Origin of the sequence: Flavobacterium sp. 316, from assembly GCF_000967805.1 — a bacterium.
In the GTDB taxonomy this organism is placed as follows: domain Bacteria; phylum Bacteroidota; class Bacteroidia; order Flavobacteriales; family Flavobacteriaceae; genus Flavobacterium; species Flavobacterium sediminilitoris.
In genome coordinates this window covers 57,672-115,342 of sequence record NZ_JYGZ01000006.1, presented here as the reverse complement: position 1 = coordinate 115,342, position 57,671 = coordinate 57,672, and the positions used below count along the sequence as shown (strand labels likewise).

The 57,671-nt window shown below is 30.1% G+C and carries 56 protein-coding genes (2 of these 56 cut by a window edge); 19 read left to right on the top strand and 37 right to left on the bottom strand.

Translation table 11 applies throughout. The features are described from left to right. The 7 genes in view from SY27_RS13975 to SY27_RS13945 are tightly spaced (at most 16 nt apart) and all read left to right on the top strand, a layout consistent with a single transcriptional unit that may run on beyond the window. Window positions 1-172: the 3' end of an endonuclease V gene (locus tag SY27_RS13975; RefSeq protein WP_045971407.1), read on the top strand. The gene continues 332 nt to the left of window position 1, outside the view; the window shows 172 of its 504 coding nt (coding positions 333-504); the start codon falls outside the window, past its left edge; it ends in the stop codon at window positions 170-172. Next, window positions 172-798, top strand: a complete 627-nt coding sequence (locus SY27_RS13970) for a hypothetical protein (RefSeq protein ID WP_082084365.1) — start codon at window positions 172-174, stop codon at window positions 796-798. The genes SY27_RS13975 and SY27_RS13970 overlap by 1 nt, the downstream gene beginning before the upstream one ends. A gap of 16 nt (window positions 799-814) precedes the next feature. Next, window positions 815-1,948 (top strand): AAA family ATPase, encoded by a 1,134-nt coding sequence (locus SY27_RS13965; protein ID WP_045971405.1) that lies wholly within the window; start codon window positions 815-817, stop codon window positions 1,946-1,948. Beyond that, window positions 1,948-2,649, top strand: a complete 702-nt coding sequence (locus tag SY27_RS13960; RefSeq protein WP_045971403.1) for a hypothetical protein — start codon at window positions 1,948-1,950, stop codon at window positions 2,647-2,649. Before SY27_RS13965 ends, SY27_RS13960 begins: the two co-directional genes overlap by 1 nt. A 4-nt stretch (window positions 2,650-2,653) precedes the next feature. Next, a complete protein-coding gene (locus SY27_RS18300; RefSeq protein WP_052705351.1) occupies window positions 2,654-5,191 on the top strand; it encodes a hypothetical protein in 2,538 nt (845 codons plus the stop codon). Next, a complete protein-coding gene (locus SY27_RS13950; protein WP_045971401.1) occupies window positions 5,166-6,377 on the top strand; it encodes a hypothetical protein in 1,212 nt (403 codons plus the stop codon). The genes SY27_RS18300 and SY27_RS13950 overlap by 26 nt, the downstream gene beginning before the upstream one ends. After that, a complete protein-coding gene (locus tag SY27_RS13945; protein ID WP_045971398.1) occupies window positions 6,367-7,383 on the top strand; it encodes a lipopolysaccharide assembly protein LapB in 1,017 nt (338 codons plus the stop codon). Before SY27_RS13950 ends, SY27_RS13945 begins: the two co-directional genes overlap by 11 nt. A gap of 86 nt (window positions 7,384-7,469) precedes the next feature. Here the strand turns inward: SY27_RS13945 and SY27_RS13940 are convergent, their stop codons facing one another. Together SY27_RS13940 and SY27_RS13935 are read right to left on the bottom strand one after the other, a co-directional pair. Further along, the gene (locus SY27_RS13940; RefSeq protein ID WP_045971396.1) at window positions 7,470-7,910 is read right to left on the bottom strand and encodes a VOC family protein; all 441 of its coding nucleotides are present in this window, start codon (window positions 7,908-7,910) and stop codon (window positions 7,470-7,472) included. Window positions 7,911-7,922: 12 nt separating this feature from the next. After that, window positions 7,923-8,336, bottom strand: a complete 414-nt coding sequence (locus tag SY27_RS13935; protein ID WP_200894153.1) for an SRPBCC family protein — start codon at window positions 8,334-8,336, stop codon at window positions 7,923-7,925. A 279-nt stretch (window positions 8,337-8,615) separates the two neighbouring features. Between SY27_RS13935 and SY27_RS13930 the strand changes: the two genes are divergently transcribed. The 3 genes from SY27_RS13930 (at window position 8,616) to SY27_RS13920 (ending at window position 13,420) form a co-directional block, all read left to right on the top strand. Continuing rightward, on the top strand, window positions 8,616-9,245 hold the full coding sequence (locus tag SY27_RS13930; RefSeq protein WP_082084364.1) for a matrixin family metalloprotease: 630 nt from the start codon (window positions 8,616-8,618) through the stop codon (window positions 9,243-9,245). 220 nt (window positions 9,246-9,465) lie between these two features. Continuing rightward, window positions 9,466-11,613, top strand: a complete 2,148-nt coding sequence (locus SY27_RS13925) for a S46 family peptidase (RefSeq protein WP_045971392.1) — start codon at window positions 9,466-9,468, stop codon at window positions 11,611-11,613. Between the two features lie 199 nt (window positions 11,614-11,812). Continuing rightward, window positions 11,813-13,420, top strand: coding sequence for a T9SS type A sorting domain-containing protein (locus tag SY27_RS13920; RefSeq protein ID WP_045971390.1), 1,608 nt, complete (start codon window positions 11,813-11,815; stop codon window positions 13,418-13,420). Between the two features lie 89 nt (window positions 13,421-13,509). On the opposite strand, the gene SY27_RS13915 is transcribed toward SY27_RS13920, so the two are convergent. The 33 genes from SY27_RS13915 to SY27_RS18895 all read right to left on the bottom strand — a co-directional run bounded on the left by SY27_RS13915 (window position 13,510) and on the right by SY27_RS18895 (window position 44,163). Then, on the bottom strand, window positions 13,510-14,259 hold the full coding sequence (locus tag SY27_RS13915; RefSeq protein ID WP_045971388.1) for an Asp/Glu racemase: 750 nt from the start codon (window positions 14,257-14,259) through the stop codon (window positions 13,510-13,512). A gap of 2 nt (window positions 14,260-14,261) precedes the next feature. Next, on the bottom strand, window positions 14,262-15,317 hold the full coding sequence (locus tag SY27_RS18295) for a T9SS type A sorting domain-containing protein (protein ID WP_052705346.1): 1,056 nt from the start codon (window positions 15,315-15,317) through the stop codon (window positions 14,262-14,264). Between the two features lie 92 nt (window positions 15,318-15,409). Further along, the gene (locus SY27_RS13905) at window positions 15,410-16,318 is read right to left on the bottom strand and encodes a fumarylacetoacetate hydrolase family protein (protein ID WP_045971386.1); all 909 of its coding nucleotides are present in this window, start codon (window positions 16,316-16,318) and stop codon (window positions 15,410-15,412) included. Between the two features lie 55 nt (window positions 16,319-16,373). Beyond that, window positions 16,374-17,261, bottom strand: a complete 888-nt coding sequence (locus SY27_RS13900) for a GIY-YIG nuclease family protein (protein ID WP_045971384.1) — start codon at window positions 17,259-17,261, stop codon at window positions 16,374-16,376. 33 nt (window positions 17,262-17,294) lie between these two features. Continuing rightward, window positions 17,295-18,407, bottom strand: coding sequence for a cupin domain-containing protein (locus tag SY27_RS13895; RefSeq protein WP_045971382.1), 1,113 nt, complete (start codon window positions 18,405-18,407; stop codon window positions 17,295-17,297). 48 nt (window positions 18,408-18,455) lie between these two features. Continuing rightward, window positions 18,456-19,436, bottom strand: coding sequence for a carbon-nitrogen hydrolase family protein (locus SY27_RS13890; RefSeq protein WP_045971380.1), 981 nt, complete (start codon window positions 19,434-19,436; stop codon window positions 18,456-18,458). 62 nt (window positions 19,437-19,498) lie between these two features. Continuing rightward, window positions 19,499-19,918, bottom strand: a complete 420-nt coding sequence (locus tag SY27_RS13885) for an acyl-CoA thioesterase (protein ID WP_045971378.1) — start codon at window positions 19,916-19,918, stop codon at window positions 19,499-19,501. A gap of 28 nt (window positions 19,919-19,946) precedes the next feature. Then, window positions 19,947-21,527 (bottom strand): FMN-binding glutamate synthase family protein, encoded by a 1,581-nt coding sequence (locus tag SY27_RS13880; protein ID WP_045971375.1) that lies wholly within the window; start codon window positions 21,525-21,527, stop codon window positions 19,947-19,949. Between the two features lie 49 nt (window positions 21,528-21,576). Beyond that, entirely contained in the window at window positions 21,577-23,166 is a 1,590-nt protein-coding gene (locus SY27_RS13875) for an AMP-binding protein (protein WP_045971373.1), read from the bottom strand. Between the two features lie 21 nt (window positions 23,167-23,187). Next, a complete protein-coding gene (locus tag SY27_RS19290) occupies window positions 23,188-23,343 on the bottom strand; it encodes a four helix bundle protein (protein WP_369793070.1) in 156 nt (51 codons plus the stop codon). Between the two features lie 205 nt (window positions 23,344-23,548). Then, window positions 23,549-25,861 (bottom strand): FAD-dependent monooxygenase, encoded by a 2,313-nt coding sequence (locus tag SY27_RS13870; protein WP_045971371.1) that lies wholly within the window; start codon window positions 25,859-25,861, stop codon window positions 23,549-23,551. Between the two features lie 52 nt (window positions 25,862-25,913). Beyond that, the gene (locus tag SY27_RS13865) at window positions 25,914-26,384 is read right to left on the bottom strand and encodes an SRPBCC domain-containing protein (RefSeq protein WP_045971369.1); all 471 of its coding nucleotides are present in this window, start codon (window positions 26,382-26,384) and stop codon (window positions 25,914-25,916) included. 2 nt (window positions 26,385-26,386) lie between these two features. Next, window positions 26,387-26,992: a flavin reductase family protein gene (locus SY27_RS13860; RefSeq protein ID WP_045971367.1), complete on the bottom strand. Its 606-nt coding sequence runs from the start codon at window positions 26,990-26,992 to the stop codon at window positions 26,387-26,389. Window positions 26,993-27,401: 409 nt separating this feature from the next. Then, entirely contained in the window at window positions 27,402-27,992 is a 591-nt protein-coding gene (locus SY27_RS13855; RefSeq protein WP_045971365.1) for an HD family hydrolase, read from the bottom strand. Between the two features lie 218 nt (window positions 27,993-28,210). Further along, window positions 28,211-28,678, bottom strand: a complete 468-nt coding sequence (locus SY27_RS13850) for a DinB family protein (RefSeq protein ID WP_045971363.1) — start codon at window positions 28,676-28,678, stop codon at window positions 28,211-28,213. A gap of 165 nt (window positions 28,679-28,843) precedes the next feature. Then, a complete protein-coding gene (locus tag SY27_RS13845; RefSeq protein ID WP_045971361.1) occupies window positions 28,844-29,209 on the bottom strand; it encodes a nuclear transport factor 2 family protein in 366 nt (121 codons plus the stop codon). A gap of 267 nt (window positions 29,210-29,476) precedes the next feature. After that, a complete protein-coding gene (locus SY27_RS13840) occupies window positions 29,477-30,028 on the bottom strand; it encodes a hypothetical protein (RefSeq protein WP_045971359.1) in 552 nt (183 codons plus the stop codon). Continuing rightward, the gene (locus tag SY27_RS13835; RefSeq protein WP_045971357.1) at window positions 30,018-30,509 is read right to left on the bottom strand and encodes an RNA polymerase sigma factor; all 492 of its coding nucleotides are present in this window, start codon (window positions 30,507-30,509) and stop codon (window positions 30,018-30,020) included. Before SY27_RS13835 ends, SY27_RS13840 begins: the two co-directional genes overlap by 11 nt. Further along, window positions 30,510-31,355 (bottom strand): alpha/beta fold hydrolase, encoded by an 846-nt coding sequence (locus tag SY27_RS13830; protein ID WP_045971355.1) that lies wholly within the window; start codon window positions 31,353-31,355, stop codon window positions 30,510-30,512. A 249-nt stretch (window positions 31,356-31,604) separates the two neighbouring features. Next, window positions 31,605-32,168 carry a hypothetical protein gene (locus SY27_RS13825; RefSeq protein ID WP_045971354.1) on the bottom strand — a complete coding sequence of 188 codons (564 nt, stop codon included), beginning with the start codon at window positions 32,166-32,168 and terminating at the stop codon, window positions 31,605-31,607. Between the two features lie 157 nt (window positions 32,169-32,325). After that, window positions 32,326-32,889, bottom strand: a complete 564-nt coding sequence (locus SY27_RS13820) for a helix-turn-helix domain-containing protein (RefSeq protein WP_045971352.1) — start codon at window positions 32,887-32,889, stop codon at window positions 32,326-32,328. Window positions 32,890-34,249: 1,360 nt separating this feature from the next. Next, window positions 34,250-34,747, bottom strand: a complete 498-nt coding sequence (locus SY27_RS18290; protein ID WP_161794160.1) for a tetratricopeptide repeat protein — start codon at window positions 34,745-34,747, stop codon at window positions 34,250-34,252. 222 nt (window positions 34,748-34,969) lie between these two features. Continuing rightward, on the bottom strand, window positions 34,970-35,839 hold the full coding sequence (locus tag SY27_RS13805; RefSeq protein ID WP_045971348.1) for a transglutaminase domain-containing protein: 870 nt from the start codon (window positions 35,837-35,839) through the stop codon (window positions 34,970-34,972). 684 nt (window positions 35,840-36,523) lie between these two features. Beyond that, a complete protein-coding gene (locus SY27_RS18285; RefSeq protein ID WP_052705341.1) occupies window positions 36,524-37,105 on the bottom strand; it encodes a hypothetical protein in 582 nt (193 codons plus the stop codon). Between the two features lie 569 nt (window positions 37,106-37,674). Further along, window positions 37,675-38,460: a M48 family metallopeptidase gene (locus tag SY27_RS13795; RefSeq protein ID WP_045971345.1), complete on the bottom strand. Its 786-nt coding sequence runs from the start codon at window positions 38,458-38,460 to the stop codon at window positions 37,675-37,677. Window positions 38,461-38,643: 183 nt separating this feature from the next. Next, on the bottom strand, window positions 38,644-39,600 hold the full coding sequence (locus SY27_RS13790) for a leucine-rich repeat domain-containing protein (RefSeq protein ID WP_152640768.1): 957 nt from the start codon (window positions 39,598-39,600) through the stop codon (window positions 38,644-38,646). A gap of 35 nt (window positions 39,601-39,635) precedes the next feature. Further along, window positions 39,636-40,529, bottom strand: a complete 894-nt coding sequence (locus SY27_RS13785) for an alpha/beta fold hydrolase (RefSeq protein ID WP_045971341.1) — start codon at window positions 40,527-40,529, stop codon at window positions 39,636-39,638. Window position 40,530: 1 nt separating this feature from the next. Next, a complete protein-coding gene (locus SY27_RS13780; protein WP_045971339.1) occupies window positions 40,531-41,022 on the bottom strand; it encodes an SRPBCC domain-containing protein in 492 nt (163 codons plus the stop codon). A gap of 3 nt (window positions 41,023-41,025) precedes the next feature. Continuing rightward, window positions 41,026-41,373, bottom strand: coding sequence for a helix-turn-helix transcriptional regulator (locus SY27_RS13775; protein WP_045971337.1), 348 nt, complete (start codon window positions 41,371-41,373; stop codon window positions 41,026-41,028). 249 nt (window positions 41,374-41,622) lie between these two features. Further along, on the bottom strand, window positions 41,623-42,411 hold the full coding sequence (locus tag SY27_RS13770) for a PhzF family phenazine biosynthesis protein (protein ID WP_045971335.1): 789 nt from the start codon (window positions 42,409-42,411) through the stop codon (window positions 41,623-41,625). Further along, on the bottom strand, window positions 42,408-42,905 hold the full coding sequence (locus SY27_RS13765) for a M48 family metallopeptidase (protein ID WP_052705339.1): 498 nt from the start codon (window positions 42,903-42,905) through the stop codon (window positions 42,408-42,410). Before SY27_RS13765 ends, SY27_RS13770 begins: the two co-directional genes overlap by 4 nt. Window positions 42,906-43,398: 493 nt before the next feature. After that, window positions 43,399-43,812 (bottom strand): hypothetical protein, encoded by a 414-nt coding sequence (locus SY27_RS13755; protein WP_045971331.1) that lies wholly within the window; start codon window positions 43,810-43,812, stop codon window positions 43,399-43,401. Window positions 43,813-44,010: 198 nt separating this feature from the next. Then, on the bottom strand, window positions 44,011-44,163 hold the full coding sequence (locus tag SY27_RS18895) for a hypothetical protein (RefSeq protein ID WP_161794159.1): 153 nt from the start codon (window positions 44,161-44,163) through the stop codon (window positions 44,011-44,013). A 343-nt stretch (window positions 44,164-44,506) separates the two neighbouring features. On the opposite strand from SY27_RS18895, the gene SY27_RS13750 reads away from it, so the two are divergent. Together SY27_RS13750 and SY27_RS13745 are read left to right on the top strand one after the other, a co-directional pair. After that, window positions 44,507-45,028, top strand: coding sequence for a hypothetical protein (locus SY27_RS13750; RefSeq protein WP_045971329.1), 522 nt, complete (start codon window positions 44,507-44,509; stop codon window positions 45,026-45,028). Window positions 45,029-45,295: 267 nt separating this feature from the next. Next, window positions 45,296-45,706, top strand: coding sequence for a hypothetical protein (locus SY27_RS13745; protein ID WP_045971327.1), 411 nt, complete (start codon window positions 45,296-45,298; stop codon window positions 45,704-45,706). A 548-nt stretch (window positions 45,707-46,254) separates the two neighbouring features. Here SY27_RS13745 and SY27_RS13740 read toward each other — a convergent pair. Both SY27_RS13740 and SY27_RS13735 read right to left on the bottom strand, forming a co-directional pair. Then, window positions 46,255-47,070 (bottom strand): tol-pal system YbgF family protein, encoded by an 816-nt coding sequence (locus SY27_RS13740; protein ID WP_045971325.1) that lies wholly within the window; start codon window positions 47,068-47,070, stop codon window positions 46,255-46,257. Then, on the bottom strand, window positions 47,055-47,615 hold the full coding sequence (locus SY27_RS13735) for an RNA polymerase sigma factor (RefSeq protein ID WP_045971323.1): 561 nt from the start codon (window positions 47,613-47,615) through the stop codon (window positions 47,055-47,057). The genes SY27_RS13740 and SY27_RS13735 overlap by 16 nt, the downstream gene beginning before the upstream one ends. Before the next feature lie 313 nt (window positions 47,616-47,928). Between SY27_RS13735 and SY27_RS13730 the strand changes: the two genes are divergently transcribed. From SY27_RS13730 to SY27_RS13700, 7 genes are all read left to right on the top strand, one after another. Beyond that, window positions 47,929-49,245 carry a S8 family serine peptidase gene (locus SY27_RS13730; protein WP_045971321.1) on the top strand — a complete coding sequence of 439 codons (1,317 nt, stop codon included), beginning with the start codon at window positions 47,929-47,931 and terminating at the stop codon, window positions 49,243-49,245. A gap of 96 nt (window positions 49,246-49,341) precedes the next feature. Beyond that, window positions 49,342-52,107 (top strand): CHAT domain-containing tetratricopeptide repeat protein, encoded by a 2,766-nt coding sequence (locus tag SY27_RS13725; protein WP_045971319.1) that lies wholly within the window; start codon window positions 49,342-49,344, stop codon window positions 52,105-52,107. 191 nt (window positions 52,108-52,298) lie between these two features. Further along, window positions 52,299-54,065 carry a T9SS type A sorting domain-containing protein gene (locus SY27_RS13720; protein ID WP_045971317.1) on the top strand — a complete coding sequence of 589 codons (1,767 nt, stop codon included), beginning with the start codon at window positions 52,299-52,301 and terminating at the stop codon, window positions 54,063-54,065. 222 nt (window positions 54,066-54,287) lie between these two features. Then, window positions 54,288-54,707 carry a transposase gene (locus SY27_RS13715; RefSeq protein ID WP_045971315.1) on the top strand — a complete coding sequence of 140 codons (420 nt, stop codon included), beginning with the start codon at window positions 54,288-54,290 and terminating at the stop codon, window positions 54,705-54,707. 98 nt (window positions 54,708-54,805) lie between these two features. After that, window positions 54,806-56,041, top strand: coding sequence for a hypothetical protein (locus SY27_RS13710; protein WP_045971811.1), 1,236 nt, complete (start codon window positions 54,806-54,808; stop codon window positions 56,039-56,041). Window positions 56,042-56,065: 24 nt separating this feature from the next. Further along, entirely contained in the window at window positions 56,066-56,323 is a 258-nt protein-coding gene (locus SY27_RS13705) for a DUF4212 domain-containing protein (RefSeq protein ID WP_045971313.1), read from the top strand. Window positions 56,324-56,348: 25 nt separating this feature from the next. Next, window positions 56,349-57,671, top strand: the 5' portion of a protein-coding gene (locus SY27_RS13700) for a sodium:solute symporter family protein (protein WP_045971311.1). The gene runs 432 nt beyond the window's last position; the window shows 1,323 of its 1,755 coding nt (coding positions 1-1,323); it begins with the start codon at window positions 56,349-56,351; the stop codon falls past the right edge of the window.

The following is a 57,671-nucleotide window of genomic DNA, read 5'->3' as shown; positions in this document are numbered from 1 at the left end:
CAACACTGAAACTGTAGTTGAAATTTTACGAGGAGAAAGTAAAAATCCGTTGTTTGTATCTGCTATTGGTTTAGAGAAAGAAGTCGCAGCTCATCATATTAAAAATATGTTTGGAGAGTATAGACTGCCATATTTATTGAAATTAATGGATCAGATAACGAAGGAGGAGTAATGACTAACAAAAAAATACCCTTTTTAGATACTATCTATCATTTGCGTTCTAGAGAACATGCGATTATCTATGATAAGAAGTTGGATATTTCAAAAGAAGAAGAAAAGGAAGTTATTGAACTTCTAAGGGATGAATATGAAAAAGAGAAACTCAATTATCCTTTTCAAGATCCTGATTTTGATGAAGTTGCAGCTTTGTGGGGAAGTAAGATAGTATATTTTACAACGCAATTGGTCTTAAATAGAGAAGATACAGCTAGTAAAATAAGTACGTTGTTTCCAGATTTTGGCAAACCTATGACGCCTTCTGCAATGCTTTCAGCCGATTTGTGTTTGCGCTTTTTACCGCAATTGCTTTTACAATTACAACACATGGATGCAGATGATGTGATTCTTCCTGTATTAGAACAAAAACTAAAACAGTTTCCTTATTCTGGAATAGGATATGAAATGAATTTAGAAAATATAGACTTAAGTATTGTTTTATCCGATTCTTGTTTAACGCAATTATTTTTAGATAGAGTAACGGAAAAGAAAGATAAAAATAGAGGAAGTTTAGAAGTAATTAAACCCTTGCTTTTAGCCAATTTTGGCGATTATAAAACGATTTTTTGGAACGAATTGTAAATTATTATTGATATAAATGAACACACTACATACTTTAAACGCCCTTTTAAAACATATAAAAGAAACCTTCATCGGTAAAAACGAAATTGTCGATTTGCTTGGTATAAGTTTATTGGCTAGAGAAAATGCTTTTTTGTTAGGTCCTCCTGGAACAGCAAAGAGTGCTATTGTTAGAGCTTTATCTAATGGTATCGAAGACGGTAAAAACTTCGAATACCTATTAACCCGTTTTACAGAACCAAATGAAATTTTTGGTCCTTTTGATATTAGAAAGTTAAAAGACGGTGAATTGGTTACCAATACCGAAGCCATGATGCCAGAAGCGTCTATGGTTTTTTTAGATGAAATTTTCAATGCCAATTCGGCTATTTTGAATAGTTTATTGATGGCTTTGAACGAAAAAATATTCCGTAGAGGTAAAGAAACAAAGAAATTGCCAGCCTTAATGTTTGTGGGAGCGAGTAATCTATTACCAGAAGACGAAGCATTAAACGCTTTGCTGGACCGTTTTTTACTTCGCGTAAAATGTGATTATGTAGATCCTGATTTATTGAACGAAGTACTTTTAGCGGGTTGGAAATTAGAAAATAAAACAGATGAAACAACTCCAACTATAAAAGCAGATGAAGTGAGAGAATTGCAAGCAGCAACACGAAAAGTAGATTTGTCACCTATTCGTAAAGAATATGTCGATTTAATTCATTCGTTGCGTAATGCAGGAATCAATGTTTCCGACCGTAGAGCGGTTAAAATTCAAAATTTAATTGCGGCAAGTGCTTTTATTTGTGGTAGGGACACTGCTATTTTATCGGATTTGTGGGTGTTGAAATACATTTGGGACACCGAAGAACAAGTTGAGGTTTTGGAAGGTATTGTGAATCATGTGATTGAAAAAGATACTAGTGAAAAAGCCCATCCACAAGCAGTTTATAATAAAGTTCCTGATGCAGAAGAGGTAATGAAAGAAGTGAAGTATTTGTCAGAGAAATGGAACGACGGTACCTTGTCTTTTGAAGAGCAGAATATCATAAAAGATAAATTGCGCTATGTACAAACCCGTTGTGATTGGATTAAAAACCCAGAACAAAAGAAATACATTCAAGAGGAAATTGAACAATTGTGGCAGAAAATGCTTAAAACATTTGCGTAATGTACTATGTGGAATTACATAAAAGTCATTTGGAATATTTGGCTCCTATACGTCATTGGGACAATTTGAAATTGGCTTTTGAAGGAGAAAGGGCTTTTATTAAAGACTTTACTCCTTTGCAAATTAACGATGTCGTTTTGCTACAAATTCCGCACATTATAGTGTATGAATTGAAAGAGCAATTGTTGTTTCGTAAGGACAAATTAGTACCTACGAAAAAATTACCTTCTGCTTTGTTGTGGATGCCTATTTTGAATGCTTTGCCTATTGATTTACCGAAATACAATATGAATTATTTTGGTATTCATGACAAAATAGACATCAAGATAGTAAAAAGTGAAGCCGAACAAAAGCCTTATGGAGTAATCACTAAATTGGAAAATGTAAAAGGGTATATTGAAACACTACCGCAAGTACGTTTGCAGAATTTAAAATGGATAATCATTGAAGATAGCATATTGTTTTTAGGTACACCTTTGTTACCTATTAAAGGACAAACGTATTGGTTAAAAGACAATTGCTTGTTTCCAACAGGTTATGCCTTGGAATTTGATGTTTTGTTTCCAATTATAAAAAAACAACTCAACCCGAATAATGACAGTATGCTTTTATTTCAAAATAATAACAGCTATTTGTCTATTCCTTTGAGTGATTGTAAATCTTTAAGCCTTAGCTCGTTTCGACTAACGGTAAACGAATAAAAAAATGGATTTTAATAAATATTTTCAGCAATATGAGGATTACTTTTGGAAATGTAATTTCCATTTTGACGAAGCTGATAATTTTCGTTACGTTTTTGAATCATTAGATGGTACATCGATAGCGTATAAAGAATATGTTACAGAAGTTTTAGAATTACTTTCGGATGATTGTATTCCACCTTTTGGTTCATTGTTGTTAGCTATTGTAGCTACCAATTCAAATAGTGAAGCTTTATTAGTTACTTTACATCATTATGCTAAATCGAAAGAACGGGCTAGTTCATTTCCTAATGCTAATTTGTATCGAGTAGGTGCTGCTTTTGATTTTTTAAAAATATTAGCGAGTTTACCTGAAGAGTACAAAACAGGTGATAATCGTATTTTACTTTTTAAAACCATTTTTGAAAAATGCCATAATAGAGTTGGTAGTGAAACTGCTAAGAAGCTAATTAGTGATTTTAAAGATATTAAATCAGATTATTTAGAGATAATTGGATCAATTCCTTTCAATGATGCCAATTTTATAAAGGATTTTAGAACGATTGCTTTATTAAAACAAAAGTTTCCTACTAAAGAATCTTTACTCAAAGCATTAACAGCTTTACCTGAACCTGAAAAAATAGAAGAAGTATTAGAAGAAGAAGTTTCACAACCTTTAGAGTCGAACAAGACAATTGATTTTATAGAAGAACTAATTCAAGAACAAAAAACGTTTCAAGTAGGTAGTTTAATACAACGCATTTGGTCTGGATTGAATATTCCATTTCATCATAATGTACCAAGTCAACAACCTATAGGAGGTGTTTCTGATTTAACGAATAAAGGTGATTTCGATAAGTTGTTATTGTCTGAGTTTGCGAATGATGACATGGTTTTCATGTCGCGTTTGGCTAATAATGAAGCTTTATACATTCAACGAGAAATTCCACCACAAGACAATAAGAAAGTACGTGTTTTGTTGCTCGATGTTTCGTTAAAAAATTGGGGAAACCCAAAAATAGTAGCTTTTGCTACAGCTTTAGCGATTGCAAAACATCCAAAAACCGATATCGAATGTGTGGTATATGCCTTTGGTAAGCAATATACACCAATAAAAATAGATACAGTAAGCCAAGTAATTGCTAGTTTGCAACAATTGAGTGGAGGATTAGATGGAGGAGAAGGTTTAGAGCAGTATTTTGAAAAAGAATACGGAAGTCTTAAGGAGGTAGAATTATTCGTGTTTACTCAAGAAGAAAACTTTGAATCAATACCTTTTACTAAAGTAATTAACGAACATTTTGATAAGATTAATTTCATCGTCACAACTACTGCTTCTGGAGTAATTGATACTTATAAAGTAAAAAATAAGGTAAGAAAACATATAAAAAAGATACAATTGCCTTTAGAAGAATTATGGAGTAAAAAACCAGTATTACAAACTAGAGTAATTAAGAGTAGGAATCAAGGAGAAGTGCCTATTTTATATCCTGTAGAACGAAATTATAATAATGTATTTCATTATGAAGGGCAATTCTATTTGTATTTTAATACCAGTTTGTTTGCTTTTCAAGAAGAACCACTCAGTAAAGGTTTTGCAAAAATAGCGAGTGCTATTCCTTTTATTACAGGGCAATATTCGTTGTACAAAGATAAAAAAGGAGTCTTATTTTTAGTAAATTGGATAGCCGAAGAAAAAACACTTTATTACTATGATTTGGAACGGAAAACTACTGAAGCTAAGGTAATAACAGTTAATACCATAAATCCGTTAATCCTTTTTTCAAAGGAAAACAATATTTATCTTTCAGATGGGGAATTATTTTACAAAATTACCGATGCGTACGATTGTATTGTAACGGCTCACGATGCTGTAAAAGAGTGCTTTAAGGGATATGTGATTAAAAATAAGGAGTTTGTGTACAATTTTAGAAACAATACTAAAAAATATACTTTACTCAAACGATTTAAGGAAATTAAGATAAGTAATAATTTGCTTATTATTAATGGTAAACAGTTGCATGAAGTTACTTTTTTTGATGGTTATGAAGGTTATACCGAAGACACAATTTATTTTGAAGAACGTGTTTCATTACTATTAAAAAAGCATGGAAACAATAGATCTAAAGTAGTACAATATTTTATTCATAAATTGAATTTAACTAAAACTGAAATATTTGAATTCAAAACTGAAATAATGGTAATACAAGAGAATTTAACTAATGTTGAAGCGCAAAGTATAAAGGCTGATTTAGAAAATTTAGGAGCGACTTGTTATATTGAAACAACGCATTTCATGTCTAAAGATGGAAGTATTATTAAAAGTAATAATGGAATTTTAGAATTAGAAAGCAGTAATACCAGTATTCCAAAAATGTATATTCCATTTGTTTTAGATTTTAAAACAGCAATGTCAACCGATGAAATATTTGTAGGTAATCCTTATTTTTTACCAGAAAAAAATGATTTAAAAATTATTGAAGTACAAGAATTCCACGATAAATACTACAAACCATTCATTCAGTATATTATAGAACATGAAGCTAACGTTACAACCGTATAAAAGAAACAAATATCCTATTGCAGGAATTGTGATAAAAGGCAATACTCCTTTGGTATGGTTGCAAAACCTGCAAGAGTTGGGTATTGCTATCGCTTCCTATGCTTGTTATCCAATTCCTAGTTCAGTAGCAAACGAACTATATGGTTGTTTGGTTGTACTTCCTGTAAATATAATTGAGAAGGAGCATGCTCATTTACAAGTACAACTGTATGAAGAAAAAGTATTTATTCCAGAATATGCTATAATTGCTCCTTTTTTATCTAAAGAAGAAGGGAATAAAATTTTGGGAGAGCATTATCATTTTTTACATCCAGAATTGGGTTTAATCGAACTAGAAGAAGCGATTGATTGGGTAACAATTTTAAATCCTTTTAGAAAAATTAATGTAAGGCTAAAAACGCCTCATTCAGGTATTTTTATTCCAAAACAATTGCGTTCGGTTCATGTGGAATATGATGAAGCGACCATTTTAGAAGCATTAGAAAATCCGTTAACAGAAGAAGAACAGTTAGAAAAATTACCTTTCGATATGAAAAAACTAATGGCAGGTAATAAAAAAGAAATGGAGAAGTTTTTAGCTTTTATGGATAAAAATCCAGAATTAGCGATGAAATATGCAATACCCTTAGATACTTTAGGTACATCTAGAGGAGATAACGCTGGAGTGTTTCAATTTGGAGGTAGTTTTAAAGAATCTTTTTCTCGCTTTTTTGGTTGGACAGATAATGCTGGCAATCCAATTGCTCAAAATGCGAGTGAAAAAAGTTCAAAGATTGTGAATATTATTTTACTAGTTATAGGGGTTTTCTTTATGTTTAACATTATTAAGTATTTTGCTAATTACAGCATTTCCCATTCAAAAAGCTTGTCCGATGATTATTTAGTATCCTCAACGGGTAATAAGTTTGTACTTTTTCTATTTGTTGCAGTTTGTATTGGTGGTATCATTCGTTTAGGGATGCGATCCAAGTTCGATTTTAAAGGAAAATCAGCTACAATAAATAAAATACTAATGCTTTTGATTCTTGTGGTTTCATTGTATTATTTAATTAGTTTTATGTATGCTAACTTCGGACTTACAAAATGGTATTCTATATTGACTTTAATTTTTATAGCTACGTTAATTAATGATTTGTTCAATATAGAAAAAGATATATTTAAAGATAAAGACAAAGATGGAAAATAAACGTTCTTTTGAAAAGAAGGTTATGGATGTAGTATTCATAATCCTCCTCACTAAAGTAATATATTCTTTAATTTCTGGATTCTATTTAGGAAGTAATGATTTTGTAATTTTAATGCTTACAACAGTTGTAATTTCTCTGGTCTTGTATAAAGTATTAAAGAGATTAAGTAATTCAGGAGAAAGTATTAATAGATCAGATAATGGCTCGGGTTCAAATGTATTGTTAGAAACCAGTGTTTTTAATAAAATTGAACAAAAATATAGAAGTTTAGCAGAAGAATATGTTGCACAAAAAGAATATAAAAAAGCCGCTCATGTATACATGAAATTGTTAAAAGATAATTATACTGCGGCTAATGTTTTGTATGATGGTGAGTTGTATATAGAAGCAGCAACAATTAATTTAAAATACTTAAAAAACGAAACCAAAGCAGCAGAATGTTTTGAAAAAGGAAAAGCATATACAGAAGCGTTACGTTTATATGAAAAGACTAATAACTTTGAAAAAGTGGGCGATATGTATGTCAATTTAAACGATATAGAAAGAGCACATAAAGCCTATTATAAAGTTACCGATGATAGTGTAAACAGAGGGCAGTATGTAAAGGCCGCACAAATTTTACGAGAAAAGATAAAAGCACCTAAAGAAGCGCAAGAATTATTATTAGATGGTTGGGACAAGAATCTGCAAAGGCAAGAATGTTTAACAATCTATTTTCAGCATTTAGAACAAAAAACATCTTTAGAAGAAGAAATTCAGATAATTTATGATACTAAAACAAATGTAAATAATAGAGAAACTTTTATTCAAGTAATTAAAAATCAGTTTGGAAAAAATAATACTATTAATAAAAAAATACGAACGATAACCTATGAAGTGGTAGCACAACTGATAGAGAAGAAACCAGAGATTGTTTCCGAATTGAATTACTTGAATACTCAAAATACAACATTCACAAAAGATGTAATGAAGTATAAATTAAGTAGTAGAAGAACAAATGGGTAATAATAAGAATATACTCTTTCATAATACTTAAAAAAACTGTGTAAGCGATCATTTCTGACTTACACAGTTTTTATTATAGTGTCATTCTATTTTTGTGGATAAGTATAATTAAACATCCATCGGATTCCAAATTTGTCTAAACAGCAACCCCAATAATCACCCCAAAACATATCTTGCATAGGTTGAATTTCTGTAGCTCCTTCAGATAATAAATTGAATAAACGATCTGTTTCTTCTTTTGAATCGGGTTCTAAATTTATACTAGTATTATTTCCAATAATGACTTTATGTCCCATTGATTCTAACATATCTGTTGCCATTAAATGAGTTCCTCCTAAAATAGGTAAACATACATGCATTACTTTGTTTTGCTCACTTTCAGGGAATGGAGGCATTCCTTCTTGTATAGGAACATCTTTGTTGTACATAATTTTCCCTATAAATTCCGTTTTAAAGATTGTTTTGTAGAAATTAAATGCTTCTTCTGTTTTGCCTTGAAAATTTAAATAAATTGATACTTTTCCCATGATATGTATAGTTTAATTGTTTTCTGTATAGTTTTTAAAATTATCTAAAATAGCTTGCCAACCTGTTTGTTGCATTTCAATTGGATTTTGTGTCTCAGCTTCAAAAGTCTCTGTTATTTTTATTTGATTATCAGTAGATTCAAATAGGATTTCAACAATTCTATTGTCATCAATAGTATATACTATTTTTTCATTTGTTTCTATTTCGTTATAAGTTCCTCCAAAATCAAAACTCATTGATCCATCTTTTGAGGCCATAGTATAAACAAATTTTCCTCCAACAGTAAAATCATTTTCTGCTTTTGGAGTATGCCAATCTTCGGAAGCATTGTTCCATTTTATAATATGTTTAGGTTCTGTCCAGTAACGCCAAACTTTCTCTTTTGAGGCATTTACAAGTGTTGTAATTTTAATTTTAGTTTTCATTGTATACATTTTTTAATTTTTGGCAATCTATTTTTTTCATTTGCAACATAGCATTCATTACACGTTGCTGTTTTTAGGTATTATTTAGTTTTGTATTTATAAATATAAAAAATCTTATTACAAATATCCATATTCTTTATGTAACTAATAGTCTATAATTATGACATTATATAGGTGTAATTGCGACAATTTTTTTATTGTATTGTGCGATTTTAATATTTTTAATACTGTGTTAATTTTATTTAATACTTTTAATTTTTAGTATACCAATTATAAATAATGATAAAAATGTTAATTAGATTCTTTTTTTGTTCCATTATAATAATGCTTTGTTCATGTACACGTGGATTAAATAAAAATACAATAGTAGGAATTCAGCCTTATGCTGGTTTTTCAAAAGGTAAAGCAGATACTATTGCAATAACAATTTCCGAATTTTATAAAGTTAAAACAATTGTATTGCCTGAAATTAAATTACCAAAAGAGGCTTTTATCCAAATCAAGTCAGCTAGATATAGAGCCGATAGTATTATTAAAATTCAGAATAGAACTAAAGCAGACACTCTAGATTTTATTATAGGTATAACTCAAAGCGATATATCTACAACTAAAAAAGATAAATTGGGAAAAACAAGAGAACCAAAGTACAAATATGAAGATTGGGGAATTATGGGATTAGCTTATTGTCCAGGAAATAGTTGTATTGTTTCCACTTTTCGATTGCAACATAAAAATTCTATGATTCATTTTACAAGATTGAAAAAAGTTGCGGTTCATGAATTTGGGCATAATCTGGGTTTACCACATTGTTCCAATAAAAAATGTGTTATGACAGATGCGGTAGAAAGTATTAAAACTATAGATAATACAAAATTAGCACTTTGTGAAGTATGTTTTAATAGGATATAGTTTAATAGTTAATTGTTTTATCAGAAATTCTATTGACACTTTTAATTTTCGAATAATAATAAACAAAGCGTTTTTATTATTGGTTTGTGTTGTTTGTTGTGATTTATAAAAATGAACGTCTATACGTTAATATTATCTTAATGTCTCATTTTTATTTAAGATAATTATACCAATCTTTTTTAAAAAAATTATCTTCGCAGAACTAAAGAAATATTATAATATGAAAAAAGTTTTATTATCGCTTATTGCATTTTGTATGCTTGTACCTTTTTCGGTAAAAGCGGACGAAGGAATGTGGTTTTTAATGTTTATTGAACGATTAAATCACCGCGACATGCAAAAAATGGGCTTGCAATTAACGGCTGAAGAAATTTACAGTATTAACAATCACAGTTTAAAAGATGCGATTGTACAATTTAATGGTGGATGTACCGCAGAAATGATTTCAAAAGACGGTTTAGTTTTAACAAATCATCACTGTGGATACGATGCTATTGCAGAATTATCATCAGCAGAAAAAAATTATTTAAAAGATGGTTATTGGGCAAAAAATAGAGCAGAAGAGTTAAAACCTTCTAGCTTATACGTACGTTTCTTTGTTCGTATGGATGATTGCTCAAAAAGAATATTATCGGTTGTAAATCCGAATATGAGTGAAGCAGATAGAGAAAAAGCTATCAATGCAGAAATTGCAAAAATTGAAAAAGAAAATAATGAAGGAGGGAAATATACTGTTTCTGTTCGTCCGTTTTTTCAAGGAAATGAGTATTATTATTTTGTATATCAAGATTATAAAGACGTTCGTTTAGTAGGAACACCACCAGAAAGTTTAGGTAAATTTGGTGGAGATACAGACAACTGGGAATGGCCACGTCATACAGCCGATTTCTCAATGTTTAGAGTATATGCAGATGCTAATGGTAATCCAGCAGAATATGCAACTAGTAATATACCTTTACAACCAAAACACCATTTACCAGTAAATATTGGTGGAGTTCAAGAAAATGACTTTGCTATGATTTTAGGTTACCCAGGAAGAACAAACCGTTGGATGCCTGCTGGTGGAATTGAACAAAATGTAAAATTTGCTTATCCAGCTTGGGTTGAAGGTTCAAAAACTGGAATGGATAACATGAAAAAATACATGGTGCAAAGTGATGCGTTAAATCTTATTTATGCTTCTAAATTTGCAGGTGTTGCCAACTATTGGAAAAATCGTCAAGGAATGATTGATGCGTTATCAAAGTTTGGTACAGCTAAAACAAAAGCAGCTCAAGAAGCTAAATTTCACAAATGGGCAAACAAGAAAGCAAATAAAGCAAAATACGGAAATGTAGTGCCTACAATTAATGCGTATTATGCAATGACTAATGAAAAAGCACAACATGATAACTATTTAATGCAGTTATTTAGAACATCGGCTTTTGGAACAGTTGCTAGAGGCTTAGGAAGACAATTAGACATTTATACAAAAGCAGATGCTACAAAGAGAGCACAAATAGCTCCAATGATTATAGAAATGGCTGAAGCAATGCATAAAGAATTACATATTCCTGCGGAAAAAGATATTTTAGCAGCTCAATTGAGTTTATATAATAAGAAAGCAGGTTATACTTTAGCACCAATAGTTATAAAATTAGCGAAAGAAAACAATGGCGATTTTACAAAATATGTAAATGAAGCTTTTGATTCAAGTATTTTTACTTCTGTTGATAAAGTAAAAGCATTTTTAGATACACCATCAGAAGAATCACTTAAAAATGATTCGTTATATGCTTTAACTAATGATTTATTGAATCATTACTTGTCGAAAAGTGATGAATTAGTAAAAGCACAAAATGATTTTGGAGCTTCTTTCCGTTTATTAGTAGAAGGTTTAAGAGAGTCTAAAATAGGAGAGATTAAATATCCAGATGCTAATTCAACTTTACGTTTAACTTATGGAAAAGTTCGTGCATTACCAACAGACAAACGTAATGATGCAACGATTAATAACTACACAACGTTAGAAGGACAAGTTAAAAAATACAAGAAGGGAGATTTAGAATTTGATTTACCTACTAGAGTATTAGAAATGAACGCTAAAAAAGAGTTTGGTCGTTTTGCGGATAAAGATGGTTCTTTACACGTAAATTTCTTAACTGATAACGATATTACAGGAGGAAATTCAGGTTCTCCAGTATTAAATGGTAAAGGAGAATTAATTGGTTTAGCATTTGATGGAAACATTGAAGCTATGGCTGGTGATGTTATTTTTGATAAAAACTTACAACGTACAATCAATGTTGACATCCGTTATGTGTTATGGGTAATTGAGAATTTCTCAGGAGCGAAAAACATTGTTGATGAAATGACAATTGTGGAGTAATTTTTGACCTAATAAAATGAAAGCGACCTGAAGATATTCAGGTCGCTTTTTTTTGATATAAAGCCTATTACTAACTATCAACCATTATTCTTAAATAATAAGAAAGGGTGAATAAACCTTTAGAAACAGGTTGAGTAACTCGGAACTAATCCTATTGCTAGCTCTAATTTTGTGATATAAATAAATAAAATATATTACAATGAAAAAATTAATCATTACGAGTTTGCTTCTTGCCAGTTTATTTTCAAATGCACAGCCTTATCAATTAATTAATGGAGGATTTGAAAATATTTATGGTACACAAACAACTACAGTTTCTAATTATGATGGATTTAAGCAAAATAATTTAGGACCAAGTTGGTATACTATAACAGGATCACCAAGATCAGAAGCTAGTGGTTTTGCACAAGTAAATGCTCCTACTGGAAACCGATTTGCGCATGCATACCATAAAATAACTCATATGGGTAAATGGAATAGAGAAGGACAAACTTTTTATATGTATTATCCAATGAAGCAAGGAGTAACTTATACTGTTAGTTTTAAAATGTTAACAAAAGGAGTATTCGATCATTTGTACATTATGGCTACTAATGATGCGAAGCCTAATCATAATATTTCATTAAGTTCTCCTCAAGAGATGGATATTAACCTTAATAATTCTGTAAATACAATTTTTCCATATACAGATATTCAAGTGGTAAAGAATATAACATCACCTTCTACTAATACTTGGTCTACTGTAAAATTTACATTTACACCAGCGAAAAATTATACGCAATTAGTTTTTGCTCCTTATATAGATATTCCAACGAGTAATTTTACAATGAGAAACATGGATTTGTTTTTAGACGATGTAGTTATAGAAAGTAATGGCAACCCAAGCCTAGTTGGACCAAGTAATGTAGGTATGGCATTGAATGGGGTAAGTGCAGATACTAATATTGGTATTTTTACTTGTAGTGGTGAATCGGTAATTTTAGATGCTACAGGTACAGTAGATACTTATTTGCCTTTTAATTACTTTATCGAAATACATAAAAGAGATGCAAATGGAAATACTTCACAATGGGTTAATAATTGGTACTCTGGATTGCCATCTGATACACCAATTGATTTATCACAAGTATATAATACTCTTGGAGGATATAATTTCACTGCTCCAGAAGGAACTACACTAGAATATAGAGTAAAATTAGCTATAAATTCTGGTGCTTCCAATGGTTGGTTTGAGAAAACGATGAGAATTATTGTGAAAGGTGGACCAAGCTTTAATTTTGGTGTAAATATGATTAACCAATTAGGCCAACCTACCATTAGGAAAGTAAAAGGATTGCCAGCAGGAAATTATACTTACAAATGGTATGAAGGAACAACGACAACAAGTACTGTAATAAGTACAGCTAATGAAATAGGAATCGTTAAGACTCAAAACGGTGTTTATCCTTATACTGTTGTAGTTACAGATGTGAATACTGGTTGTACAACAACAAAAACAACAAATGTGATTTATCACGATGCAGTAGTACTTGATCCAAATGGTGAATTAGGTTTTGGTAAAATGAAGGATAATAATTTAGAAAATAAAGATTTATTTGTAATATATCCAAATCCAGTATCTTCGGTTTTAAATGTTCATTCTAAAAGTAATTTCGATACTGTAGAAATTTATAATTTGCAAGGGAAAAAAGTAATTACATCAAAAGAGAGAGCTATTACTATTTCAGATTTGAATGAAGGGGTATATTTTATTAAAATTTATAAAGGAGGAAAAATAATCTCTAGTAATAAGTTTGTTAAAAAATAATTGTAACCTATTTATAAAATTAGAAATGCTGCTCAAAAAGAATAACTATATTTTCTTTTTGAGCAGCATTTTTTTATAAGAAGTATTGTTTAATATTTTCCACTTAACAATTCTCCACCAATAGCAGATTTAGCTTCAATGCCAATTTTTTTCATCATTTCATAAGTAGTACAAACAGCAGCAGATGTTACAGGAATACCACATTCTGATTGAATGATGTCAATAGCTTCTAAAGAAGGCATTTGCACACAGGCAGAAACGACCAATACGTCTACATCTGTTAAGTCTAATTGTTTGTAAATCTCTAATAAATTCATCGGATTTTGAGCGGCTACCTCTAAATTATCAGGAATTTCTAAAGCAATACTTTCTTTTACTTTTATGCCTTGGTGTTCAATATAATCAACAACCATATTGGTTAAAGGTCTCATATAAGGTGTAATAATTGAAATTTGTTTTGCACCTAATACTTTTAGTCCATTAATTAAAGCTCCAGCAGAAGTTACAATAGGAGTAGGGAAATCATTTGCAATTGTTTCTTGATGTAGATTTACTTCGGAAACACAATGATAACCACGTCCCATACTCATAATCGCTACCAAGCACGCATAACCCATAACATCCACATGAGCATCTGAAAGCTCTTGTGCACATTTTAAACTCATGGCATCCATTGCTTCGAGTTCTTCTTTGGTTACTTTTTTCATTCGCATTCTACTACTGTGAAACGTAAAACGTTCTGGTAAAATAGTTTCGCGAGAACGAAAGATTGCTGGTATTTCGGTTTCCATCGTTATATTTGAAGAAGGAACAATTTGACCTATTCTGTATTTTTTCATTTTTATATTTTTATAAATTGTAATGTAGATTTAGTAGCTTCTAAATGAATAAAATAGACTCCTTTTTCTAGAGATTCAATGTTTATAGATGTATTGTTATTAGTATTGCCAGAACTAATTTTTTTCCCTAAATAAGAATAAATACTATAATTTGTTAATTCTTGTAATCCACGAACCTGTATTACATTATTAGCAGGATTTGGAACAAGACTTAATGATTGATCCGCTATAGTGTTTTCATGTATACTTAATGTCCCCAATTGTAATTGGGATATTTTATCTCCAGAAGAATCTGAAATGAATAAATTACTACCAGAGATAGCTAAAGCTCTAGGGCCATTTAAGCCACTATCAACTACAATTTCAGGTGAAGCATTTGCAACTGATAGATCTATCTTAGAAACCCTTGCAACATTAGCTTGCGTAAAATAGAGTTCATTATTGTATACAGTCATTCCTTGTGCATGTATACCATAAGAAAGAGCAGTTAAAACTGTAGCTGTAGGATTTGGGTTATTCGTATCAACTTTATAAATTTTATAATCATTATTCCCAGAAACATACAAATCATCTCCATTAAAAAACAAACCTTCTGGTGTATTTATAGTTACTACATCAGTTTTAACAGGATTTGATTCTGTGACATTAATTTTTACAATTTTATTATTAGATCTTTCACAAATATATAATTCATCTCCTTTGAAAGCTATTGAATAAGCACCAAGAGCATTTGAGAGTACTAATTCTGGAGTGGGGTTAGTTGCTGTTAAATCTATTCTAAAGATTTTATCAGTAGTATTTTGTGAAAAGTATAAATAATTAGTATGAATAGCAACACCATACATATTTATCATTCCTGATACTAAAGTTGTAATCTGATGAGTTGCATCTGTAAGATCAGTTTTTATTATTCGTTGTCCTGAACGTTCAACGATGTACAAATCATTATTGTGGGTTATTATATCTTGTGGCCAATCGATGTTGGTGACAACATCATTAACTTGAGCATTATTTTTTAGGCTGATAATAAGAAGTAGTGATAATACAATTTTTTTCATTATAAGGTTTTTATTGGAATTCTAGTTTTTTAACTGCATTCTGGAAGACAAGGTGTTTTCCAAAAGAAGCATTCAATTAGTTAAAGTGTGTATTAAATCTCTTTTACCGTATTTACAATAGTTCCAATTCCTTCAACTGTAGCCTCAATTATATCGCCATCTTTCAACCATTCTTGCGGGTTTCTTCCAGCTCCTACACCAGCAGGAGTTCCGGTTGCAATGATATCGCCTGCTTCTAATGTAAAAACCGTACTTAAATCTTCAATTAAATCATTAATGTTAAAAAGCATAAACTTAGTATTTGAATTTTGTTTTTCAATACCATTTACTTTTAAAGATAAATCTAAGTTTTGAGGATTTTCAATTTCATCTTTGGTTACTATAATTGGTCCCATTGGTGCAAAAGTATCTTGTCCTTTAGAAACAATCCATTGTCCTGAACGACGGCAATCTCTTGCTGAAATATCATTGATAACGGTATATCCGAAAACATGATCTAGTGCATCGGCTTTAGAAACATATTTCCCTTTTTTACTGATTACAACAGCTAATTCTACTTCCCAATCTAATTGATTCGTAAGGTTTCTATTTAATAAAATATCAGTATTTGTTGCTGTAACAGTTGTAGGAGGTTTTGAAAAAATAACAGGTTGTTGTGGTAATTCTTTTGCAGTATCTAATGTTCTTGCACTTTCCGCAACATGTTCAGTATAATTTAATCCAATTCCAATGATGTTTTTTCTAGGATAAGGAATAGGTGCTAAAATAGTTATTTCTTCCATCTTATAACTAATTTGAGCTAATTGTTTTTCTGTTGTATCTTCTATTAGATTATTAATTTCATAAATGACTTCAAATCCCATATCAATTAGTTCTAACATATCACTTGGCAATGGGAAATTGGAAATATCTCCAAAATCTTCCATGTCAATAATTTGTTTGTTATAAATAAAGCCTAGTCTTGGTTCTGAAGTTTCTGTTTTATAAGTAAGTAGTTTCATATTTTTTAAGTTTGCTGTTATAAGTTAACAGTTTTTAATTTTTTTAAATTATTGTTTATACATTATTTGCATTTGTTATTTCTTGAACATCTCTGAATGTTTGACCATTTTTATTGACCCATTCAGTGAATCCATTTGAATTCCTTCCTAAAATCATATTTGAAGCAGCACTAGGGCTATTAAAAACAGTATCTTCCACAAAGATTAATTTACCTTTATCTTCAATCATTATTTCAGTTTCAACTAATTTTCTTCTCATATTTACATAGGTTTCAGTACAAGATTCTGAAAGCTCTTTTTTAGCTTCACTACCTTTAGTTACAATATAACCTTGATCAGTTTCTTTCATTGAAGCCTTGAAAGTTTTTGTTTTGATGAAATATGTTTCATGAATGGAATTAATATTTTCTGTTTGATTTTCATCAGATTGTTTGACAGTTGAAGATATTAAAAATTTAAAACCCATTACAGGTAAAATTAGTTTGATTTGTTCAAGGAAATATTCCATATCTGAAATATCAGCCTCATGCAATGTTGGTAAACTCGGAGAGTTTCCATTATCAATTTGAGCAGTTTTAGCTTCTATCGCAATTTGTACTAATCTTGACTCTAAATATCTAATTTGTGTTTTAGTTAATAACTCATCCTTACTAACAAAGAAAATTAATTCCTTAAAGTCTTTATTTGGGTCGCTTAAATGTTGTTTTAATCTATTTTTTATGTTTTCTGCTTCACCAATATATATTTTTTCATCAAAAGCATCATCAGTAGGATCGCCTTTTAAACAATAAATCCCAGGATTATCAAATTCACTTCTATTCATAATTTTATTTATAGAAGCTCTTGGACTATATATAGCTTTTCCAACCCAATTACCAATTTCACTCAATCTTGGACCATAAGCAGTTCCATCAATCATATATACAGTTAATTTTTTCCCCATTCTAATTTTAATTGATTATTGCTCTTGAAATTATTATTTAATTATTTGAAATCCATCGTTTTCAGTGTATTCTTTTCCTTGATATAAGCCTAGTTTTTCAATAACGGGTAAATCATTGAAATTAAACAAACAAGTATCTTCAGTTTCTGATGCGTTATGATGTTCATGCCAAGCCCATGATGGAACGCAGAAAATATCACGTGTTTCCCAATCGAATCGTTTTCCATCAATGATTGTGTATCCTTTTCCTTTTGCACATTGATATACAAACGAACCAGTATGTTTATGAGCTTTTCCTTTAAAACCAGCAGGTAAAAGTTGCATAGCTGCACCCATAGTTTGCATTACGTGTCCTCCTGTCATAGGGTTAGAATATTGCATAATAACACCATCAAAAGGGTTAATTTTATTGCTTTTTGAAGCTTCAACTAAAGCAGGGTATACTTTTTTCCAAGAAAATTTGAATAAAGGAGAATAAGGTTTGTCCCAAACTTTATCAGCAGGAATTATTCCAGCAGTTCCATAATTAATAGGAGAATAGTTCAAGGGAACATCTAAAGGTTGTTTACCATCAAAGACAGCATAATCATTCGCTTCTAGAGCATTTATTAAAGGAATATCTAATCCGTCTTGCCAAATACAAGTTTTTCCATTTGGATCAACACCATGTTCATGCCAAGTGGAGTTTGGTGTAATCACAAAATCATTTACTTCAAACGTAATTTTATTTCCATCTACAACGGTATAACCACCTTCTCCTTCCATAATGAAACGTAGGGCAGAGGCTTTGTGTTTATGAGCCGAAGTGCTTTCTCCTGGTCGTGTAACTTGAATGCCTGAATATAACCAACCTACAACAGCTGCAACGTCTTTTCTTTTATCATTGACTAAATAGACAACTCTTCTTCCAGCTTGCTCAGGTGTTACTAGTTCAGATGATTTTAAGACTAAATCACGTAAATCATCATATTTCCACAGCATAGGAACAGAATTGGATTTAGGTTCCCAAGGTTCTATATCATTGGCAACTGTCCATAATGCACCAGCACCAAGATTTTCTAATTCTTTATAATATGCTTCTAGTTCTGGAGTATTTTGTACTCTAGCTCTTCCGTATTGATCGTCTGATTGGTTTTGTTCTTCCATAAATGTATAATTTTATATCTGGTAGGTTTTATAAACCTGCCAGGTATTTTATCTTTTATTGAATTCTTCGTGATTATTTATAAAGGTAATATTTTTTGTAGGAGTAGTATTTACTCGTAAATCAAAAATATCAAATCGATTATAGTGTCCTAAAATATCATGCATTTGTTTTGGTTGAATACATTTTGCCAAATCAATATCGGCATAAATCATTCCTTCATCATCGATTAAAGGTTCTCCAATAGTAGCTCCATTTGGTCCAATGAATCCAGAGAAAGCAGAATTTTTACGGGTTAAGAGTTCTTCTACATTTGGAACATCTGGCTTTAATATTTCCATAATTTCCTTTGAGATTGTCGAACATGAAACAATAGTGAAAAGTTTTCCTTCAAATGAATGAGCAGCAGCTCTAATTTTTATAGCTTCCGCCATGTTATAGTCAGGTGGAGCAACTGGCAACGAAATATAATTAGCTATATGAATTAATTCACCTTGAGTAAGTAAAGTAAAACGAGCTAATGTATTGGTGTTTTCACCGCAAGCTAAGGTTCCTAATGGTCCCACTTCTGTATCATATACTTTTAATGATGAACCATCACCAGAAGTCCATGTTAGTTTTTCAGCCCAAGTGGGTACTAATTTCCGATGTTTACCAATAATTGTCCCTTTATTATCTATAATTAAATTAGTATTATATATTTCACCAAAACTTTTACCTCTTTCGTTTATTCCAATAACAATTTGAATATCATTGTCTTTTGCTGCTATACAAAGTTTTTTTATTTCAGGACTTGTAATATCAACAGAATGTTTATACAACTCTTCATACCATTTACTTCCTTGTATGGGTGTCATAATCCAATTCCAATATGGATAACCAGCTACAAAAACTTCAGGAAAAGCAATTAGTTTAGCTCCATTATTTGCAGCTTCTTTTATAAATGAAATAGCTTTATCAATAGTTTTTTCTACATTTAAGAAAACGGGTGCTGTTTGAACGGTTGCTGCTTTAAATTTTTTAAATTCCATAGTTTATTAATTACGAATTTTAAATTACGAATTATGAATTGAAAACGAGATTAACTCGTAGTTCATAATTTGTAATTCATAATTTTATTCTTCATTTCTTCATTAAAGGGTTCTGCTTTTATATTGTTTCGATTTTCATTAAAGGCTACATTTACTAAGGTTACTTCTCCTTCAAGACATGTTTTTCCTTTTTCATCTTCAAATATAAAACCACACAAAATAGAAGCGCCTCCAAGATTTTTAACCCAAAGTTTTTTAGTCAATATTTCTCCTAAACGTGCTGCTTTCTTAAACTGTATTTTCAAATCGACTGTTGGAATACCGTTTGTTTCATGCATTTTAGAAAAGGGTCTTTCTAACGCTTCTTCAAACCAATCTTCAACTAGGCAGTTAAGCATTTCTAAAAATCTAGGATAGAATACGATGCCTGCATAATCAACATGTTGGAAGCGTATTTTTTCTTGTTTTATAAAGTAATTCATAATGTAGTATGACTAATTTTTAATTAAATTAAAATTTTTCGCTACTTGCTTTTTTCCAAAAATATAAGAATTTTTCAGGCACAGTATTTTCATTTAATAGACAACATGTTTCTAATTCTGGAAATATTTCAGCAAAAGTGGCTACTTTATTATTGTCAATACGAGTAGTAACACAATCTCTTGTTACATTATCTGGATGATCTATTCCTGCTGATGTCATTAAATCAACTGCACTTTTTACAGTTTCATTTTGATATCTTGCTACGCGAATGCTTTTTTCTTCAGGAACTAAACCTTTAGTTAATTTTGGGTTTTGTGTTGCCACGCCAGTAGGACAAGTATTAGAATGACACTCTAATGCTTGAATACAACCTAAGGCAAACATCATTCCTCTTGCTGAATTACATAAATCGGCACCTATAGAAAGGTTTCGAATAATATCAAATCCAGAAATAACTTTTCCTGTAGCAATAATTTTTATTTGATTTTTTATTCCGAAGCCATTTAGGCAGTCATATACAAAGGCTAAAGCTTCACGCAATGGCATTCCTACAGAATCAGAATATTCAGGTGGAGCAGCACCAGTTCCTCCTTCACCACCATCAACAGTTATGAAATCTAAATAAGTGTTCGTTTCAACCATTGCTTTACAAATACTTATAAATTCTGATTTATTACCAATGCAAATTTTAATTCCAATAGGTTTTCCTCCTGATTTTTCTCGTAGTAATCTAATAAAGGTCATTAATTCTAATGGAGTTGTGAAAGCAGAATGAGTAGGAGGTGAGATAATATCGTTTCCTTTTTCTACTAATCGAATAGCTGCAATTTCATCAGTTACTTTTTCTTTAGGTAGAATACCTCCATGACCAGGTTTAGCACCTTGTGAAAATTTGATTTCTATTATTTTTACATTATCAAGTATTGCTCTTTTTTGAAATTCATCTGCATTAAACGTTCCGTTATTATTTCGACAACTAAAATAGCCAGTTCCAATGTTCCAAGCTACATCGCCACCTTGTAAGTGATAAGGAGAGAGTCCACCTTCACCTGTATTGTGAAAAAAGCCACCTTCTTTAGCTCCATTATTTAAGGCTAAAATGGCATTTTTGCTTAAACTACCAAAACTCATAGCGCTAATATTGAACATACTCGCCATATATGGTTTTGTACATTGAGAAGATCCTATTTTTACTCTAGGATTATGATTTAAATCTTTAAAAGAAATGGCTCTGATACTATGATTAATCCATTCATAACCTGATTTGTAAGTATCTAGTTGTGTTCCAAACGGTTTTGAATCAGTTTCTTTTTTGCTTCGAGCATACACCATACTACGTTGCAGTCTATTAAAAGGTTTACCATCGGTATCTGTTTCTATAAAATATTGACGCATTTCTGGTCCTATATCTTCCAGTAGATATCGCATTCGTCCTAAAAGTGGAAAGTTTCTTTTAATAGTATGTTTCGACTGATACATATCGTATAATCCCATAAGAATTAATGGGATGAATATTAATAGAAGGAAGCTGAATTTCCAATTTATATAAGTCAATAAGCCTATTATAGCTATAGAAGTTATACTAAATACTAAAAATGCTTTTCTCATAAAAAATTAATTATATTTTAAACTCTGAAACAAGTTCAGAATAATATGTTTATTTTAGTTTAAATCGTTGTATTTTTCCTGTTTCTGTTTTAGGTAAAATTTCTATAAAATTAATAATTCTTGGATATTTATAAGGTGCAGCTACTTCTTTAAACCATTGTTGAATTGTTTTGGCTAGTTCATCGGATTGTTTTGATTTGTCTTTTAAAACAATATGAGCGCAAACAACCATTCCTCTATTAGGATCTGGTAATCCAACTACTGCACATTCTAATATATCCTTATGCGTTAAAAGTACGGATTCTACTTCAATTGCTGCAATATTATAGCCAGAAGAAATAATCATATCGTCACCGCGAGCCACAAACCAGAAATAGCCTTCTTCATCTTGTTTGTAAATATCTCCTGTAATGTTCCAACCGTTTTGAACATATTCTTTTTGTTTTTCAATACGATTTAAATATTTACAACCTGTAATTCCTTTTATAGCAAGTTTTCCAGGAGTATTTGGAGGTAATTCATTGCCATCATGATCTATAATTTTTGCTTTATATCCAAGGACTGGTAATCCTGTTGCACCAGGTTTCATATTGTTTTCATTGGACGAAATAAATATGTGAAGCATTTCTGTAGCTCCTATTCCGTCAATAATTTTTAATCCTGTGGCATTATACCAATCTTGCCAAACTTGTAAGGCTAATGTTTCTCCTGCTGAAACACATTTTCGTAAGCTAGAGACATTAAATTCGTGTAGTTTTGTTGTTAAAACTCGCCAAGCTGTTGGAGCAGTAAAACAGATAGTTATTTTATATTCTTCAATTGCTTTTAAAAGTAAATCTGGACTTGGTTTTTCGATTAAAAAGGTTGAAGCTCCAAAATACATTGGAAACAAAACCAAACCACCTAATCCAAATGTAAAGCCAAGAGGTGGACTTCCTGTAAAAATATCATTTGAAGTAGGTTGCAAAGAATAGATAGGAAAAGCTTCGCAAATATTTAAAATATCTCTGTGATAATGTGCTGTCATTTTAGGTATTCCGGTAGTTCCAGAAGTAAATCCAATTAAACAAATGGCATCTGCTTTTGAAGGGAAATTATGGAATATTTTAGGTTTGGATAGTATTAATTGTTCTAAGTTACTATTTCTAAAGAAGCATTTTTGTTTTAAAAAAGTAGATTTTGAAAGATTCATTTCATCAGATAGATTACTATCACATAGCGCAATGGAAATCTCTGCACAATCTATTATGGTTGTTAATTCTTTGGCACGAAGTAGAGGCATAGTTGCTACAACAATTCCACCTGCTTTTAAAATAGCAAACCAGCAAGCTACCATCATTGGATTATTAGCAGAACGTAATAAAACTCTATTTCCTGAAACTAAACCTAAGTCATCTACTAAAACATGAGCAATTTGATTGGCTTTTTCATATAAATCATTATATGTCCAAGTCTCTTCAAACGTACGAATACAAATTGCATCACCATTTCCATTTTTGATATGATTATCCAATAAGCGTTCAACACAATTTAGCATTTCAGGATGTTGAAATTGGGGTAAATCCAAAAAGGTATATTCTGGTTGTAAATCCAAAGTTGGTAAGCTATTGTGAGCGAAATTGTCTTGGTAGTGTTTCATTGATTAATTACGAATTTTAAATTACGAATTACGAAGCGTTTTTTGAATAGAACCAATTATTTTTAATAATTCAGTTATATCATTTAATAAACTTTCACTTTGTTCATTTGTTAAGTAACCAGTATCTTTTAATAATCTAACCCAGTAATGTGTTTCTCTGGCTTTTTTATATGGAATAGTTAATTTAGCAAAAAAATCTTTATTAGATTAACCTTCAATCGCTACTTCTATATTTGCACCAATTAAAGTTTCACAACGCAAAAGCTGTCTACTTAATACAAGTTTTTTTTTCATTTGATAAAAATGGATAGACTTTTGCAATTCTAATTGCAAACGCATAACTTTTTATTTGAATAATATTATCATTTTTCATAATTCGTAATTATTTCTTATTGCTTTTTGGTTTTAAGGCTTTTTTCATTCCTTCCACTTGTTTTCTTTCAGATGCTTTTAAAGGATATAAATGAGAAATCCCCATTTTGTATTGATTAGGAATATCATTAGCTTGAAATTTTTCATAAGCTTGTGCATTTCTTACAAAATTTGGATCTAATAATAAAGGTCTTCCTAAAGCGACTAGATCAGCTCTTCCGTTGAGAATTATAGTATTTATTTGATCAATATCTTGAATGTATCCTGTTGTAATTGTTGGAATATGAATGGTATTTTTAATTATATCAGAGAAAGGAGTTTGCCACATTCTACCTATTTGCGGTTTTTGATGTGCTACTGTATTTCCTGTAGATACATTTATAATATCTGCACCAGCATTTTTAAAAGCATTTGCAATGATTATTACTTCTTCTGGAGAAATTCCGTTTTCAGCCCAATCTGTTGCTGAAATTCTAACAGACATTGGTTTATCTTTTGGAAAAACGTTTCTCATTTCTGTGAAAACGCGTAATGGAAATTTTAAACGATTTTCGATATTCCCTCCAAATTCATCTGTGCGAATATTAGTTAATGGAGAAAGAAATGAAGCTAATAGAAATCCGTGATGCGCTTGTAATTCAATCATATCAAATTCTGCTTCATTTGCGTTTTTGCTAGCTTGAACAAATTGAGAAGTTATTAGATCCATATCTTCTAAAGTCATTGCTTTAGGAGTTGGAAAATGTTCATTAAAAGCAATTGCTGAAGCGGAAATTAATTCCCATTTATCTTTTAAATCTTCGGTTTCCCAAGGCTTTTTTGTTCCACCTTTTCGACCTGAATGACCTAATTGAATTCCAATTTTTGTTTGTGTATTTTGATGGATAAAATCATTAATTCTTTTCCATTCAACTATTTGATTATTAGTATAAATTCCTGTGCATCCTAATGTGATTCTTCCAGTATTTGAAATAGCAGTCATTTCGGTTAAGATCAATCCTAAACCACCAATAGCACGAGAAGAATAATGTTGGAAATGCCAATCATTTACTAATCCATTTTCTGCCGAATATTGTCCCATTGGACTCATTACAATTCGGTTTTGAAGCTTTAAGTTGCGAAGTTTAAAAGGAGAAAAAGCAGCAGGTATTTCTATAGGTTTGGATTCTGAAATAAGTTCAGATTGGTAAACGACGTTATTAAATTCCTCTAAAACTTTACCTGTAAATGATTTATCTCTTATTTGTAGATTTTCATACGTTACTTTTTTAGAACGAGTCATGCAACCAAAAGCAAATTGATAAAAAGGATGCTGAATATGTCTATCCATATTTTCAAACCAATCTAAGGACACATTAGCAGCATACTGAATCATTTCTACAGTGTTTCTACGGCTTTTTTCATATTCTTGAAACGCTTGTTTAATATTATTAGGATTATGAATTATAGCATCAGATAGTGCAATAGCACTTTCCATAGCTAATTTTGTTCCTGAACCGATAGAATAGTGCGCTGTTGCTTTTGCATCGCCTAATAGAACAATATTATCTTTGTACCAATTTTCATTGGTTATATGTGGAAATTGTCTCCAATGTGATTTATTGGTTATTAAAGGATGATCATCTAATTCTTCTTTAAATAAATGTTGTAGTTTTTCAACTGTATCTTGTTCGTTATAAGTATCGAATTGGAATTTTTCCCAAGTTTCTGGAGCACATTCGAAAATCCAAGTACTCATTCCTTTTTCATATTGATAGGTGTGTGCTGCAAAAGCTCCGTGTTTTGTTTGTTTGAAGAAATAGGTGAAGGCTTCTAAAGGTTTTGTAGAACCCATCCAAACAAATTTATTTTTTTTAAGTGTTATTTTTGTTTTAAATTCATTTTCAAATTGTGTTCTTATTTGGCTTGAAATACCATCGCAAGCTACAATTACATCTGAATCAGAAAATTGACTTAAATTGTCCACATTGGCTTCAAAATGCAGATTTACACCTTCTTCTTGACAACGTTGGTGCAGTAATTGTAATAAAGTTTTACGAGAACAACCACAAAAACCGTTTCCAGCAATACTAACTTCTTTTCCATCACGAGCAATAATAATATCATCCCAATACGCAAACTTGCTACGAATCAACTCATAGGATTGCATGTCACGTTTTAAGAATTCCCCTAGAGTTTCATCTGAAAAAACTACACCAAACCCAAAACTATCATCCGGACGATTGCGTTCGTAAACATCGATTTGGCAATCTGGCATTGCTTTTTTGGTTAATATCGAAAAATAAAGTCCTCCAGGACCACCACCTATTACTGTTATCTTCATATTTGTTATTGTAAGGGAAGAAGTAATCTTCTTATCTTCAAATTAGGGTTAATTAAGAGCATTGATTTTCTTTACGCATAAAATCAAAGGCTCCTTTTCTTAAATTGATATTATATTCTAAATAGGCTTTTAAGCAGGCTAAGAAATTAGACCAACCAAAAGTATTTCCTGAAAACCATTTAAGTCCATCATTATCGTTTTTCATACTTTTTTCAGTAATTGAAACTAAAGTAGAATTGTTTTCTTTTTCAATTAAAGTAATTTCAACAAGAAGTTCCTTTTCACTAATTGTCCAGTAATAAGAAATGTATTTGTTTTGTTGAATTTTGTCAATTCGAATAGGGCATTCTACATCAAACTCTGGGAATTTCCAAATTAATGTTTTGCCTGATTCCATTTTTCCAGTACTTTCAGAAATAAAATAATTAGACATCTTATCCGGATTTATAATTGCATCAAATACTTCATTTATGGGTTTTTGAATTTGTATTGCTGCTTCTATTTCTAAAGTTTCTGTTTTCATGTTTATGCTCTTTTGATTGAAAATATGTCGCCTATTTTACCATAGTTTGAACCTGCTAAACGAGCAACAGGCTTATAAATATCTAAGTTTATTCGATTATTTTCTGAAAGTATAGCGTCATCAATATGTAGTGTAATGATTTTACCTATTACAACACAAGCACCACCACCTTCATTATTGTCTATAAAATAATGGTGTATTTTTTCACATTCAAAATGTACCAAACTTTCTTTTACACGTTTAGGCTTAATAGTAACAGAATCGATAGGTGTCAGATTTGCTAAAGTAAATTCGTCTACTTCTGCTGCAACTGCTTCAGATGTTCTATTCATTTGTTCTACAATATCTTCTGTTACTAAATTTACTACAAATTGATTGTTTTTTAATACATTGTTTAAAGTGTCCTTGTAACTATTATTATCTCTACGTGTAGAAAACATTACGCAAGGAGGATCGCTACTTACCATATTAAAATATGAAAAAGGAGCAAGATTATTAATTCCTTTTTCATCTATAGTTGATATCCATCCTATAGGTCTTGGAATTATTGTTCCTGTTAGTAATTTATAGAGAGTTGTAGGATCGGTTTCATTTGCTTTATATTGCATTTTGTCGTTGTTTTTTACAAATTAAACAAAATATTTATAAATTTTATTCATTTATCAATAAAGAATTATTAAAAAAAATGAATAGTTATTGAAGATGGTTTATTTGGTTTTCAAAGATAATGAGTGGAAACGATAGTATTCTTAACTAAGTTTATAATTAATAGGATGAAATTATGTAAGAATTTTTAATATTTGAATATAGATCTGTGAGGAAGTAAATTGATTAGATGTAGTATTAATAGGGATGATTAGATAGTGTTCTTAAAAAACGTTTTTATTTTGGCGATATCAAAATGTTTTATTTCATGTTAAAAGTAAGTAGATTGGAATCATTATCTCTATATTTTTTAAATGGTTTTTTAATAATGTTTTACCACTTCTATGATTCGTTTAAGTTTTTATAAGTCAATTATTTTTTTAAAATTCCTTTTTCTACACTTTCATTAATTAAATTCTCGGCATAGTTCCAGATGGCTGTTGAACCGTTTTTAATTGCCTTCTTCTTATCGTAAACTTTTTGATAAGGGACATTAAATTCTACCCATGTTCCACCATTATTAGAGGCATTTTGTAGCAGTGGTTCAAATCGGTCCATTGATTTTGCAAATTTTGCTTCATTTGTAATTCCTTCTTCAAATTCTTCCCAAATAGCGATAAATTCTTTTGCTTGTTTTGTGGGTAAAAGTCCAAAAATTCGCTTTGCGGCAATGAGTTCTTCTTCTGTATTTGTATGGTTTTTTGTAGTGTCATAAATAAATGTATCACCTGCATCAATTTCTACGATATCGTGGATTAGAACCATTTTTACAACTTTAAGTACGTCAATTGGTTTATCAGAATGTTCTGCTAAAACAATTGTCATCATGGCTAAATGCCAACTATGTTCTGCGTCATTTTCGCATCTATCACTGTTGAACAATTTAGTTTTACGTTGAATGTATTTTAATTTATCAATTTCTTTGATAAAATTTACTTGTTTTAATAAATTTTCAACTTGCATTGTTCTATAAATTTTTAATTGTTACTATCATGTTTATTAAAACGACTTGTAGAATTTTAGAAGAAACTTACACATAATGTGCTTGTATAAGATTAGCCATCTGATTTAAACACCTAATTTAGCAAATAAAAATGAAATAGAAAATTTGCAAGAACTTTTAGAAGTAGGAGAGAAAAAGCTATTATTTATAGCTTATTGTTGTACATCGTTTTATATTTTTAATCCCATATTTCAGGTCTATTAATTTTCATTGCTCTTAAGTATGAAAGGAATTGTCCTGCGTGAACAGATTCGTGATATCCAATCCGCAATAAATATTTTCCAAGGATTTTTTTTTCTCCATTTCCAGGATGAATGATTTCAGTTTCGTTTAATTCCTTATCCGAAAATTGTCTAACACTTTCTAAAAATGTTTTTCTATAAGATTCGGCAAATTCAAGTTCATCAGCAACGTTAATAAATGGTCGATTTTTCCAAGGTGTTTTATAATTAGTCATATTACCTTTATTAATAATGATATTCCACCCATAATCGGCTTCTAAAACATGTCTAATCATTTCTATCGCGGTCATTGCTTTTTCATCAGGTTTCCAATTGTAATAATCTTTCGGAAGTCCTGTCCAAAGTTTTATGCTTTTTCTTCTTATTTCTGTAAAATTTAAAATTATAAGTTCGGATTGCGTCATTTCTTTTATTTTCTAGAATATTGTTGTTTCACATTACAGGCGAAGTTCTGGTGTTACAAATGGTTTGAGACTAAATTAACCTCATTATTTGTATTTATCAAACTATCCGTTATAATAGTTGTTAGTAACTCAACTCGTTTTTTGTGTCTTAGTGTTGATGGATAGCTAAATTTGAATTCCACTTCCTGCAATTATTTTCCACGAAGTATCAAATAGTTTCCATACTCGTAAATATCTAAATTTTCCATCGATGATTTGGTCAGCATATTTTGCTTTTAAATGGAAAGTAACTGCAACAGTGGCAATATTTTCAATTATTTTTATTGTTTGGTCAGTGGCCAAAATGTCATAAACAGTTATAATACCAGAACGATAATTTTCGATGTCCATTTCTTTAGTGATTGTTTGTCCTGTGGGGATATTGAAAATTAGACTGTCATGCAAAAGTTCGTCAAGAATTTTGATGTCTCCAGATATCATTGCTTTTAAAAGTCTGTTTTCACATTCAATTATTTGCTTCTCTTTTGTCATAATTTATTGTGTTAATTTGTTTAAAATTAATGCCTTGCTAAAACTATATTATGAAAAATTAAGTAGCTTTATTTCAGGATGAGTCATACTTGTTTATAACGGCTGTGTGTATGAGCAGTATCGGAATAAGAATGTCGAACTTTTTGGTTTAGACTAATGTAAGTTACTTGCAAATTTCATTCTTTAAATTTAGAAATAATAAATGAATTTGCAAGTAAGGATAAGGAAAGTACAAACTTTTTATTTCGGTTATTTAAATTAAGTAGGCTACTTTATATTTAGTTGTTTTAAAAAATTACTTTCTTTTATTATGTTGTTCGCAATAATTATTGCTAATATAAAAAGTGATATAATTCCAGAGATTAGGATGTAAATATAAAACCCTTCAGAAAACTCTCGTTTAAAATAGGGCAACAGTTTTGTAAATCCAAAAACATATATAGTAAAACAGATAGGTGTAATTATATAGTTTATGGTCAATCTTAGTTTGTAATGTCTTTTTAGATATTTTTTAAATGATACATTATCTAATGAAATTAATTGATTTTCTTTTTGATAAAGTGAAGCGAATTCTAAAATAATGCGAAAAGTAAGACTAGAAATCATCAATACAAGACCAAAAGTAAAATTATTCCATTGATTATTGATGTTATAAATAGAATAGATTAACAATATTAGGACTGTTAATGCCATAACTGTTATTGCTATAAATTGTCCATACCGTTGTTTTTTAGCTTTTTTGATAATGGTTTCAGGAGATACTATGGTGAAATTGCTTTTGTTCTGATTCCATAACTGAGTTAATTTATCATTTTCCATTTGTAATACATTTTAAAAGTGATTGTCTAATTCTGTTTAGCCGAGTTCTTAATGTACCGTGTGTCAAACCTACGGTTTCGGCAATTTCTGATTGAGAAATTTCTTCTAATTCCATTAAAATAATGGTTTTGTTGTTTTGGGTAAGTTGACTAATACAATGGTACATTTGTTCTAGTTGTTCTTCCTTTTTTGTGTATTCCGGTTCTGTAGTAGCTGAAACCACCAGTTTATCGCTAATTTGGGTGTGTAGTTTGGTTTTTCTCAAATCAGCCAAACATATATTGACAGCAATTCTATAAATCCATGTACTTATGGAAGATTTTCCTTTAAAGCTTTTTCTGTGTTGCCAAACTTTTATAAAAGTTTCTTGTTGCCACTCTTTTGCCAAATCTTCATTACTAGAGGCATAACCCAAACACAATCGGAATACTTTAGAAGCATGTGCTTCATATATTTCTGTGAATTGTTTTTCTAGGTTCATTTAATTTGATGCTAAAATCTTTTGAATTTGTTCTATAAACCATTCTGGTTTGTCGAACATCACAAAGTGTGCAGCATTATCTGCAATTATCAAATCATATTTTGATAGATTACCATATTGACTTTGATAAGTTTTTGTAACCATTTCTTTTCCAAATGGTTTATCCGCTGCAATTATTGTTACAGGAATAGAAATATTTTTCAAATCCTCTCTCAAATCTAGTTTAAGATAATCGGTATATCCATAAACATAGGTTTTTCTATCCGCAGAAATTATCCAGTTTTGAATTTGTTTTTGAATTTCTGGATTTAGGCTCATTCCTTTTGCCATACCCTGAGCCATCTGTTCAAAATCATTCTCATTCATAGACAATTGTTGGTTATTAAAAGGGCTGTCATAGGTTAAATTTTCAGGATTAAAATTTGGAATCATAATTGCACCTGCGGCAGGAAGCGCATCTACCAATACAATTTTTGATATTTCATTGTTTTCTCTGCTTGCAAGCCATATTGCAATTGTTCCTCCTAAACTATGTCCAATAACAGTTAAATTTGTCAATTGATTTTGTTTTATATGCTTATCGAGAGCTTCATTTACTTTTGGTAACCAAGGGAAATCTATTGTTTTTTTTCCTCCAAAACCTGCAAGTGTTACCACATGACATTCGTAATTGTCTTTTAATTGATTAACTATACTGTCCCAACTTTCACCCGGTACTGTAAAGCCAGGGATTAACATTATAGGCTTACCCTTACCTATAATTTTTACATGAATGGGTTGATTATTTTCTTGTGCCTGAGTTGACAGAGAAAAAAGGATTGCTAGAACTAAAAAAATGTTTTTCATAATTTCTATATTTAAATTTAGCTTTAGATGCAGAAATTATAAAATGTTACATCTCTATCTTTTTTATTTTTTGTCTGCGAAGTTTTTTATCATGGAATACACAATGTTTCTCAGCTATAAGTAATGGTGTGGGTTAGCGGTTAATTTTGCAAGTATACACCAAACTGAAAATCCGCAAGGATTTTCAGAAGTAGGTGAGAATAAGCAATTACTTATAACCTTATTTTTATAGAACGTTTTTTATTCTGTTTAAAATCGGTATCCAATTCTCAAATGTAAATTCGCTGCTGCTTCATTTTCGTTTTCAAGAAATCCAGCTTGTTTAGCAAAAATGTATCTATATCCAATCCCAATTCCTGCTTCGTAATTGAAGTGTTTTCCGATGCTTCTTCGTATTCCCCAAGTTGGAATTATTGAAATGTCACTTATTACATTTATATTGTCTGTATTTGAAATTACAAACCAGTCTGGATGATAACTTGTTTTCAATGACACAAAATTTCCGCTATTTCCGTCGATTTTTTTTGATTTACTTTCTCTTTTGTTCAGGTTGTAATACCAACGAGGTTCCGCAGTAATTACCGGTGTCATTAAAAAACCTGTTTTATCGTAAAAATCACCGCCCCAAATTCCGCTGTCAAATCCTATTTCAGTCCGCAATGCTATCGAGTTTGATAATTTCGATTCGTTGTGAGCCCAAATTCCAAGAAAACCAGTTTGGATTCCATAAGTTGATTTTTCTACACTAGAGTTTTGAGCTTTAGCTATAAAAGTCAGCCCGCAAAAGATTAAAGTTAAAAAGATTCTTTTCATTTGGTTTGATTTTTGTTTTTAAGTTCAGTTTTTGTCAAAATGTTTTATAATATTGAAATGTATGACTCGTTGCGGGAAAATCAGCTATGATTTTCTATTGAAAACAAAATATAATGAATTGCAAACCGCAATGAGCTATACACGCTGTTATCAATAGTTATTTTATCAGTTTTATTACATTCGGATACAAACTTTCTGTTTTACCTTTATTTGTTTTAACCGCAAAAATTATTGGCAATATTATGTTTATAGTATATAGTCCAATAGAAATATAAAATAAAATGGAGTAATATTCATAATGCATAATTTTAAAAAAGGCAAACATAGTTATAGAAGTAAAAGTTAAAATTGACCACATTATTTGATAGTTCAATAAATTTGCTCCGATTTTTTTAAGTCCAACTATTTTATCCTTTTTATTCATCCACATAATTAGAGGGATGATTATGTTTCCAACAGGAATTGCTAAAAAGGTAAGTACAGTAAGATGAAAAATAGTTAGATAAGCTTTGTCCGTTTGCTTTCCATAATCTAAAATGTCTTCTGTGTTGATGTCAAGAACTTCACAAATTAAGTTCAGAGTTTTTCCACGAGGTTCACTTTCATCATTTTCGATTCGCTGAATAGTTCTTAGATTTACCTTTGCTAGTTCAGCTAATTCTTCTTGGGAAAGACCTTTTTGCTTTCTTAATTCCTTAATTTTTTTTCCGATTTCGTTCATAATTAATTTTGATTTATTGTTTTTACAAAATTATTTATGAAAATATTTTTTTGATAACGGCTCCTTTGCGACATTTTTACGACATTTTTGTCAATCTATTGATTTAGTTGAGTTTTTAATTGATCCCAATGTTTGACCGCTTGTGGCAGTTGCATAAAATTATAACAAAAGTTTACAAGTACAAAATTAATCGTGGAATTTTCGGAGACTCGCTCACTTTGTGCGAACTGGCGTAGCAAAATTCCGAATACAAACTAAACCTAGCAATTGCTACAAATGGCTGTTAGCGGTAGTTATTCTAGAATATCTAAACTAGATTTGGAAGCTTTGATGTTTTCAAATTCTTTAATTTCTTTATATAGATTAGTCAAAATTTCTCTAAAGATTTCTTTTTTGTCTAGATTAATTGTCAAATTTAATGCAGAACCTTGAATATTAACATTTAATATTTTTCATTTCCTTGTGAGAGATAAATTCCGCTATCACCACTTGCAATAAAAAAGCTGCCTCCATTTTTACATATTGAACTAGTCATAAATAAACCAAAACCAGAATTTGCCCATTCACCAGTAGGTTTGTCAACTTGACTTGGATAAGTTTTACAAGAAACATCAGGTTTTAAACTTTCTTTTAGTGCAGTTAAATCATTATTTAAGGTAAAAGTTCTGGATTTTCCGACAATGAGTTCTTAATTCCCATCCCTCTGTCTAAAACAGAAAAAGATACTTTATTTAGGGTAAATATTGTGCGCAAAAACCAAATTTTGTCGTATTGCTATGTTCAACAATATTTCTAAAAATTTCTCGTATACAATATCTTAAAATATCAGCTAAATTTTTGTCTGAATTTTGAGTTAGTACTGTACTTATTTCTTCTGCAAAATCTTCTAAAATTTCTCATGGGTTAACTAATGCATTTCTTGCAGATTGTTTAATATCTGAGACAGAATATATTTTTAAAGGAATGTATCTATTATTATTGTTAGCTTCACCAGGGAATTTACCAAAATTTAGACCAAATGATTGAAAAAATCCATATGAGCTGCATATGTACAATGTTCGAAATTTTTTGCGATAAATTTACTATTAGGATTATTTTTTTAAGAATGTCTAGTTCGCTATTTAATAAGAGAATTGAAAATGGGTCAATTCTTCTTAAATTTTTAAAATCAAAAACATATATTCTCTGCCCTTTTAAAAGTTTAAAAGAATTAATAAAATCGATTGTATCTTTAAATACTAAATATTCAGGAACAGAAATATTGTGTTTTTCCATAGGGTTCAATTATAATTACCGCTACGGTTTGCGGCTACAAGTGTGGCGTGAGCCAGCACCAAGCTATAACAAATATAAACTTATTTTAGAGAATTAGGAGAATTTTCGGAATAGTATTGACCAAGCCATTACTTGTAACCGCTGTTAGCGTTTCAGTTTTATTTTCACAAACCTCTTTATAATAAACTACTTTTGTAATATCTGCTCTTAATTCTCGATCATCTTTTAATCTTATTTCTAAATAAAGAGTTTTTTCTCCGCCAGTTAAATAAATTATTTTATTAAAATATTTTAGAGCTTCTTGATATTTTTTTTGTTTATATCTAATCATTCCTTTTCCATACAATCCTAAAGTATTGTCTGGTTTTTTTGAAAGAATTTTATTAAAATCTTTTTCAGATAACTCATATTTATTTAAATCAAAATAATTCCAAGCTCTGTTATTATAACATTCCAAGTCGTAAGGATTATATTCTATTGCTTTATTTAGTAATTGGTTTGCTTTTTCATATTGTCCTTTTTTTGATAAATCATAAGCTTCATTAAATAAAGCAACATTATTCTTTGTACTAAATTTAGTCAAGTAAAAAAGACTGAAAATAAACAATATTCCTATACCAATTTTTAAATACTTTTTCCACATAGTTTTTTATAAACTGAACGCTAATGGTCTAGTATAACCGTCAGTTACGGGTTTAAAGTTAATGATTTTCGATTATGCACTGACCTTAGCAATTATGAGTGGATTCGGACGTAGTCGAATCCGCCGTAATTGCGGTTATACATTGTTGCCAGTAGTATTTTTTCATAGTTGATATTTAATTATATTATTGTATTCCGATTTGGTCTGCTTTTCCCAGTCAAAATATGTGACCACAACATTTAAAACTGCATTTTTCGGAATTCCATTTTTTTTAAATTTGAATAGGTTTGAATTCTCTTTCTCTTCATATTCAGGGATAACAGATTCATTAATTTTATTTTCAGAGTCATAGGTCAATTTAGTTAACCAATTATTACTGGCTATTTTCGGGAATTCGATATAGTAGTAAACGTCATCTTCAGTCAATACAGGTAGTTGTCTAAAACCAGTATCAAAATAAAGGGAATGTACATATGGTTGCGAATTAAATTCTTCAATTGAAATTAGATTATCCAATAATTGCCATTCATTGTCTTCTGGATAATGTGAAAGAATTAATTTTTCAGGTGAAGTATCGAAATAGAAATCTGAAATACTTTCTTCGAACTGATGCGCCCAAGTAGTGTCGACTAAAAGCCAAGAATTTTCAATTTTTAATGCGTTCCAAGCGTGTCTATAATTATCGTCTAATTCGGGTTCTAATGAAAGGTTTTCCAATGTTTTTACATAACCAATGATGATTACACACTCAATTTTTGATGAATCCAAAAACATTTTATAAAGATTAGAGTATCCAATACAAACAGCTTTTTTTTCTTCGAATACTAATAATGGATTTTCTGAATCATTTATTTCTTTATCAGTAGAGTTTTCAGTTCTCCATTTATCTCTCTTTTCAAAATCGTAATCTATGTTTAGATTAATCCAATAATAATAGAATTTAGCTATTTGTTTTTTGTCCAAAATATTCTTTGTCACAAAATCAGTTAAGTCTTTAATTTCGACTTTCGGATTACTCATTGATTTAGCCATTTCTAAAGTCGGATTATTTTGGCTGTTAGAAATGCTGAAAATCAGAAGAAATAGTATTTTAAGTACGATTTTGTTCATATTGGTGGCAATGGTCTAGTGTATGATCAGCTGGGGATTTTTACCCTATAACTTTTCAGTTTAACACTTAATATTGTTTTTATTATAATTTTATGTTTGTCACTCAAGCCCCAATTGCTTATACACATTGTTGGCGGTAGTTGTTTTTTCTTTAATCCATTCTTCTTCTTTTCGGAAAACAAACATTTTTTTTATGGCATCATTATTTTCAAATACATAATTAAATTCAATCTTTTTTGATTCTTTTCCATTTTCATAAAACAAAATTTTTTCAAATTGAAATTCATCAATTTGTTTTAAGCTATCAGGAAAAGGACTGTTTAAAAAGCCATTGATATTAAAAATAATTCTTCTTTTAATTGTTCCATTCTCATCGAATGTATCCCATTTATATTCATAAAATCTAGTATTTCGATCATATTTATTCTTAGCGAATATTCTGTCAAAAACTAAAATTTCCTTTCTGCTTATTTTTTCAATTACTATCCCATTTTTATTGAACTTATTTTGTTCTTTATTGTTCTTAGTTTTTATAACATTGCCACTTTCATTGTACTCAGTTATTTTTAGATGTCTTCTATTCCAGTAGTCCTCTTTTTTAAGATTTCAATTTAGATAGTAATCTTTTTTATATTTTTTCTTTGTGTCTAAAATGGACTTTATCTGACCGTTAGTGAAATAGGTTATTTTTTTCCATTTTTTTCTTGGAATTAACAATTCCGATAGCTTGCCATTTCGATAATATTCAAATAAAGTGTCAATAGGTTGACCATCCTTAAAAGTGCCTTTTGTTCTTAGATTTCCATTAGCATAAAAGTCAGTAATTTTTCCATTTGCGAGGTTACCACATTCAAAATAATCAGAATGGGGCGGATTACTAACATAAATTGCCAATTCAAGTTTTTTTAAAAAGATTGTATCTCGATTGGCTTTATTTGCAGTTATTTCGACAGCTATAGGTAGACTATCCAATTTGATATAAAGATTATAAAATCCTGCTTTAGGCAATTCGATTGATTTTGATTCATAATTTTCCATTCCATAGGCTTTCGAAGAATCCGTCAAATACCAAATCACATCCTTTTCTGATTCATTATTACATTGATTAATAAAAATGGGTTCATAGGTAGTTTGCCCAAATAATGTTTGAGTTAGGACGAGAATTAATATGTAGATAGATGTTTTCATCCAATTACCGCCAACGTTCCGGCGCTTGGTGAGGTTACGAGCTTCGGAACCAATTATTTTCTGTTAAAGATAAATTTTTTTGCGAAATGTAAACGTGAATTTACCACAAAATTCGCACGAAGCATATTATCTGTCATCAAAACCGAAACACCTTATCAAATAAATCATAATTTAGTAGTAGAACAATAAAAAATAAAGTATAACTATCTTAATAAGCTCAACCATACAAGAGAAATAGATTACAAAACAGCCGTGGTGGCTCGCCTTGGCGAGGCCACATCGCCAAGCAGGTAGCTATCTTATTTATTCTTAGAATCATACCAATGCAGGTGGTGCGATTAAAAGCCAGATCACATATAGGAGCTGGAGCTTTAAGAATTTAAAACAAAGAAATATGAAGTAAAAGAGGAAAATCTTTCTTAGCATTATTGATAAAGTTAGTTGCCAACTTTACCAACAAGCCGTATTATAGACTATTTAACTCGAGAAAAACCTAAATACAACCCTTATTCAAAGGTGTTAATAACTTAATGGTGTTTTACATAGGAACGGCTATTGTGTGCAGTTTTTTATTTAAATTCACTTAACATCACTTCAGATAGATTTGTTTTGTCTTCTATTTTTTCAAATACTTTTTTTGCTTTTTTGATTAATTTTTCGTCATTCTGTGATTTCCCAATTTTAATTAAACTGAAAGCATAATTCATTCTAAACTCATCATTTTTAGTAATTTTACCATTCAATTTTTCAAACGCTTCAATACTTTCAATGTACTTTTCGTCTCTCGTTAAAAGTATACCTTGAGTAAAATAAATTTCATCTCCAATATTAATACCTTTTTCATTATACTTTTTTATTGCAATATTTAAATTTTCTAATCCATTTTTTGTATCACCAATAAAAATTGATGTTGAAGCAATTCCGTAAAATCCTTCTGCACTTTCTGGAAAAAACTCTTTCATTTCATTATATTTTTTTCTTGCAAGTTTAAACGTACCCATTTTCGATGCCATAAAAGCTAAATTTTGTTTAAAAATTAAGTTTTTATTATTTAAACTATCTGCAATATAATAATATGTTAAAGCTGCTTTGTCCATATTTGAAATCTGATAAGTATAACCTGCGAAAAAATATGCGTCACAAAATGTACTATCCTTTTTTATTAAATCTAAAAACAATTTATTTGCACCTCCAATGTATAAGTTTGCTTTTATACAATCAATTCCTAATTTAAAATTCTCTTTTGATACGTTGTCATTTGGAATTGGACAAATTGTATGATTTCCATTAAAATAATCTGATTGGGAGTTACTTAATTGTGATATAAGTAGAAAAAATATTATGTAATGTTTCATGTTTATAATTCTGATTTTCAGTGTTTTTGGTAAAATTGCACACAACGGTCTCGGCTATGAGTAGTTGCGTGGGTTAGTACGTAACTTTACAAGTACACACCAAACTGAAAATCCAAGAGGATTTTCAGAAGTAGGTGAGAACAAGCAATTATTTATAGCCATTGTTGGACATTCGTATTATTTTTAATCTTCGTATTGATAAATTAGCTCAATATTTTTAAGTTCTCTTTTAAATTTTTCAATATTTTCCTTATTATAATTAGTTCCTTCGATATTAATCCACTTTATGGAAGAGGATTCTTTAGCTATTCTAAATAATGAGTCAAAATCAGTGAAATTTGAACTATATTTTAAACTGATACCTTCAAGAGATTTTAAATTTGATAAACTTTGTGGTAAAGTAATTATTTGACTTGAATATAGTTCTAAAACTTTTAATGAATTTAAATTTGATATTGTCTCTGGAAAAGCCTTTATTTTGGAATTAGATAAACTCAATACTTCAAGATTTTTAAGATTTTTAATGCTATTTGGTAAAGAGCTAAAAAAACTTGTATCGAACGTTATTTTTTTTAGAGATTTTAATTGTGTTATAGATTCAGAAAAATTTAAAGATTGTCCCCAGCGAAATTCAATCAATTTATTTAGGTTGTTTAATTTTTTAGGAAATTTCAAGTCTTTTTTACAGTAAATATCTAATTCCTCCAGTAAACTTAAATTATTAATTGAGCTAGGAATTTCTATAAGATTCTCACAATGTAAAACCAATCTATTTAAATGTTTTAAATTTCCCAAATCCTTAGGAATATTTTCTATTCTACTAGACTTTATTTGTAAGGTTTTAAGGTTTGTTAAGTTAAAAATAGAAGTGTTTAAGCTTTCAATTGAATCAGAGAAAATATAAAGATGTTCTAACTTTGTTAAGTTTTCAATTTCATTAGGTAATTTAAAATTTTGATTAGTATGAATTGATAATTGTTTAAGATTTCTTAAAAGTTCAATTCTTTTATCTATTAAATCTTTTGAGGTTATACTTAATGATATAACATCTTCGGAATTATTAATTGCAGTCTCATAGTCATTAAATTCTTGTCCATACATATTGACTGAAATAAATAATAATAATATGATTTTTTTCATTTTTTATATACATCTTTGTTAGCGGTTCGTTGTTTTTACTCTACTTTTTTGTCAAGGAACTTTTCAATCATTGGGATTACAAATTCACTTTCTTTTGTGTCGGATTTCAGTGTCGTGATTTCGCCAATATATTCTCCGTGTCCACCTGGAATTATTGCTAATTCAGAGTTTGCAATTTGTCTGTGTAATTCAATGGCGTGTTCGGGTGTAATAATGTCTTTATCTCCAATGATGATTAAAGCTGGTGCTTTAATAGATTTTATCTGCTCATCTGGAATGTCTTTGAAATTTACCATTCGCTTTGCATCTCGGTCGTGCATTACTTGTAAACCGCTTGTGTCAGGAGCAACTTGTTTGTATGCCGTTTTCAGTTGTTTGGGCATATTTTCTAATTTCGCTTGCTCCATAAAACCCCAAAACCATTCGGGAACTCCATTTCGTTTGGCAAGTGCGGAACCCAAAACAATTTTATCAACTATTTTAGGGTGGCGAATGGCAATTTGTAAAGTGGTTGTTCCTCCGTTACTAAAGCCGAAAAAATCAGCTTTGTCAATTTTCATGTTTTTTAAAAGTGTCACAACGTCATCTGCATCTTGTTCAAATGACAAGTCTGCATTTCTGTCGCTCGTTCGTCCGTGAGCCTGTAATTCAACGGCTATTACTTTTCTGCTTTTAGCAAATAGCGGAATAACTTTTTCAAAGTTCGATTGAATTGTTGACCCTCCACCGTGAATTATAACGAGTGGTTTACCCTGACCATAAATCTCGTAATACATTCTTATTCCGTTGACTTCCGAATAACCATTTTTAAAAACTAAAGTGTTATTTGTTATGGTTGGTTTATTATTCTCTCCTTCTGATTGGGTAGTTTGATTGCAAGAAACTAAAGTCAGAAGTGCTAAAACAAAAAGTATAATTGTTCTTTTCATTTTATCTGTTTTGAATGAGTAATGTTTGCATGTTGTTCAACATTTGCAACCAACTTGGATATGCTCCTGTTTTCTTCGCTAATTCTTGCGAAACTGTTTGGCGCAGTTGCAGTTTGGTTTTTCCATTTTCTTCTGTTAGGGTAACAGTAACAAGTGTTCGTCCTGGCCAATTGGAGTCCATTCCAATTTCGGTTGGGTTTATCGGATTGCCATTTTCATCTGCATTTATCATTGTGAATACAATTTTCGAATGAGGTATTACTTCTTTGTATTCTCCTATACACCAACAGTCTCCATATTGAGGATTTGAAATGCAAGAATGGTACTTTCCTCCATTTTCTACTTCGATTTTTTTAAAAATTATTGTGCAACCGTCAGGCGCATACCACTTCATAAGTTTTTCAGGGTCTGTCCAAGCTTCAAAAACCTTTTCAATGCTAGCATTAAAAGTTTCTTCAATGAAAACCTCATCTGTTTTTATACTATTTTCCATTTCTTATTTTTTTGATTTACTGATATTTTTAGATTGAAACTCTTCTTGCTCTACAAATTCTTTGAGTGCATTTAATCTACCTGTCCATAATTTACGGTACTGCTCAACCCATTCGTACACTTCGTTCAATTTTTCAAGTTTTGCATTATACAATCTCTCCCTTCCACTTTGCTGAACATTTAATAAATCACATTCAGTAAGGATTTTGAGGTGTAATGAAATTGCCTGCCTGCTAACGTCAAATTGTTCAGCAATGGTGTTGGCATTGATGGGATGTTGTGATATCAAATCAATTATGGCTCTTCTGGTGGGGTCGGCTATTGCCTGAAAAACATCTCTTCTAGCTTCCATTATTACGCAAGTATTTGCTTGCAAATATATATGAAAGCATTTACTTGCGCAAATTTTATTCGCTTTTTTAGGTTTTAGTAAGTGATTATGGACCTTGTTATCAGGTCTTTTCAATGACCTCCAACGGTCTCGTATATGAAATGTAGCGGATTTTATGCACTACATTTTCGGTTTGTATCTTACCTTAAATTTATTTTCTTTCTTTTAAGCGATAAAACCGCTATTTTTTTATACGTTGTTAGTGGTAGTTTATTCAATCCATAAATTTCCTACAGAATACGTTTTTGCATTTCCGCTAATTATAACTCTGTCTTTTTTGTTTTCACATTCCAAAATTCCTACTCTATCAGAAATTTGAAGAGCATTTAATTTTTCTTTTTTTAATCTTGATGACCAAAAAGGGATTAGAGAACAATGTGAAGAACCTGTTACTGGGTCTTCTAAAATTGTAGATTGCGGAGTGAAATACCTTGACACAAAATCACAATTTTGGCCCTTGGCTGTCACTACAACTCCACCGGGGTCAAGGTTGATTTGATCAAATATTTGTCGGTCAATTTTAATATTTCGTATTTCTTCTTCAGTGTCGTAAACCAGTACATAGTCTCTTGATTTTAAAATTTCTTTTGGTTGTAAGTTCAATGATTTTTGAATGATTTTCGGCAACTCAGCAAGTACTGGCATTCTAGAAGGGAAGTCTAATGAATATAAGTCATTTTTAACCGAAACAATTAATTCTCCGCTTAAAGTTTCAAAAATAATCTTGTCATTAGGATATTTTAAAATTGATTTTAAAGAATGAGCAGTTGCTAAGGTTGCGTGTCCACATAAATCCATTTCAATTTCTGGGGTAAACCATCTTAAATGTATTCGGTCTCCTTTATTAACAAAAAAAGCAGTTTCTGCTACTGCATTTTCTTTTGCAATTTTCAAAAGAATTTCATCTGGCAGCCAATTTTTCAGAGGTACTACACAGGCTGGATTTCCACCAAATATTTTGTCTGTAAATGCATCTATTTGATATAATGGTAATTTCATTGTAAATATTTTTTATCTAGTTTGTCTGAATAATATGCAATGGCTTTTTGGTATTCTTGAATGCCTTTATCGTTACTTGTCGCAGCAATAACATTCAACAATAAGTCCATAGCTTCTTTATGTTTGTCTACATTATATAAAGCCATAGCTTTAAAAACTTTATATTCATTATTGGTAGGAAATTCATTTATTGCTTTGTCAAAAAGAGCTATGGATTTTTCGTATTCGCCAATACATCTATATGTGCTGCCTAAACCAAGGTAGCAGCCCTTTAAATCTTCACCGTTTAAGCCCAGTTCAAGTGCTTTTTCATATTTCGGACGAGCCTCGGTTTCACGTTCCATATTATCGCAAAGCCAAGCATAATGGTAATAAATTTGAGCATTATTCGGGTGGTCATTAATTAACTTTTGTAGAATTTTTTCTGACTCGTAATAGTTTTTTTGACTTCTTAATTCTATTGCTTTGTTTAATTCCTTGTTTATTTTTTGCATTTTTACTTTAAAAAAGTTTTTTGTTTAATATGGTGTAAAGTATTAATAGTAAGATAAATATACCAATTACTGTTTACTTAATAATGTTTGTTGACCATTTTGTTTTTGGAAGTGGAGTACAATTGAGAAACTTGAAAAAATAAATGTTCAGAAAATAAATAGCAATAGGAAAAAGAATAGCAAGTATTACTGATACTATTATTTGTAAATTTATGTTATTCAATGCTTGGAAACTTATTTGTGCTATTATAAGCAAAAGCATATAAAGTGATCCAATACCTATAGTTTTAAAGATTTGAAATAAAAATCTTTGTTCCATTTTTTGTTAATTTAATTACCGCTAACGGTCTCGTATAACTGTCAGTTACGGATTTAAAGTTAATGTTTTTCGGTTAAGCACTGACTTTATCAATTCCGAGTGGATTCGACTACGTCCGAATCCACTCGGAATTGCGGTTATACATTGTTGCCAGTAGTTTTTTATATCGGTTCATTAATCAAATGGAATTAAATCAGGTTCTAAAAATTCCGTTTTAGCTTTGTTAGAGTTATAAATATCAAATCCGTAATGATGAGCCATTAATTCTTTGAAATTATATTTCAGTCGTGGAAATTCGGTTATAAAGTCTTTAAAATTGTCAGAATTCGATTTAATCATAAAATGATTTACTGCTTTAATAGCTGCCAAAGTCAAAGTCATATTGTATTTGTCTTTTGCTCCGACAAATTCCACAAACTTTTGCAATTGATTTTGGATATTTTTTTCGGCTTGTTTGGTTCCGTATTTGTTAATGTTAATCCACGCTAACCTCAAGTGAGCTTCGTGAGTAAAGTCGGATGGATTTAATCCGCAACTAATGAATTCTTTTTCAAATTCTGAGTCAGAAAGGTCAAAATGATTTTCCATGTTTAGGTTTCTTATTTTTTTGTAATTTTCAATTTCAGAACGTACGTTTCTCAAATTACTGGCAACGACGTTCCGGCGCTTGGAGAGGTTACGAGCTACGGAAATGATTATTTTCAATCAAAGATAAAATTTCTTGCGAGAAATAAATGTGTATTTACTACAAAATTCGCAATCTTGCCAAACGCCTGTTGGTTGCAGTTAATTTATTAATTCTCTTTTTTTTATTTTAAAATAACAATCAGCAGTAGCTTTATTATAAGCATCTGCATTATGAGCATTGTCAAAACCATTATTAAATAAAATTCTTCTAGTTTTGGCCATTTGTAACCATATGGTCCATTGATTTTGCATTTTTAGGACGGTGAAGCTCTGCTATAACCATTTTTGAATCATGAATAATTTTAAAGAATGATTTAATAGAATTGATGGTTTGGTTTTGATAAGATGCCAAAAAATTATTGTTAATAATAGATTCAATAGCTATTGTGGACGGTTGTTAGTAGACAATTTTATTTTTAGGAAAAGTTGTGACAATTTTTTTTTATTTTTTTTGTTTTGTCACAAATCTGTGACAAAATTATTTTCATGAATATGAATTGTCACGGATTTGTGACAAAACTTTTTTAAGTTAACTATTTTGTCACAGTTTTTGATTGGATATAATTTAGTAGCATTTAACTTAATATAGTAGATTATGAAGAAACGTAAAATATTTAAAACACCGATGTTGTTTTCTCAGGAAGAAATGGCAATGTTACTGGGGATTACCAGAAGTCAATGGGCAATGTTTGAAATTGGACAACGTGATATTCCTAGTAGTGCCAAATTGAAATTAGCAACTTTAATTAAAGGCGTTAATGTGCTGTCAAAGGTTGCTACTAAAGAATTGCCTCATCATAAAATTCAGCAAAGCAAAAAAGAAGAAATACTATATACTCAATTAAAGGAGAATAGGTTACAACAATTGATAATAGAAAGAAAGCTAGCAAAATTGAAGAAAAATTATCAGGAAGCAGAAAATACATTGCAGTTTGTGGCTCTTTTGAAAGGAAACAAAAATATTACTGTTAGGGAAGAAGCAGTTTTAAATGTAGTGCAAGCTAAAGCGTTAGTTGTGTTAGATCGAAATGGTTTGCATTTACAGTTAGAGCAACAATTGAGATTGAGTACTCTTGATGCGCAGACAAAATTTATTGAGAGAGAGATGGGAGAGTGAGTTTATTGGTTTTCTGTTGTGGTGAGGATAAGTTTTTGAGAATTACAAAAACGGTACTAAACTATTTTAAACTTCCTTAATTTTCAAATTTGAAACAAAAAAGATCTAGTAAAAACGTGTATCCTTTTATTTTCGTATAAATTTTAACTTAAAATTAAAATTTTTCTTACAGAAAGTTAAACTTGTTTTAAACTTGAAAATTCTGGCACGCTGTGGCACTTGGTTTGTAAGACTCTTAGTAGTATTAATCTTTAAATTTTTATTATTATGAGTTATTCAATTAGTAATGTAACAGAGTTAGCAGATTGCGACGTGTTACTAACATGGGCAGGGAAAGAGAAAGCTGAATTAGAATTCAAAAGGCTTTTTGAGGAGCGTTTGACTACGAAGTATGGAAATACTTCGATAGAGGTGGAAGCAGTATTACAAGGGGTTATTATAGAGATAGCAGCAATTGATACTATTATTAATGTATTACCAGAAGGATCTGCAAAAGAGGAACAAATTAAGAACAAAGTAAAGTTAGAATACAATAAATTCTTACTTGAAAATCGTAAGGAGAGTTATGGTACGGTGGCTTTGTTACAAAAGGAGTTAGATCTTGAACGAGTAGGTAAGGAGCTAGAAGAGGTTGATGCTTTTATAGCAATTGTTACAGCTCATAAAGCTACTTTGTAAATGAGAAACATTTTAAAATGGAAAAGGGTTGCCCTGGAATGGGGCAACCCTTTTATTTTTTTAAGTTATAATCTTTTTAGGTGTAATTTGTTATTGATAAAATTTTTCTCGTTAGTTTCAGTGGTTTTCGATAGAAAATTGCATCGAGAATAAGGAAAAAGTCATAAAAAAAACAGTTCTTTATATACGTCTATTTCGAATTAACGAAATGAATATTATGTGTATATTTTACGTTATTTAGAGGTTGTTTCATTTCTCTATATAAAAATTACAATTTTAAGGTTTAGTACAGTTTTGTTTGGAAAAAAGCCCATTCTACTGTGGTTTTTCTGAAACTTTTCCAAACATGTCTAGAATAAAAAACTAAAACATTTAAAATCAGTCAAATTTCTATTTAAAATCACTAATACTAATATAAGTAGTTTTTAAAAATAGTAAACTAGTTTGTATATATGAGTTGTTAAGTGGAATTGTTCAACATAAGGTTTGGATATGTTCATGACATACTTTTCTTAAAAGGAAAAATAGTATAAAATTTAAAAAGAAGACTATAAATTTAGTTGCAATGCTTTTTTATAGTTATAATTGTTTTTGTCTTTTAAAATAATTGTTTTCATTTCTTTTGCTTTCTCTTTGTTGTTTGTTTTTAAGTATAACAATAAAGAATACCAATAACCTTTTGAATGTTCTTCAAAATCAGTTAGTTTGGCTACGTTTTCAAAAGCGTTTAAAGCATTTTCATTTTCGTTTAATTGGTCATAACTAGCTCCTATATAGAGAAGAGAATAAGGATACAATTTGTCATTTTTAGGTATTGTTTTAAAAGATTCAATAGCCTTGTAATAGTCTTTCTTTTTAAAATGGATTTCTCCTTTTGAAAAGTTATTTTCAGTATCTCCTTTTGTTGTAAATGAAGGTAGGTTTTCCCAGTTTACGTTATCATTATAATACTCTTGTAAGCTAGGTTTACTATTGATTAAAAATAATGTAGTGGTTAATAATATAGCTATGGAAGCTGCAATATAATAGTATAAGTGTTTTTTTCTACTTTTTTTAATAGTAGGTTTTTCAGCTATGTAAGTTTTGCCTGCTTGACGTATTTTATTTGAAAGAGCTTGTATTTCTTTGCTTTTTAATGTTTCTTTTAGTTGGTGTAATGTTTCCTCATCTACTTCTAGTGGCACACTATTTTTTGTAGGAGTATGGTGCATGGCATATAATTGTTTTTGAATTATTACTTCTTCTCGTAATAATTCATCAGCAAGCATCTTTTCTTCAAAAGCCTTATGTTTGGCTTCTGTCAATGTACCTTTTAGGTATTGCTCTATTTCTTCTAGTATTTCTATGGTTATTGCTCTCCCCATTTTATCATTTTTTGAAACTTACTGTCTGATTTTATAAGTTCAATTAATTTAGTTCTACATTTAAAAACGCGTTGCCTTACGGTATTAATACTGGCATAAGAATGTTCTATTACAATTTCTTCATAAGAAAGACCATTAAAATAACTACTTAATATGTCTTTGCAGTTTGTTGATAAAACATTAAATTTAGCTAAGTAAAAATCAAAACATTGTTGTTCTAAGATAAAAGAGCTTAAATCAGTTTCTTTTTCTTCTAGTGTAAGAATATCAGTTTTTATTACCTTGTTTCTTAAGGTTTTTTTCCAAATATTTTTACAAACAACAAATAAATAAGCCTCAAAAGATTGTATGATTGTCTTTTTTTCTTTTTGTGTAACTATAATATATAATAAAGCATCATGAAAAACATCTAAGGCATCTTCTTCCTTTCCTTTATTAGATAAGATAAAAGAGGCTATTTTAGGATATATTTTTGAATAAATTTCTTTTATAACAACATCTTCACCTTGTATAAGTGCATTGATATATCGCTCTGTGTTTTCCATTTATCTAATTGTATAGGTAATGTAAAAGAAATAGATCGTAATAATTAAGTATATTTAAATAAAAGTTAGTTATAAGCATGTAAAATTATATTTTTTGTATAGAAAAAGTTAATAGATTCATTTTTGTTTTATACAATAAGGTAAAAATACATAAATATTTTACATTGTAATTAAGATAAGTATAAATATAAAAAGAAGGATAAATTTATAAAACACATTGAAATGGAGTGTTTGTAAAATAAAGATTCAAAAATATTGGGTAATATTTTAGATAAAACAACCCTATTAAAAGTAATTAAAAAAAACTAAAAATATGAGAGAATTAAAAAAAATCACAATGCTTTTGCTTTTAGCTTTTGCTTTTTTTTCATGTGAAAAAGAAGACTCTTTTTTGAAAGATTCCAATACTCAGAATGAACTTTTAAAAGGAACAAATAGTGCTAATGAAAGAATTAATAGAAGGAATAAGCCTGTTTATTCTAGTGATAAACTTATTGTGCAATTTGCAGGAGGAACACCTAATTCTGTAAAAGCAGGATTACGTACATTTTATGGAGTAACAAATTATGAATTATGTAAACATTGTAGTGACGATACTATTGAATTATGGATGTTTGGTGGATCAATAGATATTGAACCTAAAAAATCAGCTATTGAGCAAGGCAGTGGAGGTGGAATTGAAGCAATTATAGATGTAGATTATGAATTCACTTTTGGTATAGACTTAAGTAATCCTAATATAGGGACAGCTTTAGATTATAGCTATATATCTTACATAAAATCTAGTAATGATGGCGTTACTATTGCAGTACTTGATACAGGGATTGCTCCTACGATAGGAGAAGGTACTTCTCCTGTTTTTACAGAGCCTTTTTTGTACAACGCTTCCGATGATGGAAATGAACTTATCTTTTCGGGTTGGGATTTTGTAAACAGCGATGCCAATTGTTTTGACGATAATAATGGACGACATGGAACAGTTGTGTCTTCTATCATAACTAAAATTTTAAATGGAAATAATCCTGCAATTCCACATCAAATAATGCCTTTGAAAGTGTGTGATGAATATGGAAAAGCTAGTTATTTTAATTTTTTATGCGCTACTAGTTTTGGTTTAGAACATGCTGAAATATTGCAAATGAGCTTAGGATGGTATGATGATGGTTTTGGAGATTTTGTAGCAACTATATTTTCAAGTTTGGTAGCAGCAAAACCTGAAGTATTAATTATTACTTCCGCAGGGAATATATCCAATAATAACGATTTTTGGGCACATTATCCATCAGGTTATGAACATAATAATATTATTGCTGTAGCTGCTTCTAATAAAAATACAATACTCGATTTCCCTTTTGGAGAGTCAAATATTGCCACTTTTTCAAATTATGGAGTCACTAGTGTCGATTTTTTTGCGAAAGGTGAAAATATTCCATTTTTAGGGTATGAAATGAGAGGTACTTCTTTTGCAGCTCCTATAGTTGCAGCAGTTGCAGCCAGAAAGAAATATGAAAATCCTACTTTTAGTGCTAGTCAAATTAAAAATCTTTTAATTAATGAAGGAATACCATGTCCTATTAGTTTTGATTCTCTTAAAAAGGTAAAATATAATAAAATTATTATGCCATATTAGTAGTAAAAGAAGAGAGACAAGCAAAATTTAAGATGTAATTTTAAAAAACAGATTAGTTTTGCTTGTTTTTTCATAAATTACGTGGAAAAAATAGCCATGTTTTCTTTTATAAAAAAGATTTTTCTTTTTCTTTTATTCTGCTCCTATACTGCTTTTTCTCAGAATGAATTAGCACAAGAAATAGATGCAATATTGCAAACAGAGCATTCAGATAAGGAAGTTGGTAATAAAGAAAAACTACAACAGCTATTGTATTTACTTTCTAAACAAAATAAAACAGCTAAAACACCTCAACTAGGAAATTTATATGCCGAAATAGGGAAATATTATTATAAAAACAAGAGTAATGAAAAGGCAATTGTAATGCTTAAAAAAGCTCTTCAGATTCAAGAGTTGTATAAGAAAGAATCGTTAGAAATACTTAATAAAACTAGAAACAACTTAGCCTGGATTTATTTTTATGAAGGAAGAGAAAGTGAACGTTATAAAGTATTAGAACAATTATTACATGATGATGGAAATGATAAATATACCTTAAATGCAGGTATTGATGTAGCAGTTTTAGAAACTAAAAAAGGTGATTTTTATTCAGGATTAAATAGATTAAATGTTCTATTAGCTAGAAATAATGCTATTGATGAAGAAATAAGATTACGCACAGTCATTGTTTGGATTTATGGAAAGATGTATGAAAATGTTTTTGCTTCAAAAAAACCTTCCGATTTTCAAATAGTAAAAAAGCATCAATTAAAAATTGAAAAAGAATTTAATAATACGTCTTTAAATACGAATGATTTATATACTGCTTATAATAATTTAGCCAATGTATATGATGCTTTTGGAGATACTGAGACAGCCTTACAATTATATTCAAAAGTAGAATCGTATTATAAAACACAAGGTGATATAGATAAAAGTTTAACCGCTTTAAATAATATAGGGCTTCTGTATTCTAAACAAGGGAAGCACAAACAAGCTACACGTTGTTATCAAGAAGTAATTCGTGGTGCTACAGCTATAGCTCAGATTGCCACCGCTTATGATAACATGGGATATTTTTTAAATACCAATGTACCTTTAGATAAAATTCCTTATTTTCAAAAAGCCATACAAATTCTTTTAGAACAAAAGGAAACAACATTTACAGTTCCTTCTTTGGCAATAATTAGAGAATCAGGCTATCAACAAGATCTATTAGTGTATTTAGTAGATTTAGCCTATCATTATGTTGAAGCTTATAAAAAAGACGGAAACAAGGCTTATTTGTTCCAAGCTAAAGCAGTTTTATATCGTATAGATGAGTTAGTGTCTCTTATGCGATATGAAAGTAATACGGAACAGTCTAAATTGTTTTGGATTGAAAAAGGAGTAAATACTTATATGTTAGCAGTAGAAGTGTGCTACGGTTTAAAAAAGCCAGATGAAGCGTTTTATTTTATGGAAAAAAACAAGGCTTTGTTGCTGCAAGAAAACATTAAACTATTTCAAGCAAAATTAGAATTAGAAGTACCTAAATCTTTACAGGAACGCGAATATAAATTGCACTATGAATTAATGGCCTTGAATAAACAATTTCAAGAATATCCTAATGATCATTTATTAAAACAAAAATATAGTAAAAAGCATAAAGAATTTCAGCAGTTCATGGATTCATTACAGCAAAAATATCCTGATTATGTAAAAATTAAAAAAGGAATCGAAACAATTACTATAGATAAAGCCATTACTACAACCATTTCAAACGAAGATTGTTTTGTAACTTATATTTTAAATGAAAAAGAAGGGTATGGTATTTTTTGTACAGCCAAAGAAAAGATAATGTTTAAAATTTCTGATGTTCCTGCTTTTCAAAAGAATTTAGTTGTTTTAAAAGATTATATGAAACAGCCTATTTTAGATAAGAACGAAATGGTTCATTTTAAACAATTGGGTTATGACGTTTTTAAATCACTATTCCCTTTTAAAGGTGCATTAGAAAAAATAACAAATAAAAAAATAATCATTGTCCCTGATGACACGTTATTAAACTTGCCATTTGAAGCCTTGCCTATTCGAACGAATGGAGTTCTGTCTGAAAATTATTTGGTATCTATAGCAGAAGTATCTTATTTGCAATCGTTTTCTGTTTTTGAAAAAATAAAGCAGAAAGAAAACAAACCTGCAAAAAAACTCTTAGCAATGGCTCCTTATCAATTTGAAAATAAAGCATTGCAGGAGTTATTACGCTCTAAAGAAGCTATGGAAGCCTTAGGTGTTTATCAATCATCTGATATTTTTACGGGAAAACAAGCCACAAAAGAAAACTTCTATAAATACAGTTCAGATTATGAAATTATTCATTTAAATACGCATGCTGGTATTGATAGTATTACTCAAACACCTTGGATATCATTTCAAAAAAATCAATTAACACTCAATGAATTATATGGTATTAATAGTCAAGCTGAATTGGTTATTTTAGATGCTTGTAAGACAAATGATGGCGAATTTGCTTCAGGAGAAGGAATAATTAGCTTGTCAAGAGGTTTTTTCTACAATGGATCAAAAAGCGTATTGGCATCTTTATGGAATGTTAATGAAAAAGCAGGAAATGAAATTATAGATGCTTTTTATACTAAATTAAAACAAGGGAAATCGAAATCAAAAGCGCTACAATTGGCAAAAATAAAATATTTAAAAGAGCATCAATTTTCAGAAGTATTACCTTATTATTGGGCTTCTTTTACTCTTACAGGAGACACAGAATCTATAAATATTTCTAAAAAAATGTCTTATGTGGAAATACTATTTATTGTTTTACTATTAGGATTGGTTTTAGGGTATTTATACTATAAGAAAAAAAGATTCTTTTTAAAAAAATAAAGAACTTTAAAAAGTTCATTTTTTAAACTCAGCAAGCACTTTGTTGGGTTATTTTTTGGGTAATGAATTTTAATTTTTCACACTTAGATATAGATCGATCTAAGTGGTGGAACCCGAAAAACCATTTAAAAGAGTAGGGAACAAACAACTTTATTTAATTTTTTAAGTTAAATAATGCAAAACAGTATATCATGAAAAAACTATTTTATTTATTAATTATTATTCCCTTTATGTGTATTGGGCAAATGCCAAATCTGGTTGTTAATCCCGATTTTGAACAGGGTTCTATTCCTAATTTACCAGGACAAATAAGTTATGCTACAGGCTGGAATGATCAATGTACAGATCCGTTAATGTTTACAAATGGAGGTGCAGGAGTAGATTTGTTAGACAGATCTTCTTCAAACCCTAGTTTAAAAGTTCCTACAAATCTTTGGGGAAGTATAGATGAAAGAACAGGAGATAGGCGATATGCTCATTTATGGCAAACACAAAATGCAGGACCATTAGGTAATCAGCTTGCAGGAGAACGATTAAAAGGGAGTTTAACAACATCTTTGGCTACAGGTGATTATAAAGTGTGCTTTTGGGGAGCTAGAGCAACAACAAGTTTATTATCTTTAGATAATCCATATCAAATTGTAGAAGTTTACCTTGTTAATAATAATAACTGTGAAACTAGTGGAAAATTAATATTGACTACAGCAAATATGACCTATGATGGTGGAGGTAACTCTATTTGGAGGTTATATTGTGCAAATTTTACTATTTCTTCTTCTGAAGCAGGACAGTTTAATAAAATTCTATTTAAAATAAAAACACCACCTAACACACCGAGTTATCGTCATAAGCAATCTGTGTATATAGATGAAGTAAGTATAACGAAAGGTTGTGAAGATATAGTATTAAATCTACCAAATGAAATTGAAGTTTGTGATAATAATTTTGAAGAATTATGTGGACCATATAGTACATTTCCTACTTCTATTTATACTTATGAATGGTGGGGACCTCATCCTACATTACCAGTAAGTACTCTTTTATCTACATCAAGGTGCTTTACGCCTAATCGTTATGGAAGTTATAAGTTTAAAATAACAGATCAAAATGGATGTACTACCGAACATATTATTACAATTAAAAAACCTAAAATAGTGCTGCCAGAGATTGCAAATATTGAATGGTGTCCTGGTGTTTCAAAAGATCCTATTTTTGCAGGATGGCCTACTAATCCTTTTATAGGTTATAACTGTGATTATTCAATTCAATGGACTTTTAATGGTTCAATTTTAGGTGGATATAACGATTACCGTATTCCTTTTCAAGGTGAAGGTGTTTATTGTGTTTTAGTAATATTTTCAGATTATTCAGTAGAGAAGTGTTTTACTGCCACAAAATGTTGTAAACCAAAAACTGAGTTTGCAGTAAGTTGGTATGCAGGAGCAAATCCACACACTATCACAGTGTCTAATTATGTTGCCAATATTGGAGATTATGATTCAGAAACATTCTATGTATATAAAGATTGTAATAATGATGGAAACTCTGGACCTTGGACCTTAGTAAATTCGATATCAAGAAGTAGTAATTTTAATACTCCATTACATTTTGAAAATTTAGATCCAAATTGTGCTTATAAAATAGTACATGCCGTATCAAAAATATGTTTAAGACAATCTTTTATTCATACAGAATATGTAGGAGGTAATTTAGGAAAAATAGTTTTTTCTTTATCACCTAATCCAGCTATTGATAGGGTAACTATAAGTATTGAAGATTATAACTCAACGCTTAATTATCTTCTTTCTATTTATGATTTTTCAGGGAATAAGCTAGAAGAAAAGAATATTAATTTGTCAAGAACTTCTATCAATATTTCTAATTATAATAAAGGAATCTATTTTATTAAGGTTTCTAATGGAAAAGAAACTGAAACTTTGAAACTAGTAAAAGAATAGTTTTCTTTTTTCAATACAAGAATATCTGATTGTAGCATTGCTATAATCGGATATTTTTATTTAGTAATTGAACCTTCTATTTTATAGATTAAATTATTTAATTGATATTTAGTTGTATTTTTATGTATAAAAATTAATAAATCATATTTTTTTACAAAAATAAATGATGAATCCATAATTTAAATTGTGCTAATTTAATATATTTATGCAAAATTTATATATATGGAGATAGTTGCTTGTCCAAAATGTCAAAATACTAAAGTTGTAAAAAGCGGAATTATAAAGGAAAGACAACGTTATTTGTGCAAATCATGTACTTATTATTTCACAGTAAATAAGGTAGGAAAGAAGATAGACGACTATTATGTAACTAAAGCACTACAGCTATATTTAGAAGGACTAAGCTATAGAGAAATTGAACGTATTATTGGTGTTTCTCATGTATCAATTAGTAATTGGGTAAAAGAATTTAAAATAAAGAAACCTCCACATCCTAATTATCATCCTAGTTATAAGATATTTAAACACGCAGAATTAGTAGAATATTTAAAAAATAAAGATCAATTATCTGGTGCAGGAATGATTATTACAGAGTTAGGAGATAAATTTATGTTAATAAAATGGGAACGTTTTAAAGATTAACTATACTTACTTTACATTTATATATATACTTTATTACAGGATTGGAAAATAATTCTAAAATTTGGTTGAATCAAAAACAAACAATCAAATTTTATAGTATGAGAAAAATGTTGATTATTACTGGATTATTTCTTTCAATTTTGGGATACTCACAAGGGTCTCCAGATTATGAAGGAGGCTTAAAAGTAAAAATAAATGAAGATGGTTCTAAATATTTTAGAATCATATCATGGGCGCAGTTTTGGGCGCAACATAATTCAGACAGACCTTTAGATGTTAATGGCAATGAACAAGCCGATTTAAATTTTAGTTTGCGTAGAGCAAGGCTTCTATTGTATGCGCAAGTGAGTAAAGATTTCTTAATCCTAACACATTTTGGATTAAACAGTTTAAATGCTGATAACATGAGCCCAACAGGAACAGGAGATGCTTCGCAACTATTTTTTCATGATGTTTGGGCGCAATATAGCTTAGGAAAAAATCACGCTATAGGAGGTGGGTTGCATTACTGGAATGGTATTTCTCGTTTAAATAATCAGAGTACATTAAATTTCATGACACTGGACAATCAAAGACAATCATGGGCTACGCTGGGTTTGTCAGATCAATTTGCTCGTCATTTAGGGGTTTATTTAAAAGGATCTTTCGGAAAATTACAATATAGAGTTTCTGTTAATGAAGCAGAAACCAATAATTTACAAGCAAGTACTACTCCTGTAAATGGGGGAAGTGCAACTTATACAGGGAGACGTTTATTAGGATCAAAAGAAGCAGGAAAAACCTATTCGGGCTATTTTGAATATGGTTTTTTAGATAGTGAGAGTAATTTTTTACCATATAAAGTAGGTTCTTATGTGGGAAGTAAAAAAATATTTAATGTAGGTGCTGGTTTTTTTATGCATCCAAAAGGTTCTGTTATTGCAGATGCATCAGGTACTTTAAAAGGTGAAGATGTAAACATTCTTGCAGTAGATGCATTTTATGATGCACCAATAGGAAATAATGGTGGTGCAATAACAGCTTATGCTTTGTATCAAAATACCGATTATGGAAAAGATTTTAGATTAGGTACTACTTATGAAACAGGATCTATGCTTCATGCACATATAGGTTATGTATTACCTGTAAAAACTAAAACAAAGTTTCAACCTTATTTGTCTTATGATGATAGAAAAATAGACGCTATTAATGACAATGCTTCTCAATTAGGTATTGGAACTAATTTCTATTTAAGTGGACATAATTCTAAGATTACATTAGAATATCAAACGTTAAAATACGCACAAAATGATGCTGTAAATACACTTACACTTCAGGCTATGATTTATCTATAAAATCTCAATTAAAATAAAATTATTATGAGCGATCAAAAACACGCAACAGCGTACTGGAAGGAAAACTTAAGATACCTTCTCATACTATTAAGTATATGGTTTATTGTTTCTTATGGAGCAGGAATACTTTTTAAAGATCTGTTAAATGAAATAAAAATAGGAGGCTTTCCATTAGGTTTTTGGTTTGCCCAACAAGGATCTATTTATGTGTTTGTCGTTCTCATTTTTGTCTATGTTAGGTTAATGAATAAGCTAGACAAGAAATATGGATATGACGAATAAAAACTAATACTTTAAAGAAAAAATCATGGATGTACAAAATTGGACATATATAATTGTAGGCATTACGTTTGCCATATACATAGGAATTGCTATTTGGTCTAGAGCTGGTTCCACAAAAGAGTTTTATGTAGCAGGAGGAGGTGTTTCTCCATTAGCGAATGGAATGGCAACAGCAGCTGACTGGATGTCTGCGGCTTCGTTTATTTCAATGGCAGGTATTATTTCATTCGCAGGCTATGATGGAGCTGTTTACCTTATGGGTTGGACAGGTGGTTATGTATTACTAGCATTGTTATTAGCTCCTTATTTACGAAAATTTGGAAAGTTTACAGTTCCTGATTTCATAGGAGAGCGCTATTATTCAAAAACGGCTCGATCAGTTGCTGTTTTCTGTGCTTTAATTGTATCGTTTACTTATGTAGCAGGACAAATGAGAGGTGTAGGTGTTGTATTCTCTCGTTTTTTAGAAGTAGAAATTGAAACAGGAGTTGTTATTGGAATGATTATCGTATTATTTTATGCTGTTTTAGGAGGAATGAAAGGTATTACATATACTCAAGTGGCACAATATTGTGTTTTAATATTCGCTTTTATGGTACCTGCTATTTTTATCTCTATTCAAATGACAGGTAATCCAATTCCACAATTAGGAATGGGAAGCACGGTTACAGGTTCAGATACATATTTACTAGATAAATTAAACGGATTATCTACCGAATTAGGTTTTGCAGAATATACTTCGGGTTCTAAATCAATGATTGATGTTTTTGCTATTACTTTAGCATTGATGGTAGGAACAGCAGGATTGCCACATGTTATTGTTCGTTTCTTTACTGTGAAAAAAGTACGCGATGCTCGTAAATCTGCTGGATGGGCTTTATTGTTAATTGCTATTCTATATACAACGGCTCCTGCGGTTTCCGTTTTCGCAAAAGCAAATCTTATTGATACAGTTAACGATAAAAACTATGCCGATATGCCGCAATGGTTTACTAACTGGGAAAAAACAGGTCTACTAAAATATGAAGATAAAAATGGAGATGGTAAAATACAGTATTACAATGATAAATCAAAGGATGCAGCTTTTATAACGGCATCAGAAACGAAAGGATTAAAAGGAAATGAGTTAACTATTGATAATGATATTATGGTATTGGCTAATCCTGAAATTGCCAAATTGCCAAATTGGGTTATTGCTTTAGTAGCAGCCGGAGCTTTAGCAGCCGCTTTGTCAACTGCTGCTGGATTGTTATTGGTTATTTCATCTTCTGTTTCTCATGATTTAATTAAGAAAATGATTAATCCATCTATTTCTGAAAAGGGTGAATTATGGGCAGCTCGTGGTGCA

Coding starts and splice junctions, on each gene's coding strand:
- SY27_RS13970 (WP_082084365.1), top strand. CDS start 172: ATGACTAACAAAAAAATACCCTTTTTAGATACTATCTATCATTTGCGT.
- SY27_RS13965 (WP_045971405.1), top strand. CDS start 815: ATGAACACACTACATACTTTAAACGCCCTTTTAAAACATATAAAAGAA.
- SY27_RS13960 (WP_045971403.1), top strand. CDS start 1,948: ATGTACTATGTGGAATTACATAAAAGTCATTTGGAATATTTGGCTCCT.
- SY27_RS18300 (WP_052705351.1), top strand. CDS start 2,654: ATGGATTTTAATAAATATTTTCAGCAATATGAGGATTACTTTTGGAAA.
- SY27_RS13950 (WP_045971401.1), top strand. CDS start 5,166: ATGAAGCTAACGTTACAACCGTATAAAAGAAACAAATATCCTATTGCA.
- SY27_RS13945 (WP_045971398.1), top strand. CDS start 6,367: ATGGAAAATAAACGTTCTTTTGAAAAGAAGGTTATGGATGTAGTATTC.
- SY27_RS13940 (WP_045971396.1), bottom strand. CDS start 7,910: ATGGGAAAAGTATCAATTTATTTAAATTTTCAAGGCAAAACAGAAGAA.
- SY27_RS13935 (WP_200894153.1), bottom strand. CDS start 8,336: ATGAAAACTAAAATTAAAATTACAACACTTGTAAATGCCTCAAAAGAG.
- SY27_RS13930 (WP_082084364.1), top strand. CDS start 8,616: ATGATAAAAATGTTAATTAGATTCTTTTTTTGTTCCATTATAATAATG.
- SY27_RS13925 (WP_045971392.1), top strand. CDS start 9,466: ATGAAAAAAGTTTTATTATCGCTTATTGCATTTTGTATGCTTGTACCT.
- SY27_RS13920 (WP_045971390.1), top strand. CDS start 11,813: ATGAAAAAATTAATCATTACGAGTTTGCTTCTTGCCAGTTTATTTTCA.
- SY27_RS13915 (WP_045971388.1), bottom strand. CDS start 14,259: ATGAAAAAATACAGAATAGGTCAAATTGTTCCTTCTTCAAATATAACG.
- SY27_RS18295 (WP_052705346.1), bottom strand. CDS start 15,317: ATGAAAAAAATTGTATTATCACTACTTCTTATTATCAGCCTAAAAAAT.
- SY27_RS13905 (WP_045971386.1), bottom strand. CDS start 16,318: ATGAAACTACTTACTTATAAAACAGAAACTTCAGAACCAAGACTAGGC.
- SY27_RS13900 (WP_045971384.1), bottom strand. CDS start 17,261: ATGGGGAAAAAATTAACTGTATATATGATTGATGGAACTGCTTATGGT.
- SY27_RS13895 (WP_045971382.1), bottom strand. CDS start 18,407: ATGGAAGAACAAAACCAATCAGACGATCAATACGGAAGAGCTAGAGTA.
- SY27_RS13890 (WP_045971380.1), bottom strand. CDS start 19,436: ATGGAATTTAAAAAATTTAAAGCAGCAACCGTTCAAACAGCACCCGTT.
- SY27_RS13885 (WP_045971378.1), bottom strand. CDS start 19,918: ATGAATTACTTTATAAAACAAGAAAAAATACGCTTCCAACATGTTGAT.
- SY27_RS13880 (WP_045971375.1), bottom strand. CDS start 21,527: ATGAGAAAAGCATTTTTAGTATTTAGTATAACTTCTATAGCTATAATA.
- SY27_RS13875 (WP_045971373.1), bottom strand. CDS start 23,166: ATGAAACACTACCAAGACAATTTCGCTCACAATAGCTTACCAACTTTG.
- SY27_RS13870 (WP_045971371.1), bottom strand. CDS start 25,861: ATGAAGATAACAGTAATAGGTGGTGGTCCTGGAGGACTTTATTTTTCG.
- SY27_RS13865 (WP_045971369.1), bottom strand. CDS start 26,384: ATGAAAACAGAAACTTTAGAAATAGAAGCAGCAATACAAATTCAAAAA.
- SY27_RS13860 (WP_045971367.1), bottom strand. CDS start 26,992: ATGCAATATAAAGCAAATGAAACCGATCCTACAACTCTCTATAAATTA.
- SY27_RS13855 (WP_045971365.1), bottom strand. CDS start 27,992: ATGCAAGTTGAAAATTTATTAAAACAAGTAAATTTTATCAAAGAAATT.
- SY27_RS13850 (WP_045971363.1), bottom strand. CDS start 28,678: ATGACGCAATCCGAACTTATAATTTTAAATTTTACAGAAATAAGAAGA.
- SY27_RS13845 (WP_045971361.1), bottom strand. CDS start 29,209: ATGACAAAAGAGAAGCAAATAATTGAATGTGAAAACAGACTTTTAAAA.
- SY27_RS13840 (WP_045971359.1), bottom strand. CDS start 30,028: ATGGAAAATGATAAATTAACTCAGTTATGGAATCAGAACAAAAGCAAT.
- SY27_RS13835 (WP_045971357.1), bottom strand. CDS start 30,509: ATGAACCTAGAAAAACAATTCACAGAAATATATGAAGCACATGCTTCT.
- SY27_RS13830 (WP_045971355.1), bottom strand. CDS start 31,355: ATGAAAAACATTTTTTTAGTTCTAGCAATCCTTTTTTCTCTGTCAACT.
- SY27_RS13825 (WP_045971354.1), bottom strand. CDS start 32,168: ATGAAAAGAATCTTTTTAACTTTAATCTTTTGCGGGCTGACTTTTATA.
- SY27_RS13820 (WP_045971352.1), bottom strand. CDS start 32,889: ATGAACGAAATCGGAAAAAAAATTAAGGAATTAAGAAAGCAAAAAGGT.
- SY27_RS13805 (WP_045971348.1), bottom strand. CDS start 35,839: ATGGCTAAATCAATGAGTAATCCGAAAGTCGAAATTAAAGACTTAACT.
- SY27_RS18285 (WP_052705341.1), bottom strand. CDS start 37,105: ATGAAAACATCTATCTACATATTAATTCTCGTCCTAACTCAAACATTA.
- SY27_RS13795 (WP_045971345.1), bottom strand. CDS start 38,460: ATGAAACATTACATAATATTTTTTCTACTTATATCACAATTAAGTAAC.
- SY27_RS13790 (WP_152640768.1), bottom strand. CDS start 39,600: ATGAAAAAAATCATATTATTATTATTTATTTCAGTCAATATGTATGGA.
- SY27_RS13785 (WP_045971341.1), bottom strand. CDS start 40,529: ATGAAAAGAACAATTATACTTTTTGTTTTAGCACTTCTGACTTTAGTT.
- SY27_RS13780 (WP_045971339.1), bottom strand. CDS start 41,022: ATGGAAAATAGTATAAAAACAGATGAGGTTTTCATTGAAGAAACTTTT.
- SY27_RS13775 (WP_045971337.1), bottom strand. CDS start 41,373: ATGGAAGCTAGAAGAGATGTTTTTCAGGCAATAGCCGACCCCACCAGA.
- SY27_RS13770 (WP_045971335.1), bottom strand. CDS start 42,411: ATGAAATTACCATTATATCAAATAGATGCATTTACAGACAAAATATTT.
- SY27_RS13765 (WP_052705339.1), bottom strand. CDS start 42,905: ATGCAAAAAATAAACAAGGAATTAAACAAAGCAATAGAATTAAGAAGT.
- SY27_RS13755 (WP_045971331.1), bottom strand. CDS start 43,812: ATGGAAAATCATTTTGACCTTTCTGACTCAGAATTTGAAAAAGAATTC.
- SY27_RS18895 (WP_161794159.1), bottom strand. CDS start 44,163: ATGCAAAATCAATGGACCATATGGTTACAAATGGCCAAAACTAGAAGA.
- SY27_RS13750 (WP_045971329.1), top strand. CDS start 44,507: ATGAAGAAACGTAAAATATTTAAAACACCGATGTTGTTTTCTCAGGAA.
- SY27_RS13745 (WP_045971327.1), top strand. CDS start 45,296: ATGAGTTATTCAATTAGTAATGTAACAGAGTTAGCAGATTGCGACGTG.
- SY27_RS13740 (WP_045971325.1), bottom strand. CDS start 47,070: ATGGGGAGAGCAATAACCATAGAAATACTAGAAGAAATAGAGCAATAC.
- SY27_RS13735 (WP_045971323.1), bottom strand. CDS start 47,615: ATGGAAAACACAGAGCGATATATCAATGCACTTATACAAGGTGAAGAT.
- SY27_RS13730 (WP_045971321.1), top strand. CDS start 47,929: ATGAGAGAATTAAAAAAAATCACAATGCTTTTGCTTTTAGCTTTTGCT.
- SY27_RS13725 (WP_045971319.1), top strand. CDS start 49,342: ATGTTTTCTTTTATAAAAAAGATTTTTCTTTTTCTTTTATTCTGCTCC.
- SY27_RS13720 (WP_045971317.1), top strand. CDS start 52,299: ATGAAAAAACTATTTTATTTATTAATTATTATTCCCTTTATGTGTATT.
- SY27_RS13715 (WP_045971315.1), top strand. CDS start 54,288: ATGGAGATAGTTGCTTGTCCAAAATGTCAAAATACTAAAGTTGTAAAA.
- SY27_RS13710 (WP_045971811.1), top strand. CDS start 54,806: ATGAGAAAAATGTTGATTATTACTGGATTATTTCTTTCAATTTTGGGA.
- SY27_RS13705 (WP_045971313.1), top strand. CDS start 56,066: ATGAGCGATCAAAAACACGCAACAGCGTACTGGAAGGAAAACTTAAGA.